This window comes from Flaviaestuariibacter flavus (assembly GCF_004337505.1).
GTDB classification, from domain to species: Bacteria; Bacteroidota; Bacteroidia; order Chitinophagales; family Chitinophagaceae; genus Flavisolibacter; species Flavisolibacter flavus.
Genome location: NZ_SJZI01000042.1, coordinates 658,472 through 716,142 on the forward strand (window position 1 = coordinate 658,472; position 57,671 = coordinate 716,142).

The window sequence follows — 57,671 nt, forward strand, 5'->3', positions numbered from 1 at the left end:
GCACCGGTTACGATCGTCATGTGTCGCAACACCAGTATACCGGTGTGGCCGATACACCCGGTAAGATCGGCAACGAGTCGGGCACGACCAACGAGGTCATCCGCAACGCCGGTGCACGCAACAACGCCGGGCTCGATCCCAACAATACGGACCGCCCGCGTACACGCAAGCGCAGCGACAAGGGTAGTCACAAGGAGCCGGGCGCATAGTCTGCCGGTCGGATAAGAAATGTCCCGCAACCGCGGGACATATGTTATTTCGGATCGCGTTTCTGTTTTTCCGGCAGCATGATCTCGAAGCGGGCGCCATTGCCCGGTGCGCCGATAGCGGTAATGGTGCCGTGGTGACCGTCGATGATCTTCTTGACGATGGCGAGGCCGACGCCGGTGCCGTCGTATTGCTCGCGCGGGTGCAGGCGGTGAAACACCTCGAAGATTTTTTCCGACTGATCGGGGCGGAAGCCGATCCCGTTATCGCTATAAATGATGCGGTAACCGGGGCCGGTGCTTGTTTGGGCAGGCTCCGCGTTAATGGTGATGACGGGCTGTCGTCCCGGCTCCACGAACTTAAGCGAGTTGCTCACGAGGTTTTGAAAAACCTGCCCGAGCTGCAGCGCGTTGCCTTCGATGGTGGGCAGGCGCGACAGGTGCAGGGCCGCACACTTCTCGTGAATGGCCAGCTCGAGGTCGTCGCGGATTCGGTCGATGAGTACGTTGAGGTCGACGGACTCCGAGGGGACTTCGTTGTTGGAGATCCGCGAGAAGGCGAGGAGGTCGTCGATGAGTCGGATCATCCGGGTGGAGGACTCGACGATGTTATTGAGGTAGCGTTCCGACTTGCTGTCGAGATTTTCCTTCAGCTTGTCCTGCAACATGCGGCTGAATACGGAAATCTTGCGCACCGGTTCCTTCAGGTCGTGCGACGCGATGGAGGTGAACTGCAGCAGGTCGTAGTTGCGTTGCTCCAGTTCGGCCGTGCGTTCGCGCACCTTTTCCTCGAGCAGCGCCAGCGCCGCTTTCTCCTGGTGACGGAGCTCTTCCTGCACCCGCTTTTCTTCGGTGGTGTCGCGCGCTTCGATGACGGTGCCACGCGGCACGCCTTCTTCGATGATCGGCGACGCGATAAAATAGACGGGAAAGTAGGAGCCATCTTTCCGGATGAAAACTTCCTCGCCCTGCGTTTGCGACTGGGTGGGCAGCGCGCGGTCGATGGCGGATTCCTCGATGGGGTAATGCCGGCCGTCGGGGCGGGTGTGCTTGATATAGTAATGCAGGGGCTTCTCCTGCACTTCGGCAAGCGTGTAGCCGGTAAGGGTTTCCGCTGCCGGGTTCATATAGGTGCAAAACTGGCGTTCGTCCATCAGGAAGAGCGCCTGCATGGTGTTATTGGTGATGGTTTCAATAAGCAGGTTGCTGCGCTGCAGCAGCTGCTCCGAATTCTTGCGCCCCGTGATGTCAGTAAGCGAGCCGGCGAAGCCGCCGAAGGTGCCGTCGCGGTTGAAGTAGGGGCTGCCATGGGTGGAGCACCAGCGTACCTCGCCGCTGCGGCGGCGGATGCGGAAGTCGGCCGAAAATACCTGCCGCTTGCGGAAAGCTTCGAGAAAGCTTTGCTGCACCCACTCCCGGTCTTCTTCCACCACGGCATGCACCCAGCCCACGCCCAGGTGGTCTTCAGGATTTCCGCCCACCCAGTCGGTCCAGGTGCGGTTGAGATAGATCGTGCTGGTGGCCGCGTTGGTCATCCACAGCACCACCGGCGAAACGGAAGTAATGATGTTGGAAAGCTCCTCGCTTTTTTCAAGGGCTGCCTCGGCCTGCCGGCTGGAGGTGATGTCGCGCACCACCGAAAGCACGTGGGGCTTGCCGCGGAAGATGAAGTTGGCTCCCTGGAATTCGGCTTCGAACTCGGAGCCGTCTTTGCGGATCCGCTGGTTGGTGCCGGAATATTGCCGTCCGGACAAGGCGAGCTCCTTCAGGATCTGGAAGTCTTCCGGGTTTTTGAAAAGCAGTCCTGCGTGTTGCCCGATGAGCTCGTCGTAGCTGTAGCCGAAGATGCGGCAGGCCGACGGATTCGCTTCCACGATGGTGCCGCGTTCGTCGTAGATGATCATCGAGTCGAAAGTGGCGTTGAAGATGCTGGCGTATTGCTCTTTCTGTTCCAGCAGGCGGGCTTCGATGCGGTTGCGCTCTTCGAAAAGGCGGGCATTGCTCATGGCGATGGCGGCCTGCAGGGCCAGGCCTTCCACGAGCTGTTCCGATGCCTCCGTAAATACGCCCACTTCGGGATGGCCGAAGAAGAGTCCGCCGATGCCTTCGCCGGTGATGGGGTTGACCACCGGCGTGGCCAGGTAGCTGCGTACCGGCAGGTGGCCGCGCGGCATGCCGTGATAGGGCGGGTTCTGCCCGTAATGCGGCTGCGCCGTAACGTCGTCGTAGCGTACGGTGCCGCGTGCCGCGAAGGTGGGCTCGAAGATCTTGGTGTTGCGCGGCATCGGGAACTTGGAAAAGGCCTCGCGGGCTACGCCCGAAATCGTATAGAGCACGTACGACTCGCCGGCCGCGTTGGTGACATTGTAAAAAAAGGCGCCGAATTGCGCGCCCGACAGCTCCGTACCGATATCGGTTACCCGCTGTACGACTTTCTCCAGGTCGATCTCGGCGCTGATCGTCCGGCCTGATTCCAGCAGGAGCTCGAAAACGGTTTTAGTTTCCAATTTTTGTCAAGGGTTGAGGTGGCTAAACTACTAATTTTGCGAACACTACACCGCGCCCCGGGCGCTAACAATCAAACCCTTACCCTTTGCCCTACAAACAAGCACTCCGCATACTTTTGGTTGATGACGACGCTACTGACCGCGAGCTTTTTTCCGAAGCCCTGCAGCTGGTGGCACCGCAGCACCAGCTCATCGAAGCCGGCAACGGACAAGAAGCGCTTGCATTACTTGAGGGCGGTGCTGCGCTTCCCGACCTGGTGCTTCTTGATCTGAACATGCCGGTAAAGGACGGGCGCGAAGCCCTGCTGGATATCCGCCGCAACCCGGCCCTGCGTTGCCTTCCGGTATGCATCCTTTCTACCTCCAGTGCCCACTTCGACGTGGAGCGGGCCTATGCCGATGGTGCCAGCCTGTTCCTGGTAAAGCCCCTCGAATACGCACAGCTGAAGGGCCTGATTGAAACCCTGAGCACGCTGTTCACCCGCTTTGCCGTGCTGCCCTGATGCGAACCGGCATGGTATTTCGGCCCTATGCTGAAACGTAATTTCCTGGCAAAGAACAACGAGCGCAGCGACCGGCAGCGCAGCAACGACAATTCCACGCAACGCAGCAGCAACCGGAAAGGGGATACGTCGCGCACCTCCAATGCGGGCCGCAATGAGGCTTCGGGCGGACGCACCGACACCAACAACAAGGGACAGGTTAAAGGCGGCAGCGAGCGCATCTGACCCACGATTCTTTAACGGACACAAAGCCCTGCGGGGCTTTTTTTGTGCCGGGTCTTCCATTCATAGCAGCAATCGCCCGTTTCGCATAAAAGAATGGCAGCCCGCCGCCGCGCCGGATAATTTAGTGCAAAACGAAACCATGAAAAGACTGGCAACCCTGCTGCTGCTGCTGACGGCATTGCAGGCCGGCGCACAGGCCGATACGATCGATACCCGCCGCGGCGGGCTGCTTACAAAATACCTGAAGGCGGGCAAGGCTTCCTATGTGGTGTACTTTACCGATAGCGCCAGTGGCCGCCGTATTTCTTCGGCCGATATCTGGGACCGCGGCATCGAACTGCACGACTCTTTGGGCCGGCAGTGGTACCGCTTCAGCTGGCAGGTGTGGCGCCGCGATTCGCTGGCCGCCGACGTCGTATCTACCGGCGCTGTGGCGCGGATGCAGCCGCTGGCGCACGAGGCCGAGTATAAGGGCCGCGGGCATTTCGGCTATGTGTTTGATAACGGTGTGGTAACGGTGCCGCCCCGCTGGCAACGCACGGCAAAAGACAGCACGATGAATGTGCGCGTAGACCCGCCGGGCTTCGCGTTCCCGATGGACCTGGAGCTGTTTCCCCTGCTGCCTTTCAAAAAGGTCGGTCAGGAATTTCAAATGGCTTTTTATGAACCCGGCTCGCCGAAGTCGGATTACTACAAGCTGACCGTTACGGGGCGGGAGGACCTGGCCTTGCCCGGCGGCGCCCGCGTCAATTGCTGGCTGCTGCGCATCGACTATGGCCGCGGCACCTCCGCCACCTTCTGGATCGCGGACAAGGAGCGTGTTGTGCTGAAAATGCAGGAGGCATTCCGCGGGCGCTACCGCTACAAGGTGCGGCTTTATTGATGGCCCGTAAATTTCAGCATGAAGCGCTATGGACACCATAGCGCTTCCTTCTTTATTGGACAACGACTTTTACAAGTTTACCATGCAGCAGTGCGTGGTAAAGCTTTTTCCCCGGGCAAAGGCCCGCTACCGCTTTATCAACCGCGGCGGGCACCTGTTCCCGCCGGGCTTTGCCGGTGCCCTGCAGGCATCGGTGCAGGCGATGCGGGGTCTGCGCCTGACGCCGGAGGAAAAGCGTTGGCTCGCGGAAACCTGCCCCTACCTCGACCCGGTATACCTCGACTTCCTGCAGGGCTATTGCTATGATCCTGGAGAAGTATCGGTGCGTCAGGAGGGAGGCGAGGTGACCGTGGACGTGGAAGGGTACTGGTACCGCACGATCCTTTGGGAGGTGCCCCTGCTGTGCCTTATCTCGGAAAACTTTTATGCGCTCGGCGGGGAAGCGCGTGCGGATGATGCAACGGTAGAAGGGAAAACGCGTGCGAAGATCGAGGCCTATGGCGACCTGGGTGTGACGATAGCCGAGTTCGGTACGCGCAGGCGGCACTCCTATTCCGTGCAGGACCTGGTAGTGGCCGCACTGAAGAAATACGGTACCACCTTCGTGGGCACCAGCAATGTTCATCTTGCGATGAAGCATGGCGTGAAACCGATCGGTACGCATGCGCACGAGTGGTTCATGTTTCATGCCGCCCGTTATGGATACCGGATGGCCAACCCGGTGGCGCTCGACCATTGGGTGGATGTGTATCGCGGGGAACTGGGCATCGCCCTGACCGACACCTTCACAACCGCCGAATTTTACGAAGTCTTCGACCGGAAGCTGGCGCGTCTCTTCGATGGCGTGCGGCAGGACAGCGGCGATCCCCTGCGCTTCGCCGATATTACCATCGCGCATTATCAAAAGCTGGGCATCGACCCACTGACAAAGACCATCATTTTTTCCGATGCGCTCAACGTAGAGAAGGTGCGGCGTATCGCGGCTCATTGCAAGGGCCGCATCGGCATCTCCTTCGGCATCGGCACGAGCTTCAGCAACGATGTGGGGCTTAAGCCGATGAACATCGTGATCAAAATGTCGGAAGCGCAGCCGGCCCCAGGCCCCTGGATACCCGTGGTGAAGCTTTCCGACGAGCCCGGGAAGCACAGCGGCGGGGAACGCGAAATTCAGCTGGCGAAGGAGATGCTGCAGATCGGTATCGACAATTCTGAAAGCTCTGAGCACCCCGGAGGTCTTTGATTCGAAATGATGTGCGGAACAGGACTGCTGAATTTTTCTCCGGGCCCATTCCGTCCGCCGTCAAAACGCGCCGGGATCCTCAGTGTTTTGTTCAGGGCTGAATCTGGTCGCGGCTTTCTTCGCGTGCGTCGCGCTGGTTGCGATCCGCATCATCTTCGCGGCGCTGCCGCTCCTGTGCGGGCGCTCGCTGAACTCACTTTGCTTGCTGCCGCGCACATGTCCTTCGGTGTCCTGCCCCGCTGCGGTTTTGATGCCCATATCGCGATGCTTTCCGGCCTCGCGGCCTTCGTTCCATTTTTTCTCGGCCCATAACCCGTGTTTTGGAATGCGGGGCATAATTGCTGCCGCAAATGGGCCCGCCGTTTGCGTTCGGGGAGCTATGGATCCGGTATTGGAACAGGTACGCGATTTTGCCGACAGCGCGCATGGCGGCCAGCTGCGCAAGTACAGCCCCGACCGTTATATCGTGCACCCGGTGCGGGTGATGGAGTGCTGTGCCGCCCACGGTGCCACGCGCGCCCAGCAGGCGGCCGCGCTGCTGCATGACGTGCTGGAAGATACCCGCGTGACCGAGGAAGACCTGCTCCGCTTCCTGCGCACCGTGATGGAAGAGGCCGAGGCCCTCCACACGCTGACGCTGGTGGTGGAGCTGACGGATGTATACACGACGTCGGCCTATCCCAAGTGGAAGCGGCGCAGGAGAAAGGAGGAAGAGGCGGAGCGGATGCGGCATATCTCCGCGGAAGCCCAGACGATCAAGTATGCCGATATCCTTGATAATACGCTCGACATCACCCAAAACGATCCCGGCTTTGCCTTCAAGTTTTTGCGGGAATGCCGGCAGCTGCTACGGGTGATGACGGCCGGAGATGCGGAGCTCCGGGCAGAGGCGCAGGCACTTATTGCGCGGTGCATCGACAGCCTGCCGCACAGCGGTCGGCACGAGCGTGGCTGAGCGCGGGGACGCCTGGCTTCATTAAGTTTCCGGATCAGTAAAGATGTTTGGATTCGAGCAGCTCGGGTATGTCGGTCACATCCCAGAGCGTGGCTTCCTCGTCGAGGCGCTTGAAGTGTTCATAGGCTTCTTCCAGCAGGTTGAAAGCCGTGACCGTGTTGCCGGCCCGTACCTCGAAGCGGCCGATGTGGCGTATATGTGATGAGATGCTTCTTCCCGAAGTGGAGTAAATGCGTTCGTTCATAAGGTCAGACAGTTAGGCACCACAAAGGTGGAACGGACCTCCGTTAAAGCGCCTGCAAAGTCGTCCAACGGGGTTGGTGGATCGCCGGGGCATAAAAAAGCGGCTCCCGGGGGAGCCGCCTGAGCCAACTATCAGAATCGAACTGACGACCTATTCATTACGAATGAATCGCTCTACCAGCTGAGCTAAGTTGGCGTGGGAGGGCAAATTTAGGGAAAATGTGATTATGTGCTAATGTGCTGATGGGGTAATGCGGTAATGCGGTAATGCGGTAATGCGGTAATGGAAGGTGGTAGCGTACAAGGTACCGATAGAGCAATTAACCAATAGACCAAATAACCAACTAACCACCAGCCCTGCTATCTTCGTCGAAATGGGATGGCTCGCGTTTTTGTTCTGGGTGCTGCTCGCCGGCGTGTTTTTCGCCTATGCCGGTTACGGGCTGCTGCTGCTGGCCCTGCGCCCGCTGTGGCGGCGGGCGGCCGCCGCCGGGCCCGAGGAGCCGGTGACCGTGGTGATTGCCGCCTACAACGAAGCCGCCATCCTTCCCGCCAAGATCCGCAACACCCTCGCACTTGATTACCCGCCCGGGCTCCTGCAAGTGCTGGTGGTGGCCGACGGCTCCACCGACGAAACGGCCGCCGCGCTGGCCCCGTATCCTTCCGTGCGGCTGCTGCACGACGGCCCCCGCGGCGGGAAGACGGCCGCCCTCAACCGCGCGATGCGGGAAGTTCAAACCCCTTTCGTGGTTTTCAGCGATGCCAACACCGAGCTCAACCCGGAGGCCCTGCGGCTCCTGGTGCGTCACTTCGGCGATCCGCGCACGGGCGCCGTGGCGGGGGAGAAGCGGGTGCGGCATAGCAGCGGGATGGGGTTTGCGGAAGGCTGGTACTGGCATTACGAATCATCGATGAAAGCCCTCGACGCGGGCTTCTGGAGCGCCGTGGGCGCCGCCGGTGAACTCTTTGCGCTGCGAAGTGCGCTCTACCGGTCGCAGCCCCCCGATACCCTGCTCGACGACCTGGCGCTCTCGCTCGAGGTGGGCGTCCAGGGCTACCGCGTGGCCTACGAGCCGGGCGCCTATGCCCTCGAGGCGCCTTCGGATTCGCTTGCCGCCGAGCGTACCCGCAAGGTGCGCATCGCCGCCGGCGCTTACCAGCTGCTCGCCCGCCTCCACTGGCGTCGCCTGCTGCGGCAGCCCGCGCTGGCATTCCAGTTTATCGTACGCCGCTGGATGCGCTGGGTTTTCTGTCCCCTGGCGCTGCTGCTGCTGCTGCCCCTTGGCGCGGCGCTCGCTGCTTTTACCGACGCTTTTCTTTACGATCTTCTCTGGGCCGCACAGGCCGCGATCTACCTCCTCGCCCTCGCCGGCGCCCTGCTGCTGCGCCGCAACCGCGCCTTTTTTCTCACCACGCTGCCCTTTTACTTCCTGTTCATGAATGCCTGCATGCTTGCCGGCTGGAACCGCTGGCGCAAGGGGCAGCAGAGCGTTCTTTGGGAAAAAGCGCGGAAGTAGTGTGCTGGTGTGCTAATAGGGTAATGTGCAAAAAGGTGGATCAAAGTCAGATCATGTGGAAGCCTGCCGGTTATTATCACTTCATTAGCACACCAGCACACTACCCCATTAGCACATTACCCCGGGTCTTCCGTATTTTTACGCAAACACCGCCACCATCGCCACCACGCCCAACATACTGGCCAGTCCCATCGAATACCTGAAGGGAGTGGGGCCGCATAAGGCCGACCTGCTCAAGAAAGAGCTGGGCATTTTTACGTTCGGCGACCTGCTGCACCATTTTCCTTACCGGCATGTCGACAAGACACGGTTTACGCCCGTCATCGACCTCAATCCGTCGATGGAATACGTGCAGGTGCGCGGCTTTCTGACCTACAAGGAAACAACCGGGGAGAAGTCGGCCCGCAGGCTCCTAGCCTACCTCCGCGATGAGACGGGTACCATCGAGCTCACCTGGTTCAAAGGGCTCAACTGGGTGGAGAAGCTGCTCCGCGAGGGTGCGCAATACACCGTGTTCGGGCGTCTTTCCTTTTTCATGGGCAAGCCCCAGCTGGTGCACCCCGAGATCGAAGCTTATAGTCCCGGAGCAGTGGCCAGCACGCTGGAGCCCGTATACAGCACCACCGAAAAGCTCAAGAGCCGCGGCCTCGGCGCCCGGCAGATCGGGACGCTGGTGAAGGCCCTGCTGGAGCTGCTCAAGCCCGCCGACATTCCCGAAAACATACCGGATCACATTCTCCAGAAAGGCGTGCTTATGCCCCGCTACGACGCTTACCGGGCGCTGCATTTTCCGCCGGGGGCAAAGGCCTGTAATCTGGCGATACGCCGCCTCAAGTTTGAAGAGCTCTTCGTGACGCAGGTACGCCTCGCCCGCCTGCGCAGCGAGCGGCACCGCCTTTCGCGCGGGGTTATTTTTAACGAAGTGGGCGAGCTGTTCAACACCTTTTACAAAGACTACCTGCCCTTCGCACTCACCGGCGCCCAGAAGCGGGTGCTCAAGGAGGTACGCACCGACACGGCATCCGGGCACCAGATGAACCGCCTGCTGCAGGGCGACGTCGGCTCGGGCAAGACCATCGTGGCCCTGCTGGCTATGCTGCTGGCCGTAGACAACGGCTACCAGGCCTGCCTGATGGCGCCCACCGAAATCCTCGCGCAGCAGCACTACCGCGGGCTTACCGACCTGCTGAAGGATCTGCCCGTTCCCATCCGTATTTTAACGGGTTCAACCAAGACTTCCGAAAGAAAGACGATCCTGCGCCAACTTTTGGACGGGTCCGTTCGTATCTTAATAGGGACGCATGCCCTCATCGAGGAAGTGGTGCAGTTTCAGAATCTTGGTCTTGCCATCGTAGACGAGCAGCACCGCTTCGGAGTGGCGCAGCGGGCCCGCCTCTGGAAGAAGGCCGCTATTCCGCCGCATGTGCTGGTGATGACGGCAACGCCCATCCCGCGCACCCTGGCCATGACGGCCTATGGTGATTTAGACTGCAGCGTGATGGACGAGTTGCCGCCCGGGCGGCAGCCGGTGCTGACGGTGCACCGCCTCGACGACCAGCGCTCGCGCGTGATGGAATTCATCCGCTCGGAGCTCGAGAAGGGACGCCAGACCTACGTGATCTTCCCGCTCATCGAGGAAAGCGAGAAGGTGGATTACGAAAGCCTGATGCAGGGCTACGAAAACGTGAAGGCTTATTTCCCCGAGCCCCGTTACCGCATCAGCATGGTGCACGGGCGGCAGACGCCGGATGTGAAGGAGGCCAACATGCAGCGGTTCGTGACCGGCGATACGCATATCATGGTAAGTACAACCGTGATCGAAGTGGGGGTGAATGTGCCGAACGCTTCGGTGATGGTGATTGAAAGTGCGGAAAAATTTGGACTTTCCCAGCTGCACCAGTTGCGCGGCCGGGTAGGACGCGGTGCGGAGAAGAGCTACTGCGTCCTGATGACGGGCCCCAAGTTGAGCAATGACGCAAGGGAGCGGCTCAAGATCATGTGCGCCACCAACAGTGGTTTTGAAATTGCAGAAAAAGATCTGGAACTGCGCGGTCCGGGGGAAATCGAGGGGACGAGACAAAGCGGCGCGTTAAACTTCCGGCTGGCAGACCTGGTCAAAGACAAAACCGTTCTAGACGCGGCGAAGAATTTCGCCGAGCAATTGGTGGCCGAAGATCCCGAGCTGGAATCGCCCGCCAACGCGCCGTTGAAGGACTACCTGCTGTCCTTGCTGGGTAAGACTCCGTGGAGCCGGATTTCTTAACACTTTCGGATACAACATCTTTTTGTTTTAATAGTTTATCTTACCAGAACTTGAAAGTGAAGCACCCCATACTGTCCGCACTTTTCCTGCTCCTCACCCTCAATCTCGCCGCCCAGGTCCCCCTGAGCTTCGTCGAAAACAAAGGGCAATGGGACCGGTCTGTGCGCTTCCGCGCCGACATTGGTTCCAGCGCGCTCTTTTTGCATGAAGCCGGTTTTACCGTATTGCAAAATCATACGGAAGACTATGCCCGCATCCGCGCCATGGCGCACGACCATGCCGCCTCCGAGAAAGAGATGGCGGCGCAGGTGCTCCGGAGCCATGTATACCGGGTCGACTTCGTGGGCGCCCGCCCCGATGCCTTGCTGCCCGATAAGGTAGAGCCCGGTGTATCCAATTATTTCATCGGGAACGACCGCTCGCGCTGGGCCTCCGGCTGCCGCTCTTTTGGCGGCATCACCGTGCGCGACCTCTATCCCAACATCGACCTGCGCTATTATTCCGAAAACGGCCAGCTCAAATACGATCTCATCGTGCATCCCGGCGGCGACCCGTCGCAGATCACACTCCGCTATACCGGCGCCGATGGGCTCGCGGTGCGCGAGAAGTCGCTGGAAGTAAAGACCTCGGTGGGCACCGTGCGCGAGATGCCGCCCTACGCCTACCAGATCACCGACAAAGGCCGCCAGGAGATCGGCTGCCAGTACCGCGTTAAAGACAGCACACTGCGCTTCGATGTCAAGAACTATGATGGGAAGAATGTGCTCGTCATCGATCCGACGATCATTTTCGTTTCCCTGTCGGGCAGCACCTCCGACAACTGGGGCTTTACGGCAACCTATGGTCCCGACGGCTCCTTTTTCGGCGGTGGCATCGTATTCGGCCCGGCACCGGGTGGTTTCCCGGTCAGCCCCGGCGCCTACCAGACCTCGATTCGCGGCGGCTCTTTCGATATGGGCATCATCCGGCTTAATGCCTCCGGCACGCAACGCATCTATGCTACCTATATTGGCGGCAACGGCAACGATCAGCCCCACAGTCTCTGGGCCGACCGCTCCGGCAACCTGGTCATCGCCGGGCGAACCGATTCCGGTGATTTCCCCACCACGCTGACTTCCGGTCCCGGCGGCAATTACGATATCGCCATCGTGCGCCTCGACCCCAGCGGCACGCAGCTGCTCAACTCGGTGCGTATCGGCGGCTCTGGTGAAGACGGCGTCAATATCTCCACCGTCCGTTCGCGCAGCTCGCTCCAGTATAATTACGGTGACGACGGACGCAGCGAAGTGATCATGGATGCGGCGGGCAATGTGTATGTAGCCAGCTGTACCCGCTCCGCCAACTTCCCCACCGTCAACGCCCTCCAGACGTCGCTCGCCGGCCCGCAGGACGCAGTGCTGATCAAGCTTAATCCCTCGATGACCACCGTTCTTTCCTCGGGCTTCCTCGGCGGCAGTGGCGACGACGCGGCCTATGTGCTTGCGCTGAGCCCGGTGAACGGCAACATCTTCATTGCCGGCGGCACCGGCAGCAGCGACTTTCCGGGAGTTACGCCGGGCAGTCTTTCGGCATCCAACCACGGCGACATCGACGGCTTTGTAACCGAGCTCACCAATGACGGCCGCACCCTCGTGCACGGCACCTATGTGGGCACCGCCGCCGTCGACCAGGTTTATGGCATCCAGTTCGACCGGACCGGCTTCCCCTATATCATGGGACAAACGCTCGGCAACTGGCCCATAGTGAACGCTACTTACTCGGTCGGCAACAGCCGCCAGTTCATTGCCAAGCTGCAGCCGGACCTTTCGGGTTGGGTGTATAGTACCAGCTTCGGAACTTCAGGCGCCGGCACGCCCAATATTTCGCCCACTGCTTTCCTGGTAGACCGCTGCGAAAACGTTTACGTTTCGGGCTGGGGCGGCACCGGCCTCGGCAACGGCTTTACGTATGCCGGCACCCTGAACCTGCCGGTAACACCGGACGCCATCAACAACCCGCCCTACAGCTCGCCGCAGCAGACGGACGGGAAAGACTTTTATTTCTTCGTACTTAAGAAGAACGCTACCGGGCAACTCTTCGGGTCCTTCTTTGGCGAGAACAACCCGGTGCTGTCCGACCACGTGGACGGGGGCACCAGCCGCTTCGATGTCAACGGGGTGATCTACCAGGCCGTGTGCGCCAACTGCGGCGGCGTGCGGCCGAAGCCAAAATGGCCCACTACTTCCGGCGCCTGGGCGGAGAACAACGGCTCGGGCAGCTGTAACCTGGGTATGATCAAGGTGGCCTTTAACCTTGCCGGTCTTTCCTCGGGCGTGCAGTCGGCCATCGGCGGCGTGGTTCGCGATACGGCGGGCTGTCTGCCGCTGACCGTTGACTTCCGCGACTCTATCGGCAATGCCACCTCCTGGGAGTGGGACCTCGACGGTGATGGCGTGACCGACCATACCACTACCGTCCCCAATATCTCCTTTACGTATAATGCAGTAGGCACCTACAAGGTGCGGCTCATCGCCATTGATCCCAACAGCTGCAATGTGCGCGATACCTCTTATGTGCATATCCGTGTGGGCGTGCTGGAGGCAAAGCCGGACTTCAGTTTCCGCAAGCTGAATCCCTGCGACTCGCTCAAGTACGAGTTTACGGTGACTACGCCTAACCCGCCTCAGCGGCCCTTCCGCAACAACTCCTTTACCTGGGAGTTCCCCGATGATAATACAACGATCGTAGCCGGGCCGGGCACCATCGCTAAGTCCTTTCCGCGGCCGGGTTCCTACCGGGTACGCCTGCGCCTCACAGACACCGCGTATTGCAATGCGCCCGAAGCAAAAGATACCATCGTGAACGTAGCTGTTCTGGTGAAGGCCGGCTTTACCACGCCGCCGCGGGGTTGCGTGCCCTACCGTCCCACCTTTGTGAATACGTCGCAGGGCGGCCAGACCTTCACCTGGACCTTCGGCAACGGGCAGAGCAGCAATGCCCCGACGCCTACCGACGTGGAATACACGGCACCGGGCCGTTATAAGATCCGGCTCGTAGTCGTTGACTCGGGCACCTGTAATATTACGGACTCGGCCTTCTTTGTGATCGTGGTGGACGACAAGCCGCGCGCGGGCATCGGCAATGTGAACCCGCAACCCCCGATGGTGAACACCGCCATCACCTTTGAAAATACTTCACAGGACGCCATCCGCTACCTCTGGCTCTGGGGTGACGGCGACAGCCTGCCCACCAGCAACCAGTTGCCGGTGCGCCACGAATACAACACTACCGACTCCTTCCTGGTGAAGCTCGTTGCCTACAACACAGCCGGCTGTCCCGATACGGCGGCGCGCTGGATACGCACCCTGGTAGAGCCGGCCGTGGATGTTCCCAACGCGTTCGTGCCGCTCAGCGGCGGTGTCAACGCAACCGTCTTTGCACGTGGCTTCGGAATTGCAACGCTGCACTTTACGATCTGGAACCGCTGGGGACAGAAAGTGTTCGAGACCACCGACCGCAAGACCGGCTGGGACGGCACCTGGCAGGGCAAGCTGCAGCCGATGGATGTGTACGCATACACACTTGAAGTAACCTTCGTTGACGGCCGGAAGGCCACCAAGAAAGGTGATATAACCTTGATCCGATAACCGACAAAAGAGGAAGGGACGATGAAGCGATTCTTAACCATCTGTAGCGTATTGGTGCTGGCTGCGGCCGGCAGGAAGGCTGCCGCGCAGGACCTGCATTTCTCGCAATTCTTCAACTCGCCCCTGACCACCAACCCGGCCAATACGGGCTTTATTCCCGACGGTGACTACCGCGTGGGTGTCAACTACCGCAACCAGTGGTCGTCGGTGATGTCGGTGCCCTACAAAACGATGAGCGCCTTTGGCGACGTGCAGCTTTTCAAGGACCGCTTTCAGAACGGCTGGGTGGGGCTTGGCGGCGCCATCCTCAAAGACGTGGCCGGCTCGGGTAACCTCACTTCCACCAAGCTATACGGATCCGTTGCCTACCACCAGATGCTGGGCTACTCCAGCCTGCTCAGCCTGGGCTTCAACGTGGGTTATGCCAACAAGCGGATCAACACCGCTGCGCTCAAATTCCCCGACCAGTTCGACGGGCATTTCTTCGATAACAAGTTGCCGACCTCGGTGCAGCTCGACCGCACCTCCACCGGCTACCTTGACCTGCAAACCGGACTTAACTATGCCTATTTCCCCACCGGGAATATCTACATCAACGGCGGCTTTTCGATCCATCATGTGAACCGCCCGCGGGAATCGTTTTTCAGCAACGACGCCGGTGACGTAGACAACCGCATCCCGATGCGCTCGATCGCTTTCCTGAACGGATCCTTCAAGCTCAACGATCAGTGGATCATCAACCCGAATATTTATTTCTCCACCCAGGCCGGCTCTTTCGAGGCGGTAGCCGGGCTCAATGCGCATTATAATCTGTCCGGCGACGGGGAGCAGGTGCTGGTGGGCGGGCTTTACTATCGCTACAACGAAGCCATCATCCCGATGGTGGGGCTGGGCATCAAGGACTATATCTTTTCCTTCAGCTACGACGTAACGATGTCGGGTCTGAAAGCCTACAACAACAGCCGCGGCGCGCTTGAGTTTTCGCTGGTCAAGCAGGGGATTTTCAGTGAGTTCAACGGCAACCGCAGGCAGACGATCTGCCCGTCGTTTAAGAATTAAGATCCTGGGCCGTGAGCCGTCAACCGTGAGCGCTGACGCCTGTCGTGAATCGGGAATCGTTGAACGCGGATGCTGACGCCTGATTACGGAGAAAGGATGCCAAAGGCATCCTTTCTTCTTTACCGCGCATTGCGGGCTGACGGTTCACGGCTCACGTTTCCCACATTAACACTTCACTCTGTCTTGCTTTTCACTTTTGCCCGACCTTTACGGCGAACAACCCCTCACGTTATGCTCCTGACTCCTGATGCGCCGTCCGTGCTGCAACAACTCGACGCTTTCCGTGCCATCGTCGGCAGCGACTATGTCTCGGTAGACCCCGAGGTGCTGGCGCACTATGCATCCGACGAAACCGAAGACCTGCATTACCTGCCCGATGTAGTGCTGAAGCCCCGCACCGCGGAAGAGATCAGCGCCATCCTGAAGATCTGCAACGAACACCGCATCCTGGTGACGCCGCGGGGCGGCGGCACCGGTCTCAGCGGCGGCGCCCTGCCGCATCTTGGCGGCGTGCTGCTGTCGACGGAGCGGATGAACAGCATCCTGGAAATCGACGAGCGCAACGGGCAGGTGACCACCGAGCCGGGGGTGATCACGGAGGTGCTGCAAAGCGCCGTGCGGGAGCGGGGCCTCTTTTACCCGCCCGATCCGAGCAGCCGCGGAACCTGTTTTATCGGCGGCAACATTGCCGAAAATTCCGGCGGCCCCAAAGCCGTGAAGTACGGTGTGGTGAAAGATTATGTACTCAACCTGGAAGTGGTACTTCCTACCGGCGATATCATCTGGACCGGGGCCAACGTGCTGAAGAACGCAACAGGCTACAATCTTACCCAGCTGGTAGTGGGCTCCGAAGGCACGCTTGGTATTGTAACGAAGATCGTGCTCCGCCTCATTCCGCACCCGCGCTACGACCTGCTGATGCTGGTTCCCTTCCGCTCGGCCGAGCAGGCCTGCGCCGCGGTAAGCGCCGTTTTCCAGGCCGGCTATACACCCAGCGCGCTTGAATTCATGGAGCGGGATGCACTGGAATGGGTGATGCGTTTTGTGGACGACTCCATCGTTCCGCTCGAAGAAGGCATTGCAGCCCACCTGCTGATTGAGGTGGACGGCAACGACCCCGACGTGCTGATGAAAGAGCTGGAAGGCATCGCGGGCATCGTGCAGGGCTTCGATTGTAGCGAGAATATCTTTTTTGCCGAAGACGCGCAGCAGAAGGAGCAGCTGTGGAAGCTGCGTCGCCGTGTGGGCGAAGCCGTGAAAGCCAATTCCATTTATAAGGAGGAAGACACGGTGGTGCCGCGCGCCGAGCTGCCGGTGCTGCTGCAGGGCGTTAAGGCCATCGGCAGTAAATACGGCTTTCATTCCGTTTGCTACGGGCATGCCGGCGACGGTAACCTGCACGTCAATATCATCAAGGGCGACCTGAGCGACGAAGCCTGGAACGGCTCGCTCAAAGAAGGCATCCGCGAGATCTTCCAGCTCGTAAAGCAGCTGGGTGGCACTATCTCCGGCGAGCACGGTATCGGGCTCGTGCAGAAGGAGTACCTGCCGATTGTTTTCGATGCGGTGCAACTGCAGCTGATGCGCGGTATCAAGCGCCTCTTTGATCCCAACAACATTCTCAACCCCGGAAAAATCTTTGACTCTGAATAACAACATGAAAAGAACAATCCTTACCCTCATTTTGTGCAGCTCCCTCACCCTGCTCTGGGCGCAGCGCGATACCACAGCGCCGCATGGCTTTCAGAAAAGCAGGCTGTTTACCGGTGGCTCCTTCTCGCTCGGCTTCGGCACCGGCTATTTCCTGGGCGGTATCAGCCCGATGCTGGGTTACAACCTTACCAGCTGGCTCGATGCCGGCATCGGCCTGAACTACACCTATACGCAGCAGCGCTACATTTATAGTGCAAACGACAAAGCACGCCAAACGCTCTACGGCGGCGGCGTGTTCACCCGCATTTTCCCGGTGCACTTTCTGTATGCGCAGGCGCAGTATGAGCACAATTTTATCAACTATAAATATTACCCGGGCGACGGGGCTGCGGATTTCAAGCAGGACTATTCTGCCCCGAGTATGCTGGTGGGCCTTGGCTATACTTCCGGCCGCAACAGCGGCGGACCATACGGGTTTGTGTCGGTACTCTGGGATGTGCTGAAAGATCCGAATTCGCCTTATGTCGACAACCAGGGGCATCCGCAGATGCAGTTCCGCGCCGGTCTCAACATTCCCCTCTTCAGCGGCAAGCGCAACAACGACTTCGACCGCGGCGGACCGCTCAAGAGGTAATGTCTGATCTAGGATCTCAGATGTCAGACCGTAGATGTCAAATGTAAAAACGGATCGCAAGGCGATCCGTTTTTTATGGTACCGAATTCAAGATCTGAGATTCGAGATCAGAGATCTGAGATCAGAGATACTGTACTATGTCTTCCGGGGTTTGGAGCACAATAATCTGCTCGTCGGGCTTTGTGTAAAGGAAGCCTTCTTCGAACATACGCTGCACGTGCGCCATCAGGTGGTCGTAGAAGCCGGCGGTGTTGAGCAGGAATACCTGTTTGTTGTGGATGGAAAGCTGGTTCCAGGTGAGGATTTCGAAGAGCTCGTCGAGCGTGCCGAAACCGCCGGGGAGGATGAGCGCGGCATCGCACATTTCGTAAAGGGTGCGTTTGCGCACGTGCATGTCTTCCACCACCACAAGCTCGGTGATGTCGGTATGCTGGTGCTCCCACTGGGTAAGCACCTCGGGGATGACGCCGCGTACGGTGCCGCCGCCGGCCATGGCGCCGTCGGCCGCCGCGCCCATGAGACCGTTGCGGCCGCCGCCGTAAATAAGGCTCACGCCGCGGCGTGCGAGCAGGGCGCCGATCGCCTCGGCGTCGGTGCGGAATGCGGGATTGTTGCCGTTCTTGGAGCCGCAGAAAACGGCCAGTGCCTTCAGTTGCATGTGGGGTGTTTCGGCAAAAGGAAGGCAATTTTCGCTAACTTCAAAAAAAGGGCGCCCTATCTTGCGCGCAGACACAAAAAGATAACGCATGTCGCCAACCCTCCTGTTCTCGCTCGTGATCGGTTATTTCCTGCTGCTGCTCGTAGTAGCGTGGTTCACCGGCCGCAAATCCAATAACGACTCCTTTTTTATCGGCAACCGCAACTCGAGCTGGATCCTGGTGGCCTTCGGCATGATCGGCACCTCGCTCAGCGGCGTCACCTTTGTAAGCGTGCCCGGCGCCGTCGGAAAGGAAGGCTTCGCCTATTTCCAGATCGCGCTCGGCTATATCATCGGCTACCTTACCATCGCCTATGTGCTGCTGCCGCTTTACTACCGGCTCAATGTCACCTCCATTTATAATTACCTCCAGCAGCGGCTTGGCTTTGTCTCCTATAAGGCAGGTGCTTCTTTCTTTGTCCTGTCGCGGACCCTGGGTGCCACGGCACGTCTTTACCTGGTGGTGAACATCCTGCAGGAAGCCATCCTGGAACGCCTGGGCGTTCCCTTCTGGGTCACCACGCTCATCATCCTGCTGATGATTCTCCTGTATACGTTCGAGGGTGGTGTGAAAACCATTGTGTGGACCGATACCCTGCAAACGACCTGCATGCTGGCGGGCCTTGTCATCTGCACCATTTATATCCTCAACCAGCTGGGCCTCGACCTCGGCTCCGGCATCGCCGCTATGGGAGAGAAGGGATACACACAGATCTTCTTCACCGACCCGGGCAGCAAGCTCTTTTTTGTAAAGCAGATACTCGCGGGGGCTTTTATCACCATCACCATGACCGGGATGGACCAGGAGATGATGCAGAAGAACATCTCCGTGAAAACCCTGCGCGACTCCCAAAAGAACATGATCACTTTCTCCGCCGTGCTCACGGTGGTGCTGCTGCTTTTCCTGTTTCTCGGCGGCTTGCTGCACCTCTTTGCTTCGGCCCAGGGTGTAGCGGCAACGGGCGATAAACTCTTCCCCGTGGTGGCGCTCGAGCATATGCCGCCCTTTATTGCCATCGTTTTCATCATTGCCCTTATTTCGGCGCTCTTTCCGAGTGCCGACGGCGCTATCACCGCGCTTACCTCCTCGTTTTGCATCGACCTGCTGGGTATCAAGCGCCGCGGCGACTGGGATGAGAAAAAGCAGAAGCGCGTACGCCAGACGGTGCACCTGGTATTTGCCTTTATCTTCCTGCTGTTTGTGATGCTCTTCAAATGGGTCAACAGCGGCTCCATGATCGGGGTGATTCTCAAGGTGGCCGCCTATACCTATGGCCCGCTGCTGGGGCTCTTCACCTTTGGTCTGGTAACGAAGCGCGCCGTGAAAGACCGGCTGGTGCCCGTCATCTGCATTGCCGCACCGATTATCTGCTTCGTACTTGACTTTTTCCAGAAACGCCTTTTTCCTCACTTCGAGATCGGCTCCGAGCTGCTCATTCTGAACGGACTGCTGGTATTTATCGGACTCTTGCTGATTTCGCACAAGGCGGAGGTAAGCAAGCCCCTGCTGGCAGAGGCGAGTTTGTAAATTGATATTCTTTATTTGTTTTATGACAGAAGCCTCGCGGAGCGAGGCTTCTGTCTTTTGTAGGGCGCGAAGCGACGGCCTCCGGCCGTCATTGCGAGCGGAGCGAAGCAAACTCCGGCGTTACGCAGGGTGTCGGTGAGTAAAGGAAAGCTTTCGAAAGATCTTCTGGTCACAATCACTCCTAAGGTCATGGAGTTTGCTTCGCTCCGCTCGCAATGACGCTTCGCGTCGCTACGCATACCAGTAACTTACCTTCGTCCCGATGAAAGACGATATCGACTTCGAAAAAGCTCATGAATATGCCGGGCGCTACAGTTCGCCTGAGCCGGAACATCTAAAGGAGATCAGCACCTGGACGGAAGCAAATCACCCGAAAGCACACATGCTCAGCGGGCACCTGCAGGGACGTTTCCTCTCCATGATGAGTAAGTTGATGCGCCCGCGGCGGGTGCTTGATATCGGCACGTTTACGGGCTACAGCGCGCTTTGTCTTGCGGAAGGGCTTGCAGACGGCGGCGAGCTGCATACCGTAGAGTTACGGGAGCCCGATGCGGCCGTAGCGCGGAGCTTCTTCGAAAAAAATAATGTTAAAGGAGTTCACCTGCATATCGGTGAGGCACGCGAAATCATCGGCGGTCTCGAGGAAAGCTGGGATATCGTTTTTATCGACGCCGACAAGGTTTCTTACCTGGCGTATTTTAACCTCGTTCTGCCCAAATTGCGCCCTGGAGGGGTTATTTTTGTGGACAACGTGCTCTTTCACGGCCAGGTGCTGGCCGATGAGCTAAAGGGCAAGAACGCGAAGGCCATACAAGAATTCAATGACTTTATTCGTTCCTGTCCTGACGTTGAGAGCGTGCTGCTGCCTTTGCGCGACGGCCTCTTCCTCCTTCGGAAGAAGGATCAACCTTAACCATTGAAAACACTTCCCGGTGGCAACACCGGGAGCCAAATTCAAAACGTCCGATGAAAAAGTGGAGCCTGTCCTTTATAGTTTGTATACTGCTGAGCGCTACGTCCTTTGCGCAAGGCTCGGCTGCTGTACGCAATTATATCGACCGTTATAAGAATATCGCCATCGACGAGGAGATCCGCACCGGTGTGCCGGCCGCCATTACGCTGGCGCAGGGCATCCACGAAAGCTCCGCCGGCCAGAGCGACCTGGTAACGCGTTCCAACAACCACTTCGGCATCAAGTGCAAAACGGAGTGGACCGGCGAGAAGGTATACCACGACGATGACGAACGCGGCGAGTGTTTCCGCAAGTACGAAGCACCGGAGCAGTCCTACCGCGATCACTCCGACTTTCTCAAGAACCGCCCGCACTACGGCGGCCTCTTCAGGCTCGACCCCACCGATTATGAAGGCTGGGCTTATGGACTGAAGAAAGCCGGCTATGCCACCAACCCAAAGTACCCGCAGATTCTCATCAAGATCATCCGCGACTACAACCTGCAGGAATACACCCTGATCGCGCTGGGCCGCAAGCCGAAGGACGAGACACCTGCCGTTGCGAGCATGAATGCAACCGCAAGCAACGACGCACGCTTTGCCTCAAAGACTGCGGTGACCACACCTGAGAAGCCTGTTTATCCGCAGGGCGTTTTTGAACTGAACGGCATCAAAGCAGTGTTTGTTGCCAAGGGCACATCCTTCAGCAGCATTGCCGATGCGAATGATATTTCGGTAAAGCATCTTTTCGAGTATAACGATATGAAGCCCGTTGATGTAGCGGGCCGCGACCAACTGGTATTTCTGCAGCGCAAGCGCCGCAGCGGCGTTACCGACCTGCACCAGGCCCGCGCCGGTGAAAGCCTTTGGGATGTAGCGCAGGCGGAAGGTGTGCGTATGGACGCGCTGCTCGAATACAACGGCCTCAGCTACGACCGGAGCTTTGTTGCCGGCGAGCTCATCGCGCTTTCCGGAAAAGCTTCAAAACCTGAGTTTACGCCGGTGCCGGCCAACAGCACTGCAGCCGCATCGCCGGTTGCGGAGCAATACATCCGCCACGTGGTTCAGCCGAAGGAAACACTTTACTCGCTGTCAAAAAAATACGGGGTGAAGGTGGAAGATATCCTGCAATGGAATAACTTGCCCACCGCCGGGCTCAAGGTCGGGCAGGAAGTACGTATCAAAAAAAGCTAATGACACCGGTAACGCTGCACGACAAAACCTTCGATAGTTATCTTTCCGAACAAACCATCAAGGAGCGTGTGCGCGAGCTGGCCGCCCAGATCAGCAAGGATTACGCAGGCAATAAAGGCAAGCAGTCCGTGCTGTTCATCGGCATCCTCAACGGCGCCTTTATGTTTGCTTCCGATCTCTTCAAGGAGCTGAGCATCGACGCCGAGATCTCTTTTATCAAGCTGGCTTCTTACAGCGGCACCAAGAGCACCGGCAAGGTGGTCACCGCCATCGGCCTCGACCAGGACCTGTTTGGCCGCGATATCATCATCATCGAAGACATTGTAGACACTGGCAAGACCCTGCACGAGTTCCTGCCGAAGCTGCAGCATTCCCAGCCGGCGTCCCTGCGCATCGCCACGCTGCTGCATAAGCCCGAAGCCACCCAGTATGAGCTTACGCTGGACTATGTTGGCTTCGCCATTCCCAACAAGTTCGTGGTGGGCTACGGTCTCGACTACGACGGCCTGGGCCGCAACCTCCGGGAAATTTACCAGTTGTCCGGAAACGAATAGGCCATTCCGCCATTTTTCGTATCTTCTGCACCATATCCAGGTCCAGTGAGAAAAGTGCTTGTCCTAGCCTTTGTGCTGCTATATATGTGTACCGCCGCCCAGTCGTCCTACCTCAAAGGAGAGGTGCGCGACGAGCAGGGAAATGCCCTCCAGAATGCCGTTTTGGTCCAGATGTCTACCGGCTACCGGTATTATTCGGGATACGACGGCACCTTCGGGATCGGGATGAATACCACTAGGGATTCGCTGGTCGTTTCGCTCGACGGCTTCGAGAAAACCCGCCTGCTGGCCGATGCGGCTTCCTACCTCAAAGTAACGCTACGCAAATCGACGAAGGTGACGCTGGTGCAGCTTGCATCGCAGACGAAAGACCTTCCGTTCGGCCAGCAACAGCAATGGTTTGTTGGTGATGAAACCTATGCCAGCACCGTGGAAAACGGCTTTGTGGGCGCGGCTCCCTTTCCCGCCACGGCCGTTACGCTGAATGTGGACCGGGCCTCCTACAGCAATATCCGCCGCTTTCTCAACTCCAAAACGCTGGTGCCGCCCGAGGCCGTGCGGATCGAGGAGCTGCTCAACTATTTCAATTTCGACTACCGCGAGCCCGCAGGCGGCCGGAGCTTCAGCATCGACCCGGTGCTCACGCCCTGCCCCTGGAACGAGGCCAACTGGCTGCTCTTCGCGCATATCCGCTCGCGCAAGCTGCCGCTGGAGCACCTGCCGCCTTCCAACCTCGTTTTCCTGGTCGACGTGTCGGCTTCCATGGAGGCGCCCAACCGCCTGCCGTTGTTGAAGGCCGGCTTCAAAGGCCTGGTGCAGAACCTGCGGGCCGTGGATACGGTGTCGATCGTGGTTTACGGAGGCTCGGTGGAAGTGTACCTGCCGCCCACCGGCGGTGCCGACAAAGAGCGGATGGTGCGGGCCATCGACGCGTTGGAGACCGGCGGCACCACGCCCGGCGCCTCGGGCGTGAAGCTGGCTTACGAGATCGCCCGGCAGCACTTTCTGCCCAAGGGAAATAACCGCGTCATCCTGGCTACCGACGGCGACTTCAACGTAGGCCTACGCTCCGAAAGCGACCTCGAAGAACTCATTACAGAGGAGCGCAAGTCGGGCGTTTACCTCACTTGTCTCGGCGTGGGCATGGGCAATTACAAAGACTCCAAGATCCAGGCGCTGGCGCAAAAGGGCAACGGCAACTTTGCTTATATCGACAATTTCAACGAGGCGCAAAAGGTGCTGGTAAAGGAGTTTACAGGCACCCTCTATTCGGTGGCCGACGGCGCTGCCCTGCACGTGCGCTTCGACCCCGCGGTGGTGCGGCAATACCGGCTCATCGGCTTCGACAACAAGGTGGGTGCGATGAAAGATAAGACGGCCCAGCTCGAAGGCGGCGAAGTAGGCTCGGGCTCTTCGCTGCTCGTGGCATTCGAGATTGAGCCGGTGGCTCCCACGGCTGCCCAGGGAAAGGCGGTGGCGTTCAACCTGGAATACACCGATCCGAATAGCACCCGCACCCGCAACGAATCCTGCAGCCCCGAGCTGCAGCTGCTGCCGCTGGCGCAGGTGCCCCGGCCGTACCGTTTTGCCGGATCGGTGATCCTGTTCGGCTCCCTGCTGAAAGAATCGCGCTACGCAAAGGAAAAATACTGGAACGAGCTCCTGCCGCTGGCACAGGGCAGCGCAGATCCGAATGACCCGGTACAGAAAGAGTTCGTGGAGCTGGTGGAAAAGGCAAAAGCCCTGTATAGTTCGCGGAAAAAGAAGAAACCGGCGCTGTAAGATCTGGAATCTCTGAATCTGGAATTTATCTTTTCGGCGTAGCATAAAAAATGCTTCTCATAGCGAGAAGCATTTTATTATTGGATGTATTCAGATTCCAGATTCAGAGATTCCAGATAAACATATCTACGAGAACATCTCGCGCATCTTGTCGAAGAAGGACTTCGATCCTTTCTCCGGCGCCGGCTTGAAGTTCGAAGACTGCTGAAGCTTTTCCATCATCGATTTCTCTTCCGAGTTGAGGTGCTGCGGGGTCCAGATATTTACCTGCACCAGCTGGTCGCCCTTTTCGTAGGAGTTGACGGCAGGGAAGCCCTTGCCTTTGAGGCGGAACACTTTGCCGCTTTGCGTGCCCGGCGGGATCTTGATCTTGGCGCGCCCGTCGATGGTGGGCACTTCCACGGAGGTGCCGAAAACGGCGTCGGGGAAGGAGAGGAACAGCTCGTAGGCAACGTTGAGGCCTTCGCGCACGAGTTCCTTGTGCTGTTCTTCTTCGATGAGGATAACGAGGTCGCCCGCCGGGCCGCCACGCTCGCCCGCGTTGCCGCGGCCGCCGATATTGAGCTGCATGCCTTCCTGTACGCCCGCGGGGATGTCGATGGTAACCGTTTCCTCGCCGTACATGCGGCCTTCTCCCTTGCAATGGCCACATTTGGCCGTGATCACCGAGCCCTCGCCGTTACAGGTGGGGCAGGTGGTGACGGTCTGCATCTGGCCCAGGAAGGTGCTGGTAACCTTGCGTACCTGGCCGGACCCGCCGCAGGTGCCGCAGGTTTGCACCGAGCTCTTGTCTTTGGCGCCCGAGCCGTTGCACACGTTGCAGGGCACGTATTTTTTCACCTTGATATTCTTGGTGACGCCTTTGGCGATCTCCTCGTAGGTGAGTTTCAGCTTGATGCGCAGGTTGGAGCCGCGCGTGCCGCGGGCACGGCGCTGTCCGCCGCCGCCACGCTGCCCGCCGCCACCGCCGAAGAAGGATCCGAAGATGTCTTCCCCGAAGATGTCGCCGAACTGGCTGAAGATGTCTTCCATATTGGGGCCGCCCGGGCCGCCGCGGCCGGCGGCGCCCGAAACGCCGGCATGTCCGAAGCGGTCGTATTGCTGCCGTTTGCCGTCGTCGCTCAGCACTTCGTAGGCCTCCGCCGCTTCCTTGAACTTTTCCTCCGCGGCTTTGTCGCCGGGGTTGCGGTCGGGGTGATATTGCATGGCTACCTTGCGGTAGGCCTTCTTGATCTCATCGGCGGCAGCGCCTTTGGCGACGCCCAACACCTCGTAATAATCTCTCTTTGACATTTATGTGTTCGCTTGTTTTCGGTCAACCGGTCATTGACCATTCACCATTCACTTATTTGCCTACCACTACTTTGGCGAAGCGGATGATCTTATCGTTGAGGTAATAACCCTTCGTTACCTCATCCACTACCTTTCCTTTCATCTCGTCGCCGGCCGGGATTTCGGTGATGGCTTCGTGCAGGTCGGGATTGAACTCCGCGCCTTTGGCTTCCATCGGCTTCAGGCCGCGGGAGGCCAACGTATTGCGGAGCTTGCCGAATACGAGGCGGATGCCTTCCTTGATCTGGGCCACATCGTCCGTCTTCTCGAGCTGCTGCTCGGCGCGGCTGGCATCGTCGAGCACATCCAGCAGCGACTGGATGACGTCTTTACCGGCGGTCTGGATGAGCTCCACGCGCTCTTTTGCGGTGCGCCGCTTGAAGTTGTCGAACTCGGCGGCAAGGCGCAGGTACTGGTCGTTCTTCTCGTCGAGCTGCGCTTTGAGCTTTTCCAGCTCGCTTTCCTCGGCCACCGGCTCGTTCAGGTGCTGGTCGCCGGGCGTGTTCTCGTCTACATTAATATTGACAGGTTCCGCCTTCATTGCGGGGTCATTTTGTCCGTTCAGGTTATCGTTCATTTCGTTCATAGCACAACAAAATTGGGGGCAAAGGTAAGGGTCAAAGATGGAGCCAGCGGGCATTTTAAGACATTTTGTCGTGAGACTGGCCGGAGAGAAGGAACGCAGATCTTTTATGATCTGTTTTGATTTACCTGGATATTCTGCCGGTGTAAGCAAATCATAAAGAATCATAATTAATCCGCGTATCCCGCCTGCGGGATCTGCGTTCTTTCTCTTCGTCGTAGCTTTGCCGGCTATGTCGCAAGTTCATCTCCGCCGGAAAATCGCCCCGCGCGTCGCCAACGGTCACCCCTGGATTTTTGCCAATGAAGTAGAAAAAGTAGAGGGCAGCCCCGAGCCGGGCGCCGTGGTGGACGTGCTGTACGCCGACGGTAAGTTTTGCGGCAAAGGGTATTACAACCCCGCCTCCCAGATCCTGGTGCGCCTGCTTACCCGCGAGGCAAAAGACACGGTGGACGAGGCCTGGTTCAAGCGCAAGATCGAGGCCTGCTGGAAGTACCGCCAGGCCATCGGCTACACCGAAAACTGCCGCCTCGTGTTCGGCGAGGCCGACGGCGTGCCGCAGTGCATCGTCGACAAGTTCAACGATTATTTCGTGATCCAGACCCTGGCCCTCGGCATCGACCGCTGGAAGCCGGCCCTCGTAAAAGCCATCCAGGAAGTCTTTAAGCCGAAGGGCATCTTTGAACGCAACGACGTGCCGGTACGCGAGCTTGAAGGCCTGCCGCAGCACAAGGGCTTCCTGTCGGCGCCATTCGACACCGGCATCATCATCAACGAAAACGGCCTGAAGTTCCATGTCGATATCGAAAACGGCCAGAAGACCGGCTATTTTCTCGACCAGCAGGATAACCGCCGCTATATCCAGAACATCGTTAAGGGGCAGGATGTGCTGGGCGCCTTCACCTACACCGGCACCTTTGAGATCCATGCGGCGCACTATGGGGCTAAGTCGGTGCTCGGCCTTGATATCTCGCAAAATGCGGTAGACCAGGCCAACCGCAACGCCGCGCTCAACGGGCTCGAAAGCATCGTGAAGTTCGAACAGGCCAATGCCTTCGACGTGCTGAAGCAGTGGGGCAAGGAAGGCAAGAAGTGGGACGTGGTGATGCTCGACCCGCCGGCCTTTACAAAGAGCCGCGCCAATATTCAAAAGGCCATCACCGGCTATAAAGAGATCAACCTGCGCGGGATGAAGCTCGTGAAGCCCGGCGGCTTCCTGGTAACGTCGAGCTGCACTAACCTCGTCAACCCCGAGCTTTTCCTGCAGATCATCGAGATGGCCGCCAAAGACGCCCGTCGTCCCATCCGGCAGGTCACTTTCCAGACCCAGAGCCAGGATCACCCGATTGTATGGGGTATGGAGAATACGCAGTACCTGAAGTTTCTGATCATCGAGGTGGGATAGACCTTACCCATGCCCAGACCCATCCCGTAGCCCCTGCCCAAGGGGGAGGGCCGGAGATGGGTCAAAATAAAAAGCCTCCGCAAGGAGGCTTTTGTATCAATGAGTTCTGATCTTACTTGGAAACCTGGAATTTACCGCTTTCCACCATCTTACCGTTCCGGTCGTAGAGCTGGTAAATGTAAACGCCGCGGTTGTAATCGGCGAGGTTAACCGAGGTGCGGGGAGCTACGTTCACCGATTCGTAGAGCTTGCGTCCCAGGAAATTGTAGACCTGGATGGTATAGCCCTTGTCGTAATTACGGGTAAAATCGAAGGTAATGTTCGATACGGCGGGGTTGGGAAAGAAGCGCAGCACCGTCGCGGGCTCGTTCCCGAACGCTGTACGGCTCGCCTGCGCCCCCGCGGAGGCTGCAATGGAAACCAGTAAAAAAGTGCTTAGTATAAATCGCTTCAACGCTGTTTCTCCTTTTTTAGTATGACTAAATTAACTCTAATCCCTATAGCAACAAAACTTTTGCCGCTTTTTGGTAAACTTTTGCAAGGGTTCAGGCGGGCTCCATTTCTTCTAAAGTCTTGTTGATCAGCTCAAAATTGGGCAGGTCGCCTGCATTTTCGAGCACCTCCGCATAGCGGATGACTCCTTGCCGGTCTACCAGGAAGGCGGCGCGTTTGGAAACGCCCTTCAGGCCGAGTATCCAGTTTTCATAAAGGCATCCGTATGCACGCGAAACTTCCTTGTTGAAGTCGCTGAGCAGGGAGAAATTCAGCCGCTGCTCTTCTTTAAAACGGGCAAGGGTAAAGGGCAGGTCAACCGAAATGCCGAAGGGCCGGGCGTTGAGCGCCCCGTAGCGCTCGAGGCTGTCGCGGACGCTACAGAGCTCCGCGGTACACACCGAGGTAAAGGCGGCGGGGAAAAAGAGCAACAGCACATTCTCGCCCCGGAAGGCCGAGAGCGTCACCGGTTGCCGCTGGTCGTCGATCAGGGTAAAATCAGGCGCCGGATCGCCCACGCGGAGCGGCGTGCCTGGCTGACTGGAGGGATTCATGGGGGTTGTTTATTTCTGTAAACGTACGGATAGAACAATGGTTGAGCGCCTTCGGCTTGAAGAGAAAGAACGCAGATTTTTTATGATCTGTTATGATGAGCGCAGATATCGGTATCAACATCCGCGTAAATCATAATCAATCTGCGTATCCCGCTTGCGGGATCAGTGTTCTTTCTCTGCGCGCTCACTAATATTTCGGGCAGAAAATCACGCCTTTCATCTCCTCGCGGCGCTTGTTTTTGCCGATAAAGGAAATGCCCAGCTCGAAGCCGCCCCGACCTAAGGTGGACGTTTTGAGCTTGGAGATATTGACATCATAGCTGAAGGACACCGAGAAGGGATGGTAGTCGAGCTTGATCACGGGTATAAACGCATCGTTGAGCCGCACAAAGGCACCGGCGTGAACCGTGTAGCGCGGGTTGTCGAGTTCCTCGCCAAGCTTGATGCCGTACAGCACTCCGAGCACGCCCTCCTGGGTCTGGGCCTGTTTGGAAAAGTCGCCCTGGATGTTAAAGTAGCTCCATTCGGTAATGCCGAATTTAATCCCGCCGGAAACCACCAGTTTCGGGCTGAGTTCGGTGCCGGTGGGTGAACCCTCGAAAAAGGTGCGCTTCGGCCGGTTAAAGTGGTGATAGGCCACCGCGATAAACAGGTTGTCGTCGGCGCGCTGCGTCCATTGGGTATTGAAGGAAATGCCGGCGGCAGCGTCGAAATAGGTCTGGCGCGGGCTGGCGAAGTTTTCGCCGTCGGTGCCGCTGGAATAGGAGGTGCTGGTTTCCACCTTCGAGCGGTCGAGGCTGGTTTGCACGGGCCCGCCCATAAAGCCCACCGACAGGTAGCGGTTGACGTCGGCGCTCAGCGATTTATGGTAGTTGATCGTAGGCAGTACGTGGGTGTTCTTCCACGATACGGTGCCTGCCTGGTCGTAGAGCACCTGCAGGCCCACGGTGAGGAAGTCGTCGGCCTTGCCCACGGGCATTTTGTATTCGCCGTTAACCGAGGTCGTCTTGTACGCCGTGGTGACGCTGTTCCACTGGCTGCGGTAGAGCGCCTGCACGCGGATGTCGCCGGTGAAGATCCCGGCCAGCGCGGGGTTGCGCAGCAGGGGCGCCTCGAAGAATTGCGAGAAGTGCAGGTCTTGCGCCTGTGCGGCCGCGGGCAACAGCACTACGGCAAACGCGGCACGTAATATCCTGATGGTGTTCATCTTGTCGGTGTTTAGGAAGGAGGTCAGCGGATCAGCGCCACGTTGCCTTCAAATTTGATAACGTCGCTGTTTTCGCAGAACACTTCCAGTTGGTATATATACACATCCGGTGCCGCTTTTTGGCCTTTATAGGTGCCATCCCAGCCCACCGAAGGGTTGTTGACGTCAAAGTCGCGGCGTTCGAAAACCACCTCGCCCCATCGGTTGAAGATCCGCAGCGACTTCATCCGGGCGAGGCCGCTGCCTTGCACGAAGAAGATGTCATTGGCCCCGTCGCCGTTGGGTGTAAAGGTGTTGGGCACAAAAACCTTGGCACCCTGGCAAAGCACCAGCACCTGTACCTGTGCGCGGTTGGTACAACCGTTCGAGTCGGTGGCCGTCACGGTGTACAGGGTGTTGTACTTGGGTGTTGCCGAAGGCTGCGGGCAGTCAGCGCAACTGAGGTCGGTGGCGGGCGTCCACGCATAGCCGGTAATGCCCGACGAATAGGTGGCGTTGAGCACGGCCGGCACGCCTACGAACTTGGTAATGGTCGCCGGCAGTCCCACCACCGGAAGGTCGTGCACCACCAGGGTCTGGTAGGCGGTATCGCGGCAGCCACTGCTGTTGATGCCGGTTGCCACCAGCTGGTAGGTGCCGGTATCTTTGTAGCGCTGGGACGGCGGGTTCTGGAGGTTGGAAGTGTTGCCATTCGGAAACACCCAGCTCCACTGCACCTGCGAGGTGTCGGCGAAGCCGTAGGTGCCGCGGTAAGGCACGAGGCTGTTGCGGCAAACGCTGCTGTCGCCGTTGATGACGAGTTGCGGCGAAGCCACCACTTTCACGGGGCGTTTCACCAGGGTGTCGGTACAGCCCGTCTGCGTTTTTACCACCAGGGTCACATCGTATTGGCCAGGCGCCGTGTAGTTGTGCGTCGGGTTGGGCACCGTGTAACGGCCGCCGTCGCCGAAATTCCAGTCGTAGCTTACAATCGGATCGTTCGACGAGGTAGAGTCGGAGTTGGCCGTAATGAGGCCACGGTCGCAGAACTGCATCGTATCGAGCGTAAAGCGGGCATGGGCGCCGAGCAGGCTGATCGTACGGGTGCCGGTAAGTGAAATCGTACAGGCGCCGTTTATTTCGCGCATGATGATCCGCGGCACGAAATTCCCGTAGTCGACATACCGGTGCGCAAGGGCATTAATGGTAGTGTCGATCACGTTGCCGTCGCCAAAGTCCCAGGTAAAGCGGGCATTCATCGGCGCCAGCGCGCTGAGGTTTACGATGAGCGGGGTGCAGCCGTTCACCGGGTCGTAGGTGAGCTGTGCCTCCGACTGGTCTTTCACCACCATATTCTTGGTTACCGAATCCTTGCAACCTCCGTAGAAATACACCAGCAGCTTCACCGGGTAGGTGCCGGGCGATGTGTAGAAGGTATAAGGATTCTCCTGGGTGGAGGTGCCGCGCCCGGGACCGAAGTCCCAGTTGAAATAAACCGCGTTGGTAGACTGGTTGCGGAACTGTGCCTGGTACGGCGTGCAATAGGTAATGAAGTTGTTGGCAGTGAAGTCGGCCGTCGGCACCACAATATGCACGAAGGAGTCGCGCCGCAGGGTGTCGCGGCAGCCCAGCACATCCTCCACCATGAGCGCCACGCTGTAGTAGCCCGTGTCCGCGAAGGTCACCAGGCCATTGTATTGCGTCGAAGTGCTGCCGTTTCCAAAGAGCCAGTTGCTGTTAAAAGGCAGCTCCGCCTTAGTCAGGTTGACATAGCTGATCTGGGCCCGCGGGCAGTGCTCGCGGTAGCCGACAAAATCGGGTTTCAGCGAGGACGTGCGTACCACGCCGCGGCGGGTGATGCTGTCCTTACAGCCGGCCGAGTCGGTCACCACCAGTTTCACATCGTAATCGCCGGAGCTGTCGTAGCGGTGCGTGAAGGGGCCGGCAGTGTAGGCCATCGAGGTGCTGTCGCCGAAGTCCCAGGTCCAGCTGCGGATGCCGTTGCGGCCGTCCGTGGATGAAGAGTCGATAAAGGTGGCGGTGAGCCCGCGGCAGCCGCGGCCGTTCTCCACACTAAAGGCGGCCTTCGGCCCGTTGACCTTGATGGCGCCAGGGCGCAGCATCTCGTAGCGGCAGCCGGAGGTATCATAAGCCACCAGCTTAACATCATAAGTGCCGGGGCGGGTGTAGATATGCGTCGCAGTACTGCCTTGGGTGGTGTCGGGCGCGGAACCGTCGCCGAAATGCCACTCGTATTTGCGGATGAGGCGGACGTCGGGCGCTACCGGCTGCATGGCGGCACGGAAGGGGCGGCAGCCGACGCTGTCGATCATCCGTACCGAAGGCGTGGCATCAAGCACGTTCACCACCTTGGTCAGGGAATACGAACAGGTGTCGCGCGAGGTGCGGAGCGTCACGGTAAAGGTGCCGAGTCGGGGGAAGAGGTGCGCCGGCGGGGTCTGCCCGGTATATGTAGTACCGTCACCGAAATCCCATACCCAGGTGGTAGCCCCCACCGAGCGGTCGCGGAAAATGATCTCACGCGGGTTGTTGCAGGAACGCTGGTACGTAAAGCGCGACACGGAAGGCTTGATCTCCACGTAGCGCGGACGCTCCAGCTGCGCCCGGCAGCCGTTGTTGATTGCGGTCAGGCGGATATTGAAATGGCCGGTATCTGCAAAAACGTGCACGGGGTCGACCTCCGACGAGGTGGTGCCGTCGCCGAAAGACCACTGGTAGTCGGTGGCGCCGGTAGACAGGTTGGTAAACGAAATACCCGGGTCGGCGCAACCCGAAAGCGGGTTGGCAACAAAGTCGGGAAAGGGGCGCGTGCCCACCTTCACCGCTTCGTTCAGGGTCTTCGTTTCGGTGCAGCCTTCGCTGGTGGTAATGGTAAGCGTCACATTATAAGTGCCCTGCTGCGGGTAGATATGTGAAGTGCTGTCGGCGCCCGACGTGGGCGATCCGTCGCCGAAATTCCAGAGCCAGGAGGTGACGGTGCCGGAGGTAATAACATTGGCTTTGAAGGAAACCGTATCCGGAACGCAGCCGCCCTGCGGCAGTCCCACAAACTGGATATCGGGACGGCGCACCTTAATGAGGCTTACCCGCTGCAGGGTGTCGGTGCAGCCGCTGGTGTCGGCTACGATGAGCGAGGGGCTGAAGTCGCCGAGGCTGGTATAGGTATGGCTGGTCGTCTGTCCCGAACCCGTGGTGCCGTCGCCGAAGAGCCAGGTGAAGCCCGTTGCGCCGGGCGAGTTGGCCGTAAACGTAGTTGTCAGGTTGGGCTGGCAGCGCGCTGAGTCGGACACGCTGAAGTTGGCCACGGCAACCGGGTTGATCGTAAAGGTTTTTTCCGAAGAGTCGATGCAGGTGCTGTAGGTGTTCACCAGCTTCACGGTATACGTGCCGGGAGCGGGGAAGGAGGTGGCGGTGTTCGGCAGCGAGTCGGTAAATCCGGTGGAGAAGGTCCAGCGCGAACTTACAGGGCGGGGATTGGAATTATTAACGAAACGGACGGTTTCCTTTGGGCAGATATGCGCCGGCAGGGTGATGTCGGTGTTCACGAGGCCGATCGGGACCGCGGCTGCGAAGGTGTCGCTGCAGCCGAGCGAGGACGATACGCGGAGCACCACGTTATAATTGCCGTTGACCGGGTAGGTGACATTGGGCGACGTGGCGGTCGAGCCCGTGCCATTGCCGAAGTCCCAGCTGTAGCTGAGCGTGCCCGGTCCGGAAGACGTATTGGTGAAGGAAACCGTGGCCGGTGCGCGGCATACGCCCGGGTCGGTAAATGTAAACTTGGGCGTGACACCGGGGTTGACGTTGATGAAGTTGGGCTGCGATGCGAGGGTGCGGCAGCCGGCGCTGTTGGTAATGGTGAGTGTGACGGTGAAGGAGCCGGCCTGGCGGAATGCGTGCGTCGGGTTTTGCAGCGTCGAAGTCTGGTTGTCGCCGAAGTCCCAGAGCCAGCCGGTGATGGTGGTACCCGCGGGCGTGCTGCTCTGGTCGGTAAACTGGATGAGGGCGGGCGTACATCCCGTGTTGGTGTTGGATGTGAAGCTCACCGTCGGCTGGTCGAGTACGCTCACGTAGGCGGTTTTGGTAACGGTGCTGGTGTTGGCGCCGTTGTTACTGGTTACCGTAAGCTTAACGGTGTAGGTGCCGTTGCTGAAGAAGGTGGCCGAAGGGTTTTGCAGCGTAGAGGTGGCGCCGTTGCCGAAATCCCAATGCCACGCGGTGGCGCCACCGGTGGACAAATCGCGGAAGTTAACCACCACGGGCGAGCAGCCCTGCTGGATGTCGGACGTAAAATCAGCCTGCAGCTGCCCCTGCGCCATGCCGGCGCACAGGACAAGGAGGAGCGTTATGAGGAAACGGTTGTTCAAGGTCGTAGGGTTTAGGGTTTATCCTGCTCAAACAGGACAACCGCGGAACGGCTTGCAAAAACGGAGCCGCTAGGGCTTGATCATGTGGAGGCGACGGGTTTCCCCGTTCACGGTCATCTCTGCCTTCACGAAGTCGGCACCGGAGTCGGTGACGCGAAAGGTGCCGTTAAGCAGCGAAAGCGGCTCGGAGGAGGTAGGGAAGCCTGAAGTAATGGTGCGGGCATTTAGGTCATATACAAAAGTGCCGCTCATCACCATTGTATTGCCCTGGTAAGCATCCACGGTCTGGTTGGTGTTGAACTGGAAAAGGTAGTTGTTGAAAAGGGGGAGTTGGTCCGTCGTACCGGTGGAAAAAGCCACCATTTTCCAGCGGCCATTGGTAACGACGTCGACGGCCGCTTGTTCCTGGGCGTCATTAATTTTCTCAACGATCTTTTTGCAGCTGCCCAGAAAAGGCAGCAATGCAATTAGCAGGTAGAAGATTTGGCGGTTCATAGATTCGATCAGGCACTTTGGTCCAGGCCGTACTTCGCCCGGATATACCTGATGAAATAATCACTACTCAACGATTGTGCCGATATCCGCCGGCAAAGCTCGTCGCTCGTAAAACGGCGCCCGTGCGCATGTACATTTTCCCGTAGCCAGGCCAGCAGCGGGCCCGTTTCGCCGTGGGCGATATTTTCTTCAAGACCCGGCAGGGCGGCTTCGGCTACGGAAAAAAACTGGGCGGCATAGAGCGATCCGAGGCTGTAGGTGGGGAAATAACCAAATGATCCATGGCTCCAGTGCACGTCCTGGAGCGCCCCCTGCTTGTCGTCGGGCGGGGTGATACCGAGCCATTTTTCGTATTGCTCCTTCCAGAAGCCCGGGATGTCGCGCACCGAGAGCCGCCCTTCCAGCAAGGATTTTTCGAGCTCGTAGCGGATGAACACGTGGAAGTGGTAGGTCACCTCGTCGGCCTCGGTACGGATCAGCGAAGGCGCCACCTTGTTGACCGCGCGGAAAAGAACTTCCGCGTCTGCATGCCCGAGCTGGTCGGGGAAATAGCGCTGCAATTGCGGCAATACGAACCGGCAGAAGGCGCGGCTGCGGCCCACGTTGTTTTCCCAGAGGCGGCTTTGCGATTCGTGGATGGAGAGCGAGGCGGCCTCGCCGAGGGGCAGGCCGTACTGGTCGGCGGGAAGACCCTGCTCATAAAGGGCATGGCCCACCTCGTGGATGGTGCTCCAGCCCATATTACCCAGGTCGCCTTCGTCGATACGGGTGGTGATGCGCACGTCCTGGGCAGAGAAAGACGTGGTAAACGGGTGCTCCGATCGGTCTTGCCGCCCCGCGGCCTCGTCGAAACCGAGGTCGTGTATCAGTTCCAGTCCCCATTGCCATTGCGCGTCGGCCGCAAAATGCTGCTTCAGGATGCGGTCATCGCCCGGGTCTTTTGCAAGGATCTCGCTGAGCAGGCCCTTGAGACGGGGGAGGAGCTCGCCGAACACCACATCGAGCTGTGCTACGGTAGCCCCTTTTTCATATTCGTTCAGGAGGGCATCGTAGGGGTGGGCAAAGTCGCCGAGAATGGAGGCCTCTTCTTTTTTGAGCTCCACCAGCGCGGCGAGGTCCTTTTCAAAAACGCGGAAATCATTTTGCCGGCGTGCTTCGATCCAGCTGTGAAAGCTGCGGTTGCTGGCCTCGCAGAGGCGGCGCACCAGGGAGGCGCTGTAGCGCCTGCTTTTGGTGTAGTCTTCGAGCGTGAGCTCCACATTGCGACGGGCCGTGTCGGAAAGGGTGGCGTCGGCCAGCAGCTCCCGGAGGAGCTGCCCCATATCGTCGGCGGTAAAAGCTTCATGCGCCATTTCTGAGAGCGAGCTCAGTTGCTGCCCGCGGTAGTGCGCGCCTTTCGGGGGCAGGTAGGTTTCCTGGTCCCACTGCAGCACGGCCGCGGCGTAGCGGATATCGGCAATGCGTTGCATGCGGCGCACGTATTCGTCATATGTAGGCATAGGCTCGGTTTAACTGATCGCCCCGGATTTCAGGGTGCTGCAAAGATGCCGACCGGACAGTTCACCGGGCCCGGCAATTCCTTCTTTTCAATTGGGGTTTCTCTTATACAATTCTATACCCCATTTATGGTATCGGCGTTGTAGCGCCGGGCTGCAGGGAGGCACCCCGGGGGGCTGCGGAATAATTTTCCGACGCGGGCAAAATGGGCAGGAAAGCAAAGGGCTTATCGTCAGCAGGTTATAATTTCCGTTTTTGCGGTATGGAGCTGAACCGTATTTATACGGTAATACGGGCCCTAAGTTTGTGATAATATAATTGAACCTGATAGAGCCGCGTTGCCCCGGGGTGCGCCTGTTTCTCGACCGTTTGCTTCTATCCCGGAAAGTTCCCTGCCCCTATACTCTCTCGTGTACAATTGCAGCATCGTTATCCTGTAGCCGGGAGCCGTCTTCGCGGGCAGCACCAGGGCAACGGATGCGGGGCTGCTTTGTCCGCGTAGTTGATACCCGTTGCTAACCTAAAAACACCACGATGCGGAATCGCTGCATTCTGGCACTTCAGTACCTCTCATGTGCGGGTGCCCGACTTTACCTCTTCGCCGACTGCTCCCCGCCGCCCGGCGCGTGTATATCCTGAGTTCAACCTTCCTCCGGCATGACTTGCTTTCTGCAGCTGCAGTTAAGGGCTACGACTCTTGCTGCTGCGGCTATGCGTCGCCGTGATCCGCCGGCTTAAAGCGCTGTTTGCGAAAAATCAAACCGGTAGCTGTCGCCAGCGATGCCGGTTCCGAAGCGGGCAGGTACGCATAATAACGACGAACCTGAACAGGAGCCTGAATTTCTATTGCCGTATCGACTTACTACCGGTAAGAAAGCGATCTGCGGCAGGCTGCTGCAAAGGGATTGATAGGTTGGTACCGTTGTTCAAAACGAGCCGCTCATTCCTGGGTGGCTCCTTTTTTATTTCCATGCCGCCGGGCCGTGTCAGATCTTCTTCAGCGGCTTGCGCTTGATCATGCCGCCGTGCGCGTCTTTTACGGCGTGCATCACCATAAAGGCATTGCGGTCGATCGCATTTACTTCCTGCTTGAGGCGATTAAGCTCAAGCCGGGTGACAACAGTGAAAATAATATCGGTGGTGTTGGCCTGTTCGCCGCTTCTGCCCACGCCGCGTTTCCCTTGGTAAATAGTCAGCCCGCGCCCAAGGTCGTTCTGGATCATGGTGGAGATCTGCCGGCTTTTTACCGAGATGATGGTGACACCGGTGAATTCATCGATGCCTTCGAGTATGAAGTCGACGGTTTTAGACGCCGCCAGGTAGGTGAGGATCGAATAGAGCGCCGTCTCCACCGAAAGCAGCCAGGCCGCCACGGAAAAGATGATGATGTTGAATACGAGGATAAAGTCGCCCACCGAAAGGTTGCTGCGCCGGTTGAGGTGAATGGCGAGGATCTCGGTGCCGTCGATGACGCTCCCGCCGCGGATGCTGAGGCCGATGCCGGCGCCGAGGAAGAAGCCGCCGAACACCGCCACCAGGATCTTGTCGTTGGTGACCACGGGATAGGGAATAACCTGCACCGCGATGGCCAGCAGCGCGATGGCGCCGAAGCTGCGGAGCGTAAATCCACGGCCGATCTGCTGGAAGCCCAGGAGGAGGAAGGGCAGGTTGATGGCTATGATCAGCAGGGGCAGCGGGAAGCCGGTGGCCCGCGTGGTCAGCAGCGAAATGCCGGTGACGCCGCCGTCGATGAAGCCGTTATGGAGCAAAAAGCCTTTGAGCCCGAAGCCCGCCGACAGCACACCGAGCAGCACCTGGAAGGCATCGGTGACGCCGCTGCGCCAGCGCCGTGCCCGCTTGCGCCGTGCGCGGGCACGCTGCACCGCCGCGATGCTGCGGCTGTTGTCCTGCTGCAACATGGTGTTGAAAATGGTGTACAGATGAGGGCCAGCCATGGACTTAAAGGTATAAAGGTCGTGCCGGAAGCAGCGAAAAGATGCTGCCGCGGGTCTTTTGATCAGCGAGCCTTTTGCTTTTTTTGTAGTAAACCAAACTGCTGTGATGAAGATTCCTGTCGTTATACTCCTGTTCTTATCCACTTACTTGTCTGCGTCTGCCCAGAAGCTCGAGTTACGCCTCGGCGCGCAGGGCAACCTGATGTCTTTCCGTGGTCCGGGAACAGGGCCGTCCAGGATGCAGAGGGGCACATTATGAAGCCGGTGACTCACGCGTATAAATCCGTTTTACCGATCAGGGCTTTCTTCTGCGGACGCGGGCGGGCTTTGGCCGGCTCGCGTTCGCGGCAAGCTATGCCGGTGGCCTCAAGGCATTCGATGAGGTCAGGTATGCTCCGGCCGGACGGAACGGCCCGGTGTATACCCGACTCGTTTCCGTCACCCTTTCCTTCCGGATAGTTTGACATTAGGGAAGTCCGCCGGCAATGCCCCGGCATTTACAAAGTAGTTCGATTGCTTATTTTCAAACCACATAAAACTGCCGTTATGCGTTTTCTCCTGTTTTCCTGCCTCCTGTTGCCCGCGGTTGCGCTCCAGGCACAAAAGACCGAGCTGCGCCTGGCGCTTAACTCGGGCGTTTTTCGCTATACCGGCAATGGTGTTGAAAATACTTCATCCATCAATTACGGCACCCAGGAAGGTCAGGGATATACCAATGATGTTTATGGCAGCCACGGCGCGCTAGGTTATGGGGCCTCCCTCGACCTGCAGCGTGTTACCCGCTATGGCCTGTTGCTGGGTCTCCGGGCTGGCCCGGAAGTGCTGCGCAGCCGTCAGCAGATCAGCGAGGTCTCGGTGTGGGATGGCTATAACAACAAGCAGGTAAGTGCCAATGGCAGCACCCATTTCAGCCAGTCGTATATCGGTATTTCACCCTTTCTGGGCTGGCGCGCCCCGGCAGGTCCTGTTTCGCTTGATGCCACTGTGGGACTGGAGTTTGGTATCCCGCTATCGGCCTGGGAAAGCGGCTCGGCGCTGGGTGCCGACGGGCAACGGTATACTGTTGCGCGCTACCGCCGCTACCACGGGCTGGCCGATGGCCGGTACCGTTTCCAGCTCGGGGCCAACTACCGCCGCTATGGCGCCTACCTGGGCTATTCCGCCGGGCAGATCGATATGCGCAGCGTCATGATCGGCGGGTCATCGGAAGCCTATAGCCGCTACCTCCGCTTTGGCCTCTCGCGCCGTTTCTAGCGCTCCCTTCGTTATTCATTATTCGCTATTCGCTAATCGATATTCTTTAGCTTGCCGCCATGAAGATCCACGATATTCTGACCGTGCTGGAGCGCTTTGCCGCGCCTGAGCTGCAGGAAGACTACGACAACGCCGGCCTCATCACCGGCGAGCGGGGCTGGGACTGCACCGGCGCCCTCTGCACCCTCGATGCCACCCCCGAGGTGATCCTGGAGGCAAAAGAGCGGGGCTGTAACCTCGTAGTGGCCCATCACCCCATTGTTTTCAAGGGGCTGAAGCGACTCAACGGTAAAACTTATATCGAACGCGCCCTCATCCTGGCCATCAAGCACGATATCGCCATTTATGCTATCCATACCAACCTCGACAATGTGATCGAGGGCGTCAGCCGGCGGATGGCCGACAAGCTGGGCCTTCAAAATATCCGGGTGCTGGCCCCGAAAAAGGGGCAACTGCGCCGCCTCATCACCTTTGCACCCGAAGACGTGGCCGGGACGGTGCGCGACGCCGTATTTGCGGCCGGCGCCGGTCATATCGGTAATTATTCCGAATGCTCCTTCAACACGGTGGGCGACGGCACCTTCAAGGCGGAGGAAGGGGCCGATCCCTATGTAGGGGAGGTAGGCAAGCGGCACCAGGAGCGGGAAACCAAGATCGAGATCGTTTTTCCCTTTTACCTGGAAGACCAGGTGGTGCAGGCGCTGGTGGCGGCGCATCCCTACGAAGAGGTGGCTTATGATATTTTTAAGATGGAGAACGTCCATTTCGGGCTGGGCGCGGGTGCCATCGGCGAGCTGCCGGGGGCCGAGGAGGAGGCTGTCTTCCTGCGCCGCCTGAAGGAAGCATTCGGGCTGACGGCGGTGCGCCATACGCCACTGCGGGGGCGCCCGGTAAAGACCGTCGCCCTTTGCGGCGGGGCCGGGTCCTTCCTTATCCGCGCCGCCGTAGGCGCCGGCGCCGACGCCTACGTGACCGCCGACGTTAAATACCACGAGTTTTTCGACGCCGAGGGGCGGATCGTGCTGGCCGACATCGGGCACTGGGAAAGCGAGCAGTTTACCACCGACCTGCTGGCGGAGCTTATCGGCCGAAAATTCCCTACCTTTGCCGTCCTTAAATCGTCTGTGCAGACGAACCCGTTGCGCTACTTCCTTGGGTAGTGGACGCGGCGGCGACCCAAACTTTTAAAAGGCATACCGCTCATGGCAAACGTAAAAGAATACTCGGTAGAAGAAAAGCTGAACGCGCTGGTAAACCTCCAGAAGATCGATTCGAAGCTCGACGAGATCCGCATCCTGAAGGGCGAGCTCCCGATGGAAGTGGCCGACCTCGAAGACGAGATCCAGGGCCTGCATGCCCGCCAGCTGCGCATCGAAGAGGAGATCAACGGCATCACCGAATTCATTTCGCAGAAGACCGAAGCCATCAAGACCGCTGAAGGCCTCATCAAAAAATACGAGAAGGACTCCGAGAACGTAAAGAACAACCGCGAGTTTGAAGCGATCAACAAAGAGATCGAGATGCAGCAGCTCGAGGTGAAGCTTTGCGAAAAGCATATTAAAGACGCCAAGGAAGAAATCTCCGAAAAGGCCGTCGCCCTCGAAAAAGCCAAGAAAGCCCTCGGCAACAAAGAAGGCATCCTGGCTGCCAAGAAAGGTGAACTCGAAAAGATCATCGCTACCACCGAGAAAGAAGAAAAGCAGTACCAGAAAGACGCCGAGGCTGCCCGCGCCTCCGTTGATCCCCGCCTGCTGGCTTCCTACGAGAAGATCCGCAGCTCCTACCGCAACGGCCTGGCCGTGGTGCCGGTTGAGCGCGATGCCTGCGGCGGTTGCTTCTACGCCATCCCGCCTCAGAAGCAAAGCGAGATCAAGCAGCGCAAAAAGGTTATGGTGTGCGAAAACTGCGGCCGCATCCTTGTGGATACCGAGCTGAGCGACTCTGTGGAGATCAAATAAGGTATAAAAGCTGAAGAAGCGATTTTTACCGCAAAGAAAGAAGTCAAATAAGCGTTACGCTAAGGTGATATTCGAAAAGTCCTGCCTCCCGGCGGGACTTTTGTTTGCGTTGTACCTGATACAAAAGCTTAGCGAAACCCTTAGCCCCTTCTTTCCTTAGCGGTGAAAATCGCTTGTTTTCCTTTAATTTCTTGTTGTTTTTCCCACCCGGGAATCCTGCTAAAAAATTTGTCATTTTTTGGCCTCCGCCACGCGGTGAAGCGCCGCCTTTTCCGTTATTTTGTTAGCCCAATATGCTTTGCCGACTCTCGATACAGAACTACGCCATCATCGACCAGCTCGAGGTTGACTTCTCGCAAAACCTGAACATCATCACCGGTGAAACCGGGGCCGGCAAGTCCATCCTGCTCGGTGCGCTTGGTCTTATCCTGGGTCGCCGCGCCGACGCGGGTGCCCTGCTGCAGCGCGACAAAAAATGCGTGGTGGAGGGTACCTTCAACAACGCGGTGCTTGACGAGGCCGTGCTGGCCTTCCTGCAGGAGCAGGAACTCGATGTGCAGGATGAAATGGTGGTGCGCCGCGAGATCGCGCCGAGCGGCAAGAGCCGCGCCTTCGTCAACGATACGCCGGTCAACCTCACCCAGCTCAATCACCTCAGCTCGCTCCTTGTAGACCTGCACCAGCAGTTCGACACCCTCGAACTGGGGGAAAGCGATTTCCAGCGCGCCGTACTCGACGCCCTCGCCGGCAACCGCCCCACGCTGAAGCAATACGCCGCACAATATGCGCAGCTCCAGGAGGCACGCCGCCGCCTGTCGGTGCTGCAGGAGCAGAAGGCGCAGTTTTCCCGCGAGTTCGATTACCACCAGTTTCAATACAACGAGCTGGAGGAAGCCGGCTTTCGCGAAAATGAACTCGAAGACCTCGATCGCGAGCTGAAGGTGCAGACCAATGCCGAAGGCATCAAGAACGCGTTAAGCAAAGCCTATTACGAACTTGAGGAAGGAGAGACGCCCATGATCCGATGCCTGCGCAGCATTAACTCGGGCCTCCAGCCATTCCGCGACCTGCACCCCGACCTGCCGGCGCTGGCCCAGCGCATTGAGTCGGCTTATATCGAGCTGCAGGACATCGCCGACGAACTTGATCGGATCAATGGCCATGTCAATTCCGACGCGGCCACGATCGAGCAGATCAACGAGCGGCTTTCGCTCGGGTATAAACTGATGAAGAAACACGGGGCCCAGACGACCGCCGAACTGCTGGCCATCAAGGCCGGCCTCGAAGAAAAGCTGCAGGCCGTACTGAATATCGACCAGGACATTGAAACCGGCGCCGCCGAAGTAGCCCGTCTCGAGGAAGCCGCCGGCAAGCTCGCGCGCACGCTTTCGGACGCACGCACGAAGCAGGTGGCACCGCTGGAGAAAAAAGTGAATGTCATGTTGGCGCAGGTGGGCATGCCCAACGCGCGCCTGCAGGTGTCGGTGCAGCCCGGCACGGTGCTGCTGCCGCACGGTATCGACGAGATCGAGTTTCTTTTCGATGCCAACAAAAGCAACCAGTTTCAGCCCCTGCGCAAGGTGGCGAGCGGCGGTGAACTGAGCCGCCTCATGCTGTGCATCAAGTCGCTGGTGGCTACTTCCATGAACCTGCCCACCCTCATCTTCGATGAGATCGACACCGGTATCTCGGGCGAAGCCGCCAAGCAGGTGGGCATCATCCTCAAGGAGCTCGCAGCCGCGCGCCAGGTAATCTGCATTACCCACCAGCCGCAGATCGCGGGCAAGGGTGACCGCCACTTCTTCGTGTACAAAGCGGTGCATGGCGAAACCGTTAAGACCGGCATCCGCATCCTCTCCACCGACGAACGCGTGGTGGCCATCGCCAAAATGCTGAGCGGCGAAAAGCCGACGGCGGCAGCGCTTGAGAATGCGCGGGAGATGGTGATGAATTAATGCGGTAATTTGGTAATGCGGTAATCCGGTAATGGTCTTCATTTGTGCCGGCTCTCGCGTGAAAAATTCAAGCGGGGCCAGACGCGAAGGATTGATAGCCCCGCACATTCCCAACCTTTGACTTTATCCAGCACATTACCGCATTACCACATTGTAATGGCACTCCTAGGAATCCTCATCGCCCTCATCATCCCGGCCTGGCTCTTCAACCAGTGGCTGTTGCGCGTATTGCAGCCGCGCCGCTCGTTCCGAAAGTTTTTACTGTATGTGGCGATATCCCTTGCCAGCGCTTTTGTCTATACGTTCTTGACTGTCTATATAATTGCATGGTTATCAAGATGATAGTCAGTTGACAAAAAAAATGTTGTCTAAATAGATGGCAAAATAATTTTTGTCACTAATTTTGACAAAAAATTCATTGTCATGAAGAACGTGGTAGGGAGCCCAGCGCGAGGGACAAACTTTTTCCCGCGACAAAGAGAAGTAGACCGTATTGTGGAGCGACTGCAGTCGGCGAATAACCTTCAGATAGCCGCACCCCGCCGCGTGGGCAAAACGTCCATTCTATACCACCTTCTGGACAATGATATTGCAGACTTTGTTTACGTCTACGTTGATACTGAAAGTGTGGACAACGGCCAGGATTTCTTTAAAAAGCTGCTCAAAGAGATATTGAAAGTAAAGGCCGTCGCCCAGTCAAATTTGCTCCGTAATCTCATGACGGCCGGAAATCGGTTTCTATCCCGAATCAAAAGCATCAAAGTCGCCGGTCAGGGTCTTGATTTTAGCGAGCCGGAAAATCCGGATTACTACGAAGAGTTATTGCATTTTCTTTCTGGCTTCGAACTGGAAGATGGGCGGAAGCTCGTGTTGCTGATCGACGAGTTCCCTCAGACCATCCTCAATATTGTGGATGCATCTGATGGGGACCTGCAGCCGGCACGCCGCTTTCTGCAAGCTAACCGTGAGCTGCGGCATCAGTGGGAAGTCAATGAGAAGGTACGTTTTATTTACACCGGATCGATCGGCCTGAATCATACCGTTGCGTCCATAAACGCCAGTGCCTTCGTGAACGACCTGAGTGCTGTTGAAGTGGATGCGCTCCGCCCGGCCGAGGCTGCCACACTTATCCATGAAGTTCTGAAGGAGCGTGGGATGACCATGACGCAACCAGTGATCGATCACCTGCTTGGAAAAATTGAATGGTTGATCCCCTTCCATATTCAGCTGGCCCTGCAGGAAATAAGTGATCGCGCCGACCGGGGCGCTGCAGTCTCGCAGCAACAAGTGGATGAAGCCTTCGATCATATTGTCGATCTCCGCAATGACAATCATTTCCAGCATTACCACCACCGGCTCAAAACCCAGTTCAAGAAAGAACGATATGACTTTGTTTGCGCAGTGCTCAGTGAAATGGCTACAAATGTGCTGTTGCACCGTAACCGGATGTTCGATTTGTCTCTAAAGCATGGCGTGGATGGGGATTTCCGCCAGATTATTGATGTATTGGTATACGATGGTTATATTAACAACTCCGGCAATACCGCTGAGTATCGTTTCAATTCACCGATCGTTCGCCATTGGTGGGAGCGTCATATTTGTCACTAAGTAAACAATCAGCCATGGTAACCTTTTTATACAACCCGGACCGCAAACCCAAAGATCAGCTCATCTCCGAATTCGTAGTGCGCACGCGTGTCTATGAGCAGATCATGGACGATCTCGAAAGCTCGGAAATGAAGCATCCCGAACAACACTACCTGCTGGTAGGGCAGCGCGGTGCAGGCAAAACGACAATGCTGAACCGGATCAAGTACGGCGTGGAAGATTCGTCAACACTGCAAAATCGATTGATCCCGGTTCTTTTCAACGAGGAACAGTATCATGTCAGCCAGTTGTCCGACCTGTGGGAGTCGGTAGCGGCCTACCTGGAAGACTATTTCGATTTTAGGGGGCTGTCCGCCTCGATGGAGACGCATTCCGACGCATCGGATTTTGAAGAACATTGTTTTGATTTATTGCGGGGAGCGCTTAACAAGGCAGGGCAGACCGTACTCCTGCTTATTGACAATATCGGTGACTTGTTGAAGCGCTTCGACGAGATTGAAGTGCGACGTTTTCGCGAAATCCTACAGACAGCGAACGAAATCCGCCTGATAGCAGGTTCTCCGTTTTACTTGGAGAATATCCTCGACTATCAGCAGCCGCTTTTCGAATTTTTCAAAGTGATCCGTCTGGACGGACTGACCGTTGCCGACGCAAAAGAAATGCTGCTGGTACTTGGTAAGTTAAATGACAAAGAGTCCGAGATACGCGACATCATTAAGCATGCGCCAGAGAAGATCGCAACGTTGGTGACTCTGACCGGCGGTGTGCCGCGTACGATTGCTCTTATGTTCAATATATTCATTGAATACAACAATGAAGACACCGTCAAGGATTTGGAGCGCATTCTGGATGCTGTAACACCGCTATACAAACACCGGATGGATGATCTACCGCGACAGCAGCAGAAAATCGTTGACGTCGTTGCGAAAAACTGGGATGGAATTTTTGTAAATGAAATAGCTGCAAAGACTAAGATTGAAAGTAAGATCATTTCTGCGCAGCTTCGTCAATTGGAGAAGAATCAAATAATTGAAAAACGTCGTACCGATACGAAGAATCATCTATATTTTCTAAAAGAACGGTTTTTCAATGTTTGGTATTTAATGCGTTACGGAAGGAAAACAGACAGGCAAAGAGTAATTTGGTTAGTTCGTTTTTTAGAATGCTGGTGCTCTCCAGAAGAGCTTGAAATCAGGATTGTTGATTTTATTAGTAAAATGAAAAATGGAACGATCAGCTCAAATACAGCTGACTTCTATTGTATGGTATATTCCCAAGTTTCTCGCGTAGGTGTTGAGGCTAAGTTCTTGATTCGTGAAAACGTTCCAGTCCAAATTGCTGAGGTGATTAACATTAGTAACGAAGATGTTTTAGGAGAAGCAAAGAAAGCGCTTGATGTTGGAGACTTCAACAAAGTGCTAAGAATATTCGAAAAAAATAATCACTTTGACGATTCGGTAAAACTTATCATGTTCGATTCTGTCCAACAGTCGTATAACAATTCGTATGAGTTGAATGTATATGGGCGATTATTTGAGCGTATGAAATCGAGTTCGATTGGATCTGACGGAAATCTCGAAGTAGAGATGAGCCAAATAGAATTTTATGTTTTCCAATATCGTTTATTTATCTCATTAATACAGTCAATATTTGCAAATGATCTCGAGAGGGTTGCTACATTGTCACCACTTTTTGTCAGAGGGGTATTTGAATACGTTTTACCTATCCATCGAAACAAGGTAGTTTCCGATTTTGAATATGGCCTCGTTTCCGAATTTCTAATTTTTCTACTAGCTCGCGGCTACTATAATGTTATTCGAGGAATTTATAATTCACACATAGGTTTAGATCTCAAAGAACAAATGAAGCCGATTTACTTTGCCTTTTTGAAATTGGCAGATGGTGGGGTGTCCTTAGAATACAAGAAGATGGCAACGGAACTCGAATTGCCGGTAGAGACAGTTCTTGGAAGAGTAGCCGAACGACAAAAAGAAATAGATTTGTCTCTTAAAACTGAGAATAATAATGGCAAATAACCTCCTGGCCGGCAAGAAAGGCATCATCTTCGGTGCGCTTGATGAAAAATCAATCGCCTGGAAAACGGCCCTCAAGTGCCACGAGCAGGGTGCGCAGATCGTACTCTCCAACGCACCCGTGGCCCTGCGCATGGGCGAGATCAACAAACTGGCCGAAATGATCGGCGCTCCCGTTATCGGGGCCGACGTGACCAATATGGACGACCTGAAGAAGCTCTTCGAGGAGTCGATGGCGCACTTCGGCGGCAAGGTCGATTTCGTCCTGCACTCCATCGGCATGGGCATCAACGTTCGCAAAGGCAAGCACTACACCGAGATGAACTACGAGTGGCACCAGAAGACCCTCGACATTTCGGCCACGAGCCTGCACCGCGTGCTGCGCACTGCCTGGGACCTCGATGCGCTCTCCGAATGGGGCTCCGTGGTGGCACTCTCCTATATCGCCGCCCAGCGCGTGTTTCCTGATTACAACGAAATGGCCGATGCCAAGGCGCTCCTCGAAAGCGTGGCCCGCTCCTTTGGCTATCACTACGGTGTGCGCAAGAAAGTGCGTGTCAACACCGTGTCCCAGTCGCCCACCCGCACCACCGCCGGCTCGGGTGTAAAAGGCTTCGATGCCTTCGTTGAATATGCCGAAAAAATGAGCCCCCTGGGCAACGCCTCGGCAGAAGATTGCGCCAACTACTGCGCTTTCCTTTTCTCCGATATGTCGCGCTACATCACGATGCAGAACCTCTTCCACGACGGCGGCTTCTCCACCACGGGTGTGAGCGAAGCCATCGTGAACGGGATGACGCCTTCGGAGGAATAAATCACTCGGAATACAACTAAAAAGCCCCCTGCTTCCGGCAGGGGGCTTTTTAGTTGCGGACGATTCAATGGGTGCCGCTGGATAACGCGATGAGCAGAAAGAGTAACTCGAAAACGACGAAAAGCATTCACCGTCAGCGCCGCCTTTCTTGCCGGCCCGCTTCAATTATTTGAGATAGCCTTTTTCAACCAGCGATTGAAAAAGACGCTCCACAGCGCGGTCGGGGTAATAGCGAAGCATATAGCTTTTATTCTCAGCCGGAATAGTGATCCGCCAGTCGGCTTTCTGGTCTGCGCGCAGGATCGTTGCCACCTGAACATCGTCGGGTCCATAGATGGTATAGGCCTCTTCGCCGGTGCTTTCTGTACGGTTGCCGCGGAAGGAGCCGATGACACGATCGCCAAGGTAGGCTTTGTCGCCCGCGATGCGCACCTGCCCCGCAGCCGGCGCTTCAATACCGGTGCCTGCCTTTCCCACACTTTCCGCCGGCTCGATTCGGGTATTGAACACGCCGTGATTCTTGCGCACGAAGAGGCGCTCCGATTCGGGTACCACGGCGCCGTCCTGGAGCAGGCGCTCGGCTACGAGCATGCGGGCGATCTTGTGGTAGTTGTTGTGCCCCAGTCCGCGGCCCATGGTGGTACACCAGTTGCGGGTGTCGAGAAAGACCACGCGGTAGTCGTCGCCTTCGTAAGTCTGCGTTTGCGGGTTGTAGCGCTTGCCTTCGTTCTCGCTTACGAATATCAGGTCGCGGTGCTGTAGGTTTTGTACGTTGAACTGCTTTACCTGCCCCTTGGAGGTGGGCACTATATAACAGAATTCACGGCCATTGAGGGTAACGAGGCCGGTTTTCCGATCGACGTCGATGTCCTGTGCACGGAGCAGGTTTGCGGCAAGCAGCAGCAGGGAAAGAAAAAAGGTGCGTTTCATGTATGTCATTTTTTGCAGTTGTGTCTTGATCGCCGGGGCCGGTAAATATAAAAAAACCGCCCGGAGTGGGCGGCTTTGCTTTGCGTTCAATACGTTTAGTACTCGTCCTCGTTGAAAAGGAAATCTTCCTGCGACGGGTAGTCGGGCCAGATATCCTCGATGCTTTCGTATACCTCGCCTTCGTCTTCGAGTTCCTGGAGGTTTTCCACTACTTCAATCGGCGCGCCCGAGCGGATGGAGTAATCGATCAGCTCGTCTTTTGTTGCCGGCCAGGGAGCGTCTTCCAGGTAGGAGGCCAATTCTAGTGTCCAGAACATGGGTTATAGCGTTTAACGGTCTTTAAAGCGTTTGGTTATCGAGGAGTAATTTCTGTGCCAATCAGCGGCGGTCGCCGGAATGACAGCTTCGAAATTCCGGCAAAAGTAGGGGTATTCGGCAATTTACCAAATCGCGGGGATGCGGCCCGCCCGGGAACTTATATTTGCGCATGGCCTTACTCGAAGCCCGGAACATTCATAAACGCTTCGGCACACTGGAAGTATTGAAGGGAGTGGACCTGCAGGTGCTCCCGCGGGAGATCGTCAGCATCGTCGGGCCTTCGGGCTCGGGCAAGAGCACCCTGCTGCATATCCTGGGCACCCTCGACACGCCCGATGCGGGCACCGTCACCCTCGGCGATGCACCGGTGACCGGTCTTGCCGGGCGCCGGCTGGCCGAGCTGCGCAACCGCCGCGTGGGCTTCGTATTCCAGTTTCACCACCTCCTGCCCGAATTTTCCGCCCTCGAAAATGTGTGTGTGCCCGCCTGGATCCAGCGACGCAAGGGTGCCGCCGTCAGCGACGAGGCCACGCGCCTCCTGGGCCTCCTCGGGCTGGGGCACCGCCTTGATCATAAGCCAGCCCAGCTCTCGGGCGGCGAACAGCAGCGCGTAGCTGTCGCACGGGCCCTCATCAACCGGCCCGATATCGTATTCGCGGATGAGCCTACCGGTAACCTCGACTCGGCAAACGCCCGCGAGCTCCACGACCTTTTTTTCCGGCTCCGCCAGGAGCTCGGACAAACCTTTCTCATCGTCACCCACAACGAAGAACTCGCACAGCTGAGCGACCGGGTGGTGTCGATGAAAGACGGGAAAGTAATTAGTTAATGCGGTAATCCGGTAATGCGGTAATAAACAATACTTACTTGGAAAATGGTTTTGTGGTTCTGGATTACCGCATTACCACATTATCATATTACCGCATTATACCCGGGGTTTCCATTTAATTTCTTCCACCCCAAGCAGGTGCGCGGCATAACGTGCCAGCACAAAGAGGTAATCGGAGAGCCGGTTGAGGTATTGGAGGATCAGCGGCTCGAGGTCGGTGTCCACTTCCTGCAGCGATACGCAGAGACGCTCCGCGCGGCGGCACACGCAGCGCGCCACGTGCAGGAAGGAAACGGCGGGGGCGCCACCGGGCAGGATAAAGGCGCGCATCGGCTCGAGTGCCTCGTTCATCCGGTCAATCTCTTTTTCCAGCAGGGTGATGTCCTCTGCATGCAGGTCGGGGATGCGAAGCTTCGGCTCTTTTTCCGGGTCGCAGGCAAGCGCCGAGCCCACGGTGAAGAGGCGATCCTGGATCTCACGCAGCGTCATCTTTGATTGAGGATCAGCAATATGGTCCATACACACCCCGATCCAGGAGTTGAGCTCGTCGACAGTGCCGTAGCTTTCGATGCGGAGATCGCTTTTGGGAACGCGGGTGCCGCCGATAAGCGCCGTAGTGCCTTTGTCGCCGGTCTTGGTATAGATCTTCAGTGCCATGGGAGAGGTAATTAGTCGATTGGTCTATTGCTTAATTGGTAAATGAACTAAGGTCGAACCTGAACGAACGGTTCAACCGGCGTAAAGTTCGCCGATATTAAGTCTGTACGAACAGCGGAGTGTCGTACAAAATACCAACAGGCGAATAGACCAACAGGCTAAACCGCGCTGTGCACCGTTTCATTGCGCTTATCGCTTTCGAGCACGCCGTCGCGGAGGCGGATGATGCGGCGGGCGTGGTTGGCGATGTCTTCTTCGTGGGTAACGAGTACCACGGTGTTGCCGGAAGCGTGGATCTTCCCGAAGATGTCCATGATCTCGTGGGAAGTCTTGGTATCGAGGTTGCCGGTGGGCTCGTCGGCCAGGATCATGGAGGGATCGTTGACGAGGGCGCGGGCAATGGCCACGCGCTGGTTCTGGCCGCCGCTCATCTCGTTGGGCTTGTGGTGGCTGCGGTCGGCGAGGCTTACCATGTCCAGCACGTGCAGGGCTTTTTCGATCCGCTGTTTTTTGGGTACGCCTGCGTAGACGAGGGGCAGGGCTACGTTTTCGACGGCCGTGAGGCGGGGGAGGAGGTTGAACTGCTGGAATACGAAGCCGATCTCGCGGTTGCGCACCCCGGCGAGGTCGTTGTCGCTCATCCGGCTCACATCCTGCCCATTGAGAACGTAAGTGCCGGAGGTAGGCGTGTCGAGGCATCCGAGGATATTCATCAGCGTGCTCTTGCCCGAACCGGAAGGACCCATCAGCGCCACGTAGTCGTTGCGATGGATGTTCAGCGAGATGCCCTTCAGCACTTCAATGACCTGCTTTCCCAGGTAATAGTTCTTGCGGATGCCCTCGAGGTGGATGATGCCTTGCATGACCGTAAAGATAAAGGTTCTGGGGTTCTAGGGTTCTGAGGTTCTGGGGTTGGTTGAGCGAACCGTAGAACCGTAAAACCTCAAAACCTTAGAACCCGTTTTCTCCCATTATCTTCGCGCTCCAATTGTTTTTTATGAGCAAACCGATCGTCGTCAGCGGCATCCGCTCCACCGGCAACCTGCACCTCGGCAACTATTTCGGCGCCATGCGCAATTATGTGCGGATGCAGGAGCAGCACGAATGCTATTTCTTCGTGGCCGACTGGCATGCGCTGACCACCCATCCGGATACGAAGGAGCTCGAGAACTCGGTGCTCAGCGTGCTGGCCGAGAACATCGCCGCCGGCCTCGACCCGGAAAAGGTGACCCTGTATGCCCAGAGTGCCGTGCCGGAGATCGCCGAACTGTACCTGCTGCTCAATATGCTGGCCTATAAAGGCGAGCTGGAAAAAACGACCACCTTCAAAGACAAGGCCCGCGCCCAGCCTGATAACGTCAATGCCGGCCTGCTTACCTACCCGGTGCTGATGACGGCCGACATCCTGGTGCACCGCGCATTGTATGTGCCCGTGGGCAAAGACCAGGAGCAGCACCTCGAGATGGCCCGCAATTTCGCCCAGCGCTTCAACCACCGCTACGGCGAGCTTTTCCCCGAGCCGCAGGCCTTCAATTTCGGCGAAGAGCTGGTGAAGGTACCCTCCCTCGACGGCGCCGGTAAAATGAGCAAAAGTGAAAACCAGAACGCGACCCTTTACCTCGCCGACGACGATGAACTCATTCGTAAAAAGGTGATGAAGGCCAAGACCGACAGCGGCCCCACGGAACCCAACTCGGAGATGCCGGATTACATCAAAAACATCTTCCAGATCATGAGCCTGGTGAGCACCCCGGATACGGTGGAGAAGTTCCGCACGGATTTCAACAACGCCGGCATCCGCTACGGCGATATGAAAAAGCAGCTGGCAGAGGATATGGTGACCTTCATCGCCCCGATCCGTCAGCGGGCCCAGGAGATCCGCCGCGATACCGATTACCTGCGGCGCGTGCTCACCCGCGGCGCCGAGCAGGCCCGCGAAAACGCGGGCAAGACGCTCACCGAAGCACGCCGCCTCGTGGGGCTTAACTACCTGCAATAAATTTTAAGTTTAAATCATCCCGATACCCTAATTTGGGCGCCACCGCCACCTTTCCACCTGTTTATGCCGAAGAATAGAAAGCCCAAGCATATCGCCATCGCCGGTAATATCGGCGCCGGCAAGACCACGCTCACCGAGATGCTGAGCAAGCATTACCGCTGGATCCCGCAGTTCGAAGACGTGGACGACAACCCCTACCTGAATGATTTTTACGAGGATATGCCGCGCTGGAGCTTCCCGCTGCAGATCTACTTCCTCAACGGCCGCCTGCGCCAGCTGATCGACATCCAGCAGGGCACCGAAACCGTCATCCAGGACCGCACGATCTACGAAGACGCGCACATCTTCGCGCCCAACCTGCACGAAATGGGCCTCATGACGAAGCGCGACTTCGACAACTACTTTACCTTCTTCCAGACGCTGAAAAGCATGGTGCAGCCGCCCGACCTGCTCATTTACCTGCAATGCTCCGTGCCGACGCTCGTGGGCCAGATCCAGAAGCGCGGGCGCGACTACGAAGAGAATATCCGCCTCGACTACCTGAAGCGCCTCAACGACTACTACAACAAGTGGATCGAAGGCTACAAAGAAGGCCCGCTGCTGATCATCAACGGCGACGAGAACAAGTTCGGGGAGCGCCCGGAGGATTACGGTAAGATCGTGAACCTGATTGATGCGGAGCTGTTCGGGTTGTTCTAAGGTTTTAAAGGTGAATAAGGTTTTTCACCGCGAAGAGAATAAGGAAAGGAGTTGATACGCTAAGATGATAGGTAAAGGTCCCGCCGCAGCGGGACTTTTATTTTATACAGGTCGATCTAGTCGGGTACGCCTGGTCCTAAACCAAAGAACCCCAGAACCTCAGAACCCCAGAACCTTTTTCCTTTTCCCCAACTGGGCAATTTCAACCCCGGCAGTAAAGCCCTTTTCATATTAAAAATTTTCTGCACGCCTTTTGTCTTTCTACAGCCAGGATTGAACCTGTGCGACATGAAAAACACCTTACTTATCGGCCTACTGGCCCTCTGCGGTTTCACCGCCCAAGCGCAAACGCAAACTGAAAAGCAGCAGTTGACCTCGATGCGCGCCTATTTAGCTGAAAGCGATTATGTATACCCCTACGTGGATACCCCGCCGCTCTACCCGGGCGGACAGGATAAGTGGAGCCGTTATATCAACGGAAACTCCATCCTGCTGAATGCCGGTATGGAAGCCGCCCGGAAGGGCCTGGCCACCGGTCATTATGTCGTTACGGTGCGCTTTGCGGTGAATGCCGACGGCAGCGTGGGCGAAGTGAAGACCCTCGGCAACAAGATCGGCTACGGCCTCGAAGACGCCGCCATCGCCCTCGTGAAGAGCAGCGGCAAGTGGACGCCCGCCAATGTTGAAGGCTCCGATACGAAGTCCTGGGTCAACCTCCAGATCCGCTTCCACGTGTTTGACTAAGATTTTACGATCTCCGATGTCTGATTTGGCTTGCGCAAGAAAAAGGATCGCGTAGCGATCCTTTAAATAGCAGACACCCGAGATCGGCGATCAGCAAATTCCCTCACGGGTAATTTGCCCATTGCTGGCTGTCGTCCAGCATCTTCTCGATGCGGTCGAGCCACTCGGCCTGCACCGCTCTGTTGCGGCTGTGGTTGGTCTCGTGGTCATATTGCTCCTGCATCTGCTCCTTCACCTGCACGATGCTGTTGTAGATGCGGGTGAGGTCCTGCTTGTAGGTGCGGCGGTTGTATGTGTATGATGCGAGGGCTTCGTGCAGGCGGCGGGCGCTGAGCTCGGTGATGTCGAAGTGCCCCTGCTCGTGGGCGAGGATATAGTCGTTGCGCATCAGGCCCCAGGATTTCGACTTCGAAAAGTTGCAGGAGATCTCGTAAGCGAGCTCACCGTCCTGGATCTTGTAGGAGAGGCCCAGCGAGGTGCTGGTGGAGGCAACGGCCTCGGTACCCCGAACGGGTGCGCTCTGGAAGTCCTCCCAGCCCACGATGCGGCGGACCGACCAGGGAATGATCTCTTCGTTTTCTTCACGGACGGCCGGCGTGTACGCGGCGGCGGCGATCATGGGCGTGCTTTCTTTCGAAGCGGGTTCGGTGCGGGCCGGGGCAAAGGCGGCGCCCAGGGCGGCAAAGGCAAGGGTCAGAATAGAAAGGCTGAGTTTCATAGGCGATTGCAAAACGTCGGTTCGTTCCGATTTCGTATCCAATTTAGTCCGGCCTTTCGTTAAAGGTTTTTAAGCAACGGTAAACGGGCCTTTTTTGGCGACGAAACCGCACCTCCGGGAACTTCAGACCTCACCCCCGGTCCCCCTCCCTGGGGAGAGGGGTGACTCTCGGGTAGTTTACTATTATTGTTCAGAACAGTCTTTTGTTCGATGCTGATAATACAAAGAGCGGATGCCATAGGCATCCGCTCTTTGTATTGAGGTTCAACCAGCAGCGTGCAGGAATTAAGTAATAAGTGATGAACAGAGGCACCCCTCTCCGTCCCGGAGAGGGGCCGGGGGTGAGGTCTGGGTCGCGGGAAGTAAAAAAAGGCCTCCCTTCCGGGAGGCCTCCGTAGTCATACAGCAAGCGTAAAAACTTAAGCCTTGGGTCCGGCGTTACGAATTTCTTCGCTCACGCCCGCGGCGTACTTTTCAAAATTCTTTACGAAGAGACCGGCGAGGTATTTCGCCTTCTCATCGTAGGCGGCGGGGTCGCTCCAGGTATTGCGGGGCGTCAGCAGCTCGGTGGGAACACCGGGCACTTCCGTCGGAACGGCAACGCCGAAGATGGGATCGTTGATGGTTGCCACGTCATCCAGCTTGCCTTCGAGGGCGGCGGTGATCATGGCGCGGGTGAAGCCCAGTTTCATGCGGTGGCCAACGCCGTAGGGACCTTCGGTCCAGCCGGTGTTGATCAGCCACACGTTGACGTCGTTTTCTTCCATTTTCTTACCCAGCATTTCGGCGTACTTGCCCGGGTGCAGGGGCAGGAAGGGAGCGCCGAAGCAGGCCGAGAAGGTCGGCTTGGGCTCGGTAACTCCAGCTTCCGTACCGGCTACCTTGGCGGTATAACCCGAGATGAACTGGTACATGGCCTGGCCCTTCGTCAGCTTCGAGATCGGGGGCAGTACACCGTAAGCATCGCAGGTAAGGAAGAAGATGTTGCGGGGCGTGTTGCCGATGGACGGCTCGGCGGCATTCGAAATGAAGTCGAGCGGGTAAGAAACACGCGTGTTCTCGGTGATGGAGGCGTCGTCGAAATTGATCTTGTTGGTGCCTTCGAAGAACTTCACGTTCTCCACGATGGCGCCGGGGCGGATGGCATGGAAGATCTCCGGCTCCTTTTCTTCGGAGAGGTTGATCAGCTTGGCGTAGCAGCCGCCTTCGAAGTTGAAGACGCCGTCGGCGGTCCAGCCGTGCTCGTCGTCGCCGATCAGCTTGCGGGCGGGGTCGGCGGAGAGCGTTGTTTTACCGGTGCCGGAAAGGCCGAAGAAGATGGCGGTGTCGCCGTCGTCAGCCATATTGGCCGAGCAGTGCATGCTCAGTACGTTCTTTTCCTGGGGGAGGATGTAGTTGAGGATGGTGAAAATGCCTTTCTTGGTTTCGCCGGTGTACCCGGAGCCGGCGATGAGGATGGTCTTGTGCTTGAAGGAAACTACGGCGGCATTGTGCTGGCGGGTGCCGCATTCGGCCGGGTCGAGGCGCAGGCCGGGGGCGGAAAGTACGTGCCACTCGGCTTCGAAGTTTTCCAGCTCTTCTTCCTCGGGGCGGAGGAACATGTTGTAGGCAAAGAGGTTGGTCCAGGGCTTTTCCGTTACCACGCGGATGTTGAGGCGGTAGCGCGGGTCGGCGCAGGCATAGCAATCGCGCACCCAGATCTCGGGCTGCTCGTTGAGGTAGTTCATGATCTTTTCGCGGATGATGAAGAAGTACTTCTCCTCCATGGCGATGTTGAAGTTATTCCAGTGAACGGTGTTTTCAGTGGTTTCATCCTTCACGGTGAACTTGTCCTGCGGCGAGCGGCCGGTGAATTCACCGGTGCTGATGGCCAGGGCGCCGCTGTCGGTCAGCGTACCTTCTCCCATCCGCAGCGTGTCTTGCACTAACTCCTCGGGTGTCGATTGATAATGAATGCTTTCTGTTTTTGTAAGGCCAATTTTTACCAGTTTCCCCATCGGGATGGAAATTGTAGGTACTGACATACAGGCAATCGTTTGTTTTAGACTGCAAAGGTAAAAGTTTGTGCCAAGCGACAACGTTTCCGTGTGATTGGTACACATTAAATAGACTGTATTCCAATCCGTTGAAAGCCGCGCCCCGTCTATGGTAGAGCTTCGGGCCTGTGGTCAGAGAAAGAACGCTGATCCCGCTGAAGCGGGATACGCAGGTTGATTATGATTTGAGCGGATGTTGGTACCAATATCAGCGCTCGTCATAACGGATCATAAAAAATCTGCGTTCCTTCTCTCTGTCTCCGGCTTATTTTGCCCTCATCATGAAGCATCTTCCCCTCAACCCCGAGCTCTTCGTCTCCAACCGCCGGCGCTTCGCGGAGCGTATGAAGCCGAATTCCATCGCCATCTTCGTTTCCAACGACGAGGTGCAGAGCAACGCCGACGCCCTGCACTCCTTCCGCCAGAACAGCGACCTCTATTGGCTTTGCGGCATCCAGCAGGAAGACACGATGGTGATCCTTTTTCCCGACAACCCCGACCCGAAATACCGCGAGGTGCTGGTGCTGGTGCGTCCCAATGAGCTTAAGGAAAAATGGGACGGCAAGCGGCTCCGCCGCGAGGAAGGCACTGCCCTATCGGGCATCAAGACCATCGTATGGCTCGACGTGCTCGACGGCCTGCTGCAACCCTGGATCCACGCTGCCGAAAATATCTATCTCGATACCAACGAAAACGACCGCCGCGGCGGCCACACCGAAACCCGCGACTACCGCTACATTTACGAAACGCAGCGCCGCTACCCGCTGCACCGCTACGAGCGGGCAGCCCGCATCATGAGCGAGCTGCGCGCCATCAAAACACCGCTCGAGGTGGAAGTGACGAAGCAGGCCATTGCCATTACCGCCAAAACCTTTGAGCGCGTTTGCCGCTTTGTGAAGCCCGGGGTGATGGAATATGAAGTGGAAGCCGAGATTATCCATTCTTTTCTCTCGCAACGTGCTTCGGGTGAAGCTTATGGCTCCATCATCGCTTCGGGCGACCGTGCCCGTAC

49 protein-coding genes and 1 tRNA gene (2 of these 50 running past the window's edge) are annotated in these 57,671 nt (G+C 57.4%); 30 read left to right on the forward strand and 20 right to left on the reverse strand.

Translation table 11 applies throughout. From position 1 onward, the window contains the following. Positions 1–209 carry the 3' end of a BON domain-containing protein gene (locus EPD60_RS10690; RefSeq protein ID WP_131449439.1) on the forward strand. The gene continues 970 nt to the left of window position 1, outside the view, so the window shows 209 of its 1,179 coding nt (coding positions 971–1,179); its start codon lies beyond the left edge, outside the window; it ends in the stop codon at positions 207–209. A 44-nt stretch (positions 210–253) separates the two neighbouring features. On the opposite strand, the gene EPD60_RS10695 is transcribed toward EPD60_RS10690, so the two are convergent. Further along, a complete protein-coding gene (locus EPD60_RS10695; protein WP_131449440.1) occupies positions 254–2,713 on the reverse strand; it encodes a PAS domain S-box protein in 2,460 nt (819 codons plus the stop codon). Between the two features lie 86 nt (positions 2,714–2,799). Between EPD60_RS10695 and EPD60_RS10700 the strand changes: the two genes are divergently transcribed. From EPD60_RS10700 to pncB, 4 genes are all read left to right on the forward strand, one after another. Further along, positions 2,800–3,216 (forward strand): response regulator, encoded by a 417-nt coding sequence (locus tag EPD60_RS10700; RefSeq protein ID WP_131449441.1) that lies wholly within the window; start codon positions 2,800–2,802, stop codon positions 3,214–3,216. A 27-nt stretch (positions 3,217–3,243) separates the two neighbouring features. Further along, the gene (locus EPD60_RS10705; protein WP_131449442.1) at positions 3,244–3,441 is read left to right on the forward strand and encodes a hypothetical protein; all 198 of its coding nucleotides are present in this window, start codon (positions 3,244–3,246) and stop codon (positions 3,439–3,441) included. Positions 3,442–3,580: 139 nt separating this feature from the next. Then, on the forward strand, positions 3,581–4,324 hold the full coding sequence (locus tag EPD60_RS10710) for a DUF3108 domain-containing protein (protein WP_131449443.1): 744 nt from the start codon (positions 3,581–3,583) through the stop codon (positions 4,322–4,324). A gap of 28 nt (positions 4,325–4,352) precedes the next feature. Further along, positions 4,353–5,564 (forward strand): nicotinate phosphoribosyltransferase, encoded by a 1,212-nt coding sequence (gene pncB, locus EPD60_RS10715; protein ID WP_131449444.1) that lies wholly within the window; start codon positions 4,353–4,355, stop codon positions 5,562–5,564. Positions 5,565–5,624: 60 nt separating this feature from the next. On the opposite strand, the gene EPD60_RS10720 is transcribed toward pncB, so the two are convergent. Then, entirely contained in the window at positions 5,625–5,900 is a 276-nt protein-coding gene (locus EPD60_RS10720; RefSeq protein ID WP_131449445.1) for a hypothetical protein, read from the reverse strand. Positions 5,901–5,943: 43 nt separating this feature from the next. Here EPD60_RS10720 and EPD60_RS10725 point away from each other — a divergent pair, with 43 nt between their 5' ends. Further along, a complete protein-coding gene (locus EPD60_RS10725) occupies positions 5,944–6,519 on the forward strand; it encodes an HD domain-containing protein (RefSeq protein WP_131449446.1) in 576 nt (191 codons plus the stop codon). A gap of 34 nt (positions 6,520–6,553) precedes the next feature. On the opposite strand, the gene EPD60_RS10730 is transcribed toward EPD60_RS10725, so the two are convergent. Both EPD60_RS10730 and EPD60_RS10735 read right to left on the reverse strand, forming a co-directional pair. Further along, the gene (locus EPD60_RS10730) at positions 6,554–6,763 is read right to left on the reverse strand and encodes a hypothetical protein (RefSeq protein WP_131449447.1); all 210 of its coding nucleotides are present in this window, start codon (positions 6,761–6,763) and stop codon (positions 6,554–6,556) included. Positions 6,764–6,885: 122 nt separating this feature from the next. Continuing rightward, a tRNA-Thr gene (locus EPD60_RS10735) sits at positions 6,886–6,958 on the reverse strand. A 178-nt stretch (positions 6,959–7,136) separates the two neighbouring features. On the opposite strand from EPD60_RS10735, the gene EPD60_RS10740 reads away from it, so the two are divergent. The 6 genes from EPD60_RS10740 to EPD60_RS10765 all read left to right on the forward strand — a co-directional run bounded on the left by EPD60_RS10740 (position 7,137) and on the right by EPD60_RS10765 (position 17,514). After that, positions 7,137–8,279 carry a glycosyltransferase family 2 protein gene (locus tag EPD60_RS10740; RefSeq protein WP_131449448.1) on the forward strand — a complete coding sequence of 381 codons (1,143 nt, stop codon included), beginning with the start codon at positions 7,137–7,139 and terminating at the stop codon, positions 8,277–8,279. Between the two features lie 157 nt (positions 8,280–8,436). Continuing rightward, positions 8,437–10,542, forward strand: a complete 2,106-nt coding sequence (gene recG / locus EPD60_RS10745) for an ATP-dependent DNA helicase RecG (RefSeq protein WP_131449449.1) — start codon at positions 8,437–8,439, stop codon at positions 10,540–10,542. Positions 10,543–10,598: 56 nt separating this feature from the next. After that, on the forward strand, positions 10,599–14,168 hold the full coding sequence (locus EPD60_RS10750; protein WP_243647810.1) for a DUF7948 domain-containing protein: 3,570 nt from the start codon (positions 10,599–10,601) through the stop codon (positions 14,166–14,168). Between the two features lie 21 nt (positions 14,169–14,189). Continuing rightward, positions 14,190–15,227 carry a PorP/SprF family type IX secretion system membrane protein gene (locus EPD60_RS10755; protein ID WP_131449450.1) on the forward strand — a complete coding sequence of 346 codons (1,038 nt, stop codon included), beginning with the start codon at positions 14,190–14,192 and terminating at the stop codon, positions 15,225–15,227. Between the two features lie 231 nt (positions 15,228–15,458). After that, on the forward strand, positions 15,459–16,880 hold the full coding sequence (locus EPD60_RS10760) for an FAD-binding oxidoreductase (RefSeq protein WP_131449451.1): 1,422 nt from the start codon (positions 15,459–15,461) through the stop codon (positions 16,878–16,880). A 4-nt stretch (positions 16,881–16,884) separates the two neighbouring features. Next, positions 16,885–17,514, forward strand: coding sequence for a hypothetical protein (locus tag EPD60_RS10765; protein ID WP_131449452.1), 630 nt, complete (start codon positions 16,885–16,887; stop codon positions 17,512–17,514). 121 nt (positions 17,515–17,635) lie between these two features. Here EPD60_RS10765 and EPD60_RS10770 read toward each other — a convergent pair whose 3' ends face one another. Further along, complete coding sequence (locus tag EPD60_RS10770) at positions 17,636–18,172, reverse strand: LOG family protein (RefSeq protein WP_131449453.1); 537 nt, start codon at positions 18,170–18,172, stop codon at positions 17,636–17,638. 88 nt (positions 18,173–18,260) lie between these two features. Here EPD60_RS10770 and EPD60_RS10775 point away from each other — a divergent pair, with 88 nt between their 5' ends. From EPD60_RS10775 to EPD60_RS10795, 5 genes are all read left to right on the forward strand, one after another. Continuing rightward, positions 18,261–19,739, forward strand: a complete 1,479-nt coding sequence (locus tag EPD60_RS10775) for a sodium:solute symporter (protein ID WP_131449454.1) — start codon at positions 18,261–18,263, stop codon at positions 19,737–19,739. A 262-nt stretch (positions 19,740–20,001) separates the two neighbouring features. Then, positions 20,002–20,652: an O-methyltransferase gene (locus EPD60_RS10780; RefSeq protein WP_131449455.1), complete on the forward strand. Its 651-nt coding sequence runs from the start codon at positions 20,002–20,004 to the stop codon at positions 20,650–20,652. A 53-nt stretch (positions 20,653–20,705) separates the two neighbouring features. Then, positions 20,706–21,884 (forward strand): glucosaminidase domain-containing protein, encoded by a 1,179-nt coding sequence (locus EPD60_RS10785; RefSeq protein ID WP_131449456.1) that lies wholly within the window; start codon positions 20,706–20,708, stop codon positions 21,882–21,884. After that, positions 21,884–22,438 carry a hypoxanthine phosphoribosyltransferase gene (gene hpt / locus EPD60_RS10790; RefSeq protein ID WP_131449457.1) on the forward strand — a complete coding sequence of 185 codons (555 nt, stop codon included), beginning with the start codon at positions 21,884–21,886 and terminating at the stop codon, positions 22,436–22,438. Before EPD60_RS10785 ends, hpt begins: the two co-directional genes overlap by 1 nt. Before the next feature lie 45 nt (positions 22,439–22,483). Next, the gene (locus EPD60_RS10795; protein ID WP_131449458.1) at positions 22,484–24,220 is read left to right on the forward strand and encodes a vWA domain-containing protein; all 1,737 of its coding nucleotides are present in this window, start codon (positions 22,484–22,486) and stop codon (positions 24,218–24,220) included. Between the two features lie 126 nt (positions 24,221–24,346). Here the strand turns inward: EPD60_RS10795 and dnaJ are convergent, their stop codons facing one another. Further along, positions 24,347–25,513: a molecular chaperone DnaJ gene (gene dnaJ / locus EPD60_RS10800; RefSeq protein WP_131449459.1), complete on the reverse strand. Its 1,167-nt coding sequence runs from the start codon at positions 25,511–25,513 to the stop codon at positions 24,347–24,349. Positions 25,514–25,565: 52 nt separating this feature from the next. Continuing rightward, positions 25,566–26,138 carry a nucleotide exchange factor GrpE gene (locus tag EPD60_RS10805; protein WP_243647811.1) on the reverse strand — a complete coding sequence of 191 codons (573 nt, stop codon included), beginning with the start codon at positions 26,136–26,138 and terminating at the stop codon, positions 25,566–25,568. Positions 26,139–26,367: 229 nt separating this feature from the next. Here EPD60_RS10805 and EPD60_RS10810 point away from each other — a divergent pair, with 229 nt between their 5' ends. After that, positions 26,368–27,540, forward strand: a complete 1,173-nt coding sequence (locus EPD60_RS10810; RefSeq protein ID WP_131449460.1) for a class I SAM-dependent rRNA methyltransferase — start codon at positions 26,368–26,370, stop codon at positions 27,538–27,540. 112 nt (positions 27,541–27,652) lie between these two features. Here EPD60_RS10810 and EPD60_RS10815 read toward each other — a convergent pair whose 3' ends face one another. From EPD60_RS10815 to EPD60_RS10845, 7 genes are all read right to left on the reverse strand, one after another. Then, positions 27,653–27,994, reverse strand: a complete 342-nt coding sequence (locus EPD60_RS10815; RefSeq protein WP_131449461.1) for a T9SS type A sorting domain-containing protein — start codon at positions 27,992–27,994, stop codon at positions 27,653–27,655. Positions 27,995–28,085: 91 nt separating this feature from the next. Then, on the reverse strand, positions 28,086–28,586 hold the full coding sequence (locus EPD60_RS10820) for a redoxin domain-containing protein (protein WP_131449462.1): 501 nt from the start codon (positions 28,584–28,586) through the stop codon (positions 28,086–28,088). A gap of 187 nt (positions 28,587–28,773) precedes the next feature. Continuing rightward, the gene (locus EPD60_RS10825) at positions 28,774–29,793 is read right to left on the reverse strand and encodes a PorP/SprF family type IX secretion system membrane protein (protein ID WP_131449463.1); all 1,020 of its coding nucleotides are present in this window, start codon (positions 29,791–29,793) and stop codon (positions 28,774–28,776) included. 23 nt (positions 29,794–29,816) lie between these two features. Continuing rightward, positions 29,817–34,160 carry a PKD domain-containing protein gene (locus EPD60_RS10830; protein ID WP_131449464.1) on the reverse strand — a complete coding sequence of 1,448 codons (4,344 nt, stop codon included), beginning with the start codon at positions 34,158–34,160 and terminating at the stop codon, positions 29,817–29,819. 69 nt (positions 34,161–34,229) lie between these two features. Then, positions 34,230–34,655, reverse strand: a complete 426-nt coding sequence (locus EPD60_RS10835) for a hypothetical protein (protein WP_131449465.1) — start codon at positions 34,653–34,655, stop codon at positions 34,230–34,232. An 8-nt stretch (positions 34,656–34,663) separates the two neighbouring features. After that, a complete protein-coding gene (locus EPD60_RS10840) occupies positions 34,664–36,154 on the reverse strand; it encodes a carboxypeptidase M32 (protein WP_131449466.1) in 1,491 nt (496 codons plus the stop codon). Positions 36,155–37,138: 984 nt separating this feature from the next. Continuing rightward, positions 37,139–38,107, reverse strand: coding sequence for a YitT family protein (locus tag EPD60_RS10845; protein WP_131449467.1), 969 nt, complete (start codon positions 38,105–38,107; stop codon positions 37,139–37,141). 546 nt (positions 38,108–38,653) lie between these two features. Here EPD60_RS10845 and EPD60_RS10850 point away from each other — a divergent pair. From EPD60_RS10850 to EPD60_RS10880, 7 genes are all read left to right on the forward strand, one after another. Further along, positions 38,654–39,361, forward strand: a complete 708-nt coding sequence (locus EPD60_RS10850) for a hypothetical protein (protein ID WP_131449468.1) — start codon at positions 38,654–38,656, stop codon at positions 39,359–39,361. A 59-nt stretch (positions 39,362–39,420) separates the two neighbouring features. Beyond that, complete coding sequence (locus EPD60_RS10855) at positions 39,421–40,521, forward strand: Nif3-like dinuclear metal center hexameric protein (RefSeq protein ID WP_131449469.1); 1,101 nt, start codon at positions 39,421–39,423, stop codon at positions 40,519–40,521. Between the two features lie 42 nt (positions 40,522–40,563). Next, on the forward strand, positions 40,564–41,319 hold the full coding sequence (locus tag EPD60_RS10860; RefSeq protein WP_131449470.1) for a zinc ribbon domain-containing protein: 756 nt from the start codon (positions 40,564–40,566) through the stop codon (positions 41,317–41,319). A 293-nt stretch (positions 41,320–41,612) separates the two neighbouring features. Continuing rightward, positions 41,613–43,274, forward strand: a complete 1,662-nt coding sequence (recN, locus tag EPD60_RS10865) for a DNA repair protein RecN (protein WP_131449471.1) — start codon at positions 41,613–41,615, stop codon at positions 43,272–43,274. A gap of 423 nt (positions 43,275–43,697) precedes the next feature. Beyond that, positions 43,698–44,882 (forward strand): ATP-binding protein, encoded by a 1,185-nt coding sequence (locus tag EPD60_RS10870; RefSeq protein WP_131449472.1) that lies wholly within the window; start codon positions 43,698–43,700, stop codon positions 44,880–44,882. A gap of 14 nt (positions 44,883–44,896) precedes the next feature. Continuing rightward, the gene (locus EPD60_RS10875; RefSeq protein ID WP_131449473.1) at positions 44,897–46,918 is read left to right on the forward strand and encodes an ATP-binding protein; all 2,022 of its coding nucleotides are present in this window, start codon (positions 44,897–44,899) and stop codon (positions 46,916–46,918) included. Further along, positions 46,908–47,729, forward strand: a complete 822-nt coding sequence (locus EPD60_RS10880; RefSeq protein WP_131449474.1) for an enoyl-ACP reductase FabI — start codon at positions 46,908–46,910, stop codon at positions 47,727–47,729. Before EPD60_RS10875 ends, EPD60_RS10880 begins: the two co-directional genes overlap by 11 nt. Positions 47,730–47,894: 165 nt before the next feature. Here the strand turns inward: EPD60_RS10880 and EPD60_RS10885 are convergent, their stop codons facing one another. Together EPD60_RS10885 and EPD60_RS10890 are read right to left on the reverse strand one after the other, a co-directional pair. Continuing rightward, a complete protein-coding gene (locus EPD60_RS10885) occupies positions 47,895–48,659 on the reverse strand; it encodes a hypothetical protein (protein ID WP_131449475.1) in 765 nt (254 codons plus the stop codon). 95 nt (positions 48,660–48,754) lie between these two features. Then, on the reverse strand, positions 48,755–48,976 hold the full coding sequence (locus EPD60_RS10890; RefSeq protein WP_073045655.1) for a DUF2795 domain-containing protein: 222 nt from the start codon (positions 48,974–48,976) through the stop codon (positions 48,755–48,757). 170 nt (positions 48,977–49,146) lie between these two features. Between EPD60_RS10890 and EPD60_RS10895 the strand changes: the two genes are divergently transcribed. Beyond that, the gene (locus tag EPD60_RS10895; RefSeq protein ID WP_131449476.1) at positions 49,147–49,806 is read left to right on the forward strand and encodes an ABC transporter ATP-binding protein; all 660 of its coding nucleotides are present in this window, start codon (positions 49,147–49,149) and stop codon (positions 49,804–49,806) included. 96 nt (positions 49,807–49,902) lie between these two features. Here EPD60_RS10895 and EPD60_RS10900 read toward each other — a convergent pair whose 3' ends face one another. Then, complete coding sequence (locus tag EPD60_RS10900) at positions 49,903–50,463, reverse strand: cob(I)yrinic acid a,c-diamide adenosyltransferase (RefSeq protein WP_207896612.1); 561 nt, start codon at positions 50,461–50,463, stop codon at positions 49,903–49,905. A 158-nt stretch (positions 50,464–50,621) separates the two neighbouring features. Continuing rightward, entirely contained in the window at positions 50,622–51,326 is a 705-nt protein-coding gene (locus EPD60_RS10905) for an ABC transporter ATP-binding protein (RefSeq protein WP_131449477.1), read from the reverse strand. Positions 51,327–51,460: 134 nt separating this feature from the next. Between EPD60_RS10905 and trpS the strand changes: the two genes are divergently transcribed. The 3 genes from trpS to EPD60_RS10920 all read left to right on the forward strand — a co-directional run bounded on the left by trpS (position 51,461) and on the right by EPD60_RS10920 (position 53,905). Further along, the gene (gene trpS / locus EPD60_RS10910; protein ID WP_131449478.1) at positions 51,461–52,462 is read left to right on the forward strand and encodes a tryptophan--tRNA ligase; all 1,002 of its coding nucleotides are present in this window, start codon (positions 51,461–51,463) and stop codon (positions 52,460–52,462) included. A gap of 63 nt (positions 52,463–52,525) precedes the next feature. Beyond that, positions 52,526–53,161 (forward strand): deoxynucleoside kinase, encoded by a 636-nt coding sequence (locus EPD60_RS10915; protein ID WP_131449479.1) that lies wholly within the window; start codon positions 52,526–52,528, stop codon positions 53,159–53,161. Between the two features lie 288 nt (positions 53,162–53,449). Then, the gene (locus EPD60_RS10920; RefSeq protein ID WP_131449480.1) at positions 53,450–53,905 is read left to right on the forward strand and encodes an energy transducer TonB; all 456 of its coding nucleotides are present in this window, start codon (positions 53,450–53,452) and stop codon (positions 53,903–53,905) included. Between the two features lie 103 nt (positions 53,906–54,008). Here the strand turns inward: EPD60_RS10920 and EPD60_RS10925 are convergent, their stop codons facing one another. Both EPD60_RS10925 and pckA read right to left on the reverse strand, forming a co-directional pair. After that, positions 54,009–54,623: a DUF922 domain-containing protein gene (locus EPD60_RS10925; protein ID WP_131449481.1), complete on the reverse strand. Its 615-nt coding sequence runs from the start codon at positions 54,621–54,623 to the stop codon at positions 54,009–54,011. A gap of 419 nt (positions 54,624–55,042) precedes the next feature. Then, a complete protein-coding gene (gene pckA, locus EPD60_RS10930) occupies positions 55,043–56,647 on the reverse strand; it encodes a phosphoenolpyruvate carboxykinase (ATP) (RefSeq protein WP_131449482.1) in 1,605 nt (534 codons plus the stop codon). Positions 56,648–56,940: 293 nt separating this feature from the next. On the opposite strand from pckA, the gene EPD60_RS10935 reads away from it, so the two are divergent. Then, positions 56,941–57,671, forward strand: the 5' portion of a protein-coding gene (locus tag EPD60_RS10935) for an aminopeptidase P family protein (RefSeq protein ID WP_131449483.1). Its footprint extends 556 nt past the window's final position; only the first 731 of its 1,287 coding nucleotides appear in the window; it begins with the start codon at positions 56,941–56,943; the stop codon falls past the right edge of the window.

Bases quoted from the DNA above. Each gene is read 5' to 3' on its own strand.
- EPD60_RS10770 (WP_131449453.1), bottom strand. From the start codon at position 18,172: ATGCAACTGAAGGCACTGGCCGTTTTCTGCGGCTCCAAGAACGGCAAC.
- EPD60_RS10810 (WP_131449460.1), top strand. From the start codon at position 26,368: ATGTCGCAAGTTCATCTCCGCCGGAAAATCGCCCCGCGCGTCGCCAAC.
- EPD60_RS10840 (WP_131449466.1), bottom strand. From the start codon at position 36,154: ATGCCTACATATGACGAATACGTGCGCCGCATGCAACGCATTGCCGAT.
- EPD60_RS10915 (WP_131449479.1), top strand. From the start codon at position 52,526: ATGCCGAAGAATAGAAAGCCCAAGCATATCGCCATCGCCGGTAATATC.
- EPD60_RS10905 (WP_131449477.1), bottom strand. From the start codon at position 51,326: ATGCAAGGCATCATCCACCTCGAGGGCATCCGCAAGAACTATTACCTG.
- pckA (WP_131449482.1), bottom strand. From the start codon at position 56,647: ATGTCAGTACCTACAATTTCCATCCCGATGGGGAAACTGGTAAAAATT.
- EPD60_RS10730 (WP_131449447.1), bottom strand. From the start codon at position 6,763: ATGAACGAACGCATTTACTCCACTTCGGGAAGAAGCATCTCATCACAT.
- EPD60_RS10900 (WP_207896612.1), bottom strand. From the start codon at position 50,463: ATGGCACTGAAGATCTATACCAAGACCGGCGACAAAGGCACTACGGCG.
- EPD60_RS10760 (WP_131449451.1), top strand. From the start codon at position 15,459: ATGCTCCTGACTCCTGATGCGCCGTCCGTGCTGCAACAACTCGACGCT.
- EPD60_RS10855 (WP_131449469.1), top strand. From the start codon at position 39,421: ATGAAGATCCACGATATTCTGACCGTGCTGGAGCGCTTTGCCGCGCCT.
- dnaJ (WP_131449459.1), bottom strand. From the start codon at position 25,513: ATGTCAAAGAGAGATTATTACGAGGTGTTGGGCGTCGCCAAAGGCGCT.
- EPD60_RS10835 (WP_131449465.1), bottom strand. From the start codon at position 34,655: ATGAACCGCCAAATCTTCTACCTGCTAATTGCATTGCTGCCTTTTCTG.
- EPD60_RS10740 (WP_131449448.1), top strand. From the start codon at position 7,137: ATGGGATGGCTCGCGTTTTTGTTCTGGGTGCTGCTCGCCGGCGTGTTT.
- EPD60_RS10765 (WP_131449452.1), top strand. From the start codon at position 16,885: ATGAAAAGAACAATCCTTACCCTCATTTTGTGCAGCTCCCTCACCCTG.
- EPD60_RS10805 (WP_243647811.1), bottom strand. From the start codon at position 26,138: ATGAACGAAATGAACGATAACCTGAACGGACAAAATGACCCCGCAATG.
- hpt (WP_131449457.1), top strand. From the start codon at position 21,884: ATGACACCGGTAACGCTGCACGACAAAACCTTCGATAGTTATCTTTCC.
- EPD60_RS10710 (WP_131449443.1), top strand. From the start codon at position 3,581: ATGAAAAGACTGGCAACCCTGCTGCTGCTGCTGACGGCATTGCAGGCC.
- EPD60_RS10820 (WP_131449462.1), bottom strand. From the start codon at position 28,586: ATGAATCCCTCCAGTCAGCCAGGCACGCCGCTCCGCGTGGGCGATCCG.
- EPD60_RS10895 (WP_131449476.1), top strand. From the start codon at position 49,147: ATGGCCTTACTCGAAGCCCGGAACATTCATAAACGCTTCGGCACACTG.
- EPD60_RS10870 (WP_131449472.1), top strand. From the start codon at position 43,698: ATGAAGAACGTGGTAGGGAGCCCAGCGCGAGGGACAAACTTTTTCCCG.
- EPD60_RS10875 (WP_131449473.1), top strand. From the start codon at position 44,897: ATGGTAACCTTTTTATACAACCCGGACCGCAAACCCAAAGATCAGCTC.
- EPD60_RS10885 (WP_131449475.1), bottom strand. From the start codon at position 48,659: ATGAAACGCACCTTTTTTCTTTCCCTGCTGCTGCTTGCCGCAAACCTG.
- EPD60_RS10860 (WP_131449470.1), top strand. From the start codon at position 40,564: ATGGCAAACGTAAAAGAATACTCGGTAGAAGAAAAGCTGAACGCGCTG.
- EPD60_RS10890 (WP_073045655.1), bottom strand. From the start codon at position 48,976: ATGTTCTGGACACTAGAATTGGCCTCCTACCTGGAAGACGCTCCCTGG.
- EPD60_RS10780 (WP_131449455.1), top strand. From the start codon at position 20,002: ATGAAAGACGATATCGACTTCGAAAAAGCTCATGAATATGCCGGGCGC.
- trpS (WP_131449478.1), top strand. From the start codon at position 51,461: ATGAGCAAACCGATCGTCGTCAGCGGCATCCGCTCCACCGGCAACCTG.
- pncB (WP_131449444.1), top strand. From the start codon at position 4,353: ATGGACACCATAGCGCTTCCTTCTTTATTGGACAACGACTTTTACAAG.
- EPD60_RS10920 (WP_131449480.1), top strand. From the start codon at position 53,450: ATGAAAAACACCTTACTTATCGGCCTACTGGCCCTCTGCGGTTTCACC.
- EPD60_RS10720 (WP_131449445.1), bottom strand. From the start codon at position 5,900: ATGCCCCGCATTCCAAAACACGGGTTATGGGCCGAGAAAAAATGGAAC.
- EPD60_RS10850 (WP_131449468.1), top strand. From the start codon at position 38,654: ATGCGTTTTCTCCTGTTTTCCTGCCTCCTGTTGCCCGCGGTTGCGCTC.
- EPD60_RS10845 (WP_131449467.1), bottom strand. From the start codon at position 38,107: ATGGCTGGCCCTCATCTGTACACCATTTTCAACACCATGTTGCAGCAG.
- EPD60_RS10825 (WP_131449463.1), bottom strand. From the start codon at position 29,793: ATGAACACCATCAGGATATTACGTGCCGCGTTTGCCGTAGTGCTGTTG.
- EPD60_RS10880 (WP_131449474.1), top strand. From the start codon at position 46,908: ATGGCAAATAACCTCCTGGCCGGCAAGAAAGGCATCATCTTCGGTGCG.
- EPD60_RS10725 (WP_131449446.1), top strand. From the start codon at position 5,944: ATGGATCCGGTATTGGAACAGGTACGCGATTTTGCCGACAGCGCGCAT.
- EPD60_RS10925 (WP_131449481.1), bottom strand. From the start codon at position 54,623: ATGAAACTCAGCCTTTCTATTCTGACCCTTGCCTTTGCCGCCCTGGGC.
- EPD60_RS10775 (WP_131449454.1), top strand. From the start codon at position 18,261: ATGTCGCCAACCCTCCTGTTCTCGCTCGTGATCGGTTATTTCCTGCTG.
- EPD60_RS10705 (WP_131449442.1), top strand. From the start codon at position 3,244: ATGCTGAAACGTAATTTCCTGGCAAAGAACAACGAGCGCAGCGACCGG.
- EPD60_RS10755 (WP_131449450.1), top strand. From the start codon at position 14,190: ATGAAGCGATTCTTAACCATCTGTAGCGTATTGGTGCTGGCTGCGGCC.
- EPD60_RS10785 (WP_131449456.1), top strand. From the start codon at position 20,706: ATGAAAAAGTGGAGCCTGTCCTTTATAGTTTGTATACTGCTGAGCGCT.
- recN (WP_131449471.1), top strand. From the start codon at position 41,613: ATGCTTTGCCGACTCTCGATACAGAACTACGCCATCATCGACCAGCTC.